The organism is Lacinutrix mariniflava, from assembly GCF_001418015.1.
Taxonomy (GTDB): domain Bacteria; phylum Bacteroidota; class Bacteroidia; order Flavobacteriales; family Flavobacteriaceae; genus Lacinutrix; species Lacinutrix mariniflava.
This window is the reverse complement of record NZ_LIQG01000029.1, coordinates 1-57,671: the sequence shown is the minus strand read 5'-3', so window position 1 is coordinate 57,671 and position 57,671 is coordinate 1. Positions and strand designations below refer to the sequence as shown.

The window sequence follows — 57,671 nt, the reverse complement described above, 5'->3', positions numbered from 1 at the left end:
TGTTGTGCAGTAAGTATATTGAAGCTTAGAAAAAAAACAAGGTAAAATGCGATTTGCATACTACTTTTTAAGTTTTTCATTTTTTATAGTTGGTTTATTTTTATAGTTGATTTATTTTTACTTCTGCTAATGGTCCTAACTCGTAAATTGCACCAAGAAGTTCTTCTTTTAGTGGTTGTAATTCTTTTGTTAATCCGTTTGCTTTATATATTTCGGCAACGTGATACAATGCTTCTGGTTCGTACGTTTTATTAATTATAAACTCATTAACAATCTCTAATGCTTTTTTTGATTCACCTTTATTGTATAAAGACCACGCTAACAGATCATAAGATTGTGGTGTTGCTCTATTTTCTATTTCTCGATTAGCAATTGTAATCGAAGAATCTACCATGCTTTCATCTTCTGCAAATAGTTTAGCATTATAAGCATTATACATCTCTCCATATTGAGGATTTTGTACTGCTTTTTTATAGCTTGCAATATATTTACTTTTTGAAGATTCATCTTTTAAAAATTCTGAAATTTCAGCTTTTAACAAAAAATAATCTGGAGCGCTGTAATCCTTAGTGACTGTATTTAAAATTCTAAGGGCTTCTTCTGGGTTACGCTCATGAGAGTAAACAATCCAAGCAATTCCTTTTTTTGCATAAGCATCGTTAGGGTTAAGTGCTAAAGCCTTTAAAAAATATTCGTAAGATTTATTTATTTGTCCATCGTGTCCATAAAAATCTGCGATGTTAGTATAAGACCATTGCTTTAAACCTGATAAATTTGAAGACTCTGCTTTTGCCATAGCCTTTTCCATATATTTAATTGCGGCATCTAAATTCCCTAAGTGGTCATTCCATTTTGCAGTTCTAATTAAGTAATCGAAACTGTTTAAATCTACTATTTTTTCAAGATAAGATTTAGCCATCTTATAATTACCAAGTTCCATATGCACATCGAATAACATTTTTTGTGTGCTTTCTAGATTTTCTGCAAGTACTTCGGCTTTCTCTAAAAGTACCAAAGATTCTTTAAAACGATGTTGAGAAATATAATTTCTAGCTAAAGCTCTTAAATAGCCAGATTTGTTTTGATTTGTTTTTTGATTGAGTTGCAGTAAATATGTTTCAGCATTTACTAAGTTTTCAATAGCTCCTGTTGCACCAAATAATTGAGACTCTGCGCCAGCTAATTTAGCTAAATATGGATATTGACTTGGTGTTTTTTCAAACTTGTTTGCCCAGAAAACCTGCTTTTCTTTGGCTTTACTTAAATTACCGTTTTCAGCCATTAAGAACGCTTCGTAATCTTTAGAATCTGTTACTTTACTATTTGATTCAGAATTACAACTTGATAGAAATAACGCTATTAAAAAGATATAAATTGTAGTTTTCATAATGTTGTTGTTTGTTGGTTATTGGGTAAAAAAAGAGCGCTAATTGTTAAATTAACGCTCTATATAATTTAATCTTCTAGTGAGCTGAAGCTAAATAAGGGAAAGATGTTAAAAACGCTTTATCGTTTGAAGAAACGTTATCATCTGATAATCCTGGATTTTCAGAAGTTGCAGTTCCTGAGACACCACCTAAAGCATCTTCTCCACCAAAAATTAATATTAACTCTACAGTAATTACATCATCTGTTAATGCACGACCTGTTAATAATTGAGTTCCATTGTAAAATGATGTTGGTTCATCAAGTGATACATTTAAAACGTCTGTTGCTAGTAAACCTGTAAAGGCTGCCGCATCTTGTCCTAAAGCATTTGCATCTCCTGCATTAGCGTAAGCTGGACTTAATCCTGTTAAATTAGTTTCAAACATGCTTTGAAATGCAGCATTTTGTCCTGTTGGAATTGTAGTGTTAAACTGGTTTTTAGAAGCAGCAGAAACGAATACTGTATTTACAGCTGGTCGCCCCATTTGGTCATCTTGAGAATAAGTTCCAGAGAAACTAATTGTTGTAGGTGTTGGTGTTGACGGTGCTGTTGCATCATCGTCGTTAGAACAGTTAAATGACACAGCCGAAACTAATATCGCTAACGTTAATACTTTTATATTTTTCATAATTATATATTTTTAAGATTTGTGTTGATTATTATTTAGACTTAGATTCAACCCAAGTATTTATTGTTCCAGAACCACCAATCATACTTTTTGGCACTTCCACTACAATAGACATTACATTAGATCCTGCAAATGTATCTGTCCCTGGATTGTTAAAAGAAGATGCTGTTCCACCTGTGATTTCTCCAAAACGAGCGAAATCCATAAAGAAAGGATCATCTCTTGGTCCTGCAAATGCAGTAACACCAGTTGACGAAGTTGCAGTAACTGCAGTTTCTCCATAAGCTGTAATATCTACAACTGTTCTACTAGCGGCATCATTAATTGTACTGTTTAAACCTGTAGTACTTGGTGCATAAGGTCCAAATACATACATTTTTCCATCTCTTGGAATAGCTTGAATTACTAGGTCTTCAATATTGTCACCATTTGTGTCAATGTTAAACTCTATTAACACATTTTCGTCGAAAGCTGCATCTTGAGTTTCTGCTCCTGCTCCTAAAAGACCTTGAACATTTGCTACAAAAGCAATATTGTCTGTGTCTTCACCTTGAAACGCATAGAAATCTGTAATGTCACTTGTTCCACCTGCAACCGCTGGCGCATCAATGTGATCGGCTGCTACCATAAAGAAACCTGCAACTGCTATAGCTGAAGCTCCTAATAAAATTTTGAATTTTTTCATAATAAATGAGATTTTTTGTTAATTAATTTTTTGGTTCTCAGTTCTACATACGCAGTAATTTGAAAGTCGGTTTTGTTAAAGTTATGTTAACACCAAAAACCACTCATAATGTAACCTGAAAAAACTAACTTTGTTGACCTAAAGAAATAACAAGTGAACCCATCTGCTTCAGGCTGGATTAATAAACTAATCTCAATTAACAATAGAGAATCCTCTAAAGAGTTCTCATCGCTTACTGTTTTATATAAGGAACTTATTCCTTGTGGTTATATTTATGGAAGTAATACGAATATTGTAAATAATATCATTGATAAAGACGATCTATCGTCGGAAGAGATATGTAAAGTCAATCACCTTATTGCGCTATACGTTACGCATAATAGTATTAAAGACGCAAATGACTTTATTACAAACACCATTCAGTTTTACAAAAAAATTAATGCACATAAAACAAATTTCTTTCTAGGTATTATTAGTAAGAGTGAAACTGCCGAAACACTTGAAAAAATTATTCATAAAAGAATTCAAATAGATAACAACCTTATAGACAAAAGCTTTAACTACTTTATAACTAACGCTCTACTTTTTATTGATGTTTTAGCTTACAAGCAATATTTACTTACTGGTACTATTACAGAAGCGTCTATTATTAAAGAGGAAAGTGCCATAGAAACTATAGTTTTAAAAACTTTAAATTCTAAGGTTGAAAAAACCAAGTACGATAATAGCCTTATTAAGTTGTTTGAACAATCCTTACGCTACCAACAAACCAATAAACTAGATTATAACGAAGCTATTGCTCTTTTAAAAACGCCTTTAGAAAAACAATACATATTAGACTTAGCATGCATGGCAACCTGGTCTGATAAAACAATAGACGATAACGAGCGCTACTTTCTGTATCAATTAGGAAAAGATTTGCAACTTGAATCTAAACAAGTAAAAAATGCAATGCTTTCTATTGCAGACTTCTACATTGAGCATAAAGAAGACATTGTGTTATTAGGATCTAAAAACATTGTAAAATCCTTTTACAATAATTCTAGCGCAATGGTAATGAAACTGATTTCTAGAAATAGTAAAAGGTTATATAAAGAATTATCTCAGAGCAAAGAGTTAATGCTATTACTATCGAAATCTACAGTTAAAGACCTTTCTAAAGAAGAACAAAAAAAAGTAAACGACCAATTATTAGATATTTTTAAAGCCATACCAAGTCTTGCTATTTTTCTATTACCTGGAGGCGCTTTACTCCTTCCATTAGTTATTAAATTTATCCCAAAACTATTACCATCTGCTTTCGATGATAATAGAATTGAAGACTAATAAACTTAACGTTTACGCGCTCTATTAGCAATATAATTATTTATGGCTTCTTTGGTTGTGTACCAGTTTCTACCTTCTTTATGCGCATCTATTTTACCTTGCCTAGCCAATAAACTAACGTATTCTTGACTATAAGCAACATCTGGCTCTTTAACAATATCACTTATTGCTTGATACTCTTTATCATGCTCTGGTAATGCTGTTAAATAAATATTTGTTGTGCGTTCTAAGGCTTGAGCCATGAGTAACATTAATTTACTGTAATTACCATTATTTGCCTGGTTTAAAGCTTCGTAATATTTCTTTCTATCGTTTTTTAAAATAATAGCAGGTGGGAAACCTTCACGCATTAATAGTAAATTCATGACTAGACGCACTGTGCGACCATTTCCATCGAAAAAAGGATGAATATGTACAAATCTATGATGAAATACTGTTGCCAACTCAATACTGTTTAAGTGAAAAGGATTCTCGTTTACAAAATCGACAAGTTCGTTAAGTAATTGATACACTTTACGCGCATTTGGTGGCACAAAATTAGCACCACTTATTCTAACACCTGCATTACGTAAACGACCTGCAGATTCATCTTCTATGGTTCTAAGCACCAATGCATGTAATGACATTATATCTTTACTACTTAAAACATAATCTGGTTTTACAAGTGTGTATAAATAATTAATAGCATGCTCGTGGTTTTTGGCTTCAAAATGTTCGCGAAGCGTTTTACCTTTTATAGTAACTCCTTCTTGTAAAACCATCTGGGTTTCACGAAGATTAAGCGTGTTACCTTCTATACTATTAGAATTATAAGTCCATTCTATTAATAAAGCTTCACGAATACCTAACAAAGCAGCATTAGGAAAAGGTCTAAGCTTTTTAAGATACTGCACCTTCTCCTCTAGACGTATAAACGTTTCCTTTAAATCTTCTCTGTATGTTGTATCCAATGTTTCCACAAAACAAAGATACAAATTAATATCGGATAACTTATTTTTAACCCTATCCGATATTAAAAATTATTTTACTCTAACCAGTTTTTAAAATCTTTAACACGTTCTCGTGCTACAATAACCTCTTGTTCATTATAGTTATTCAATTTTATTTGTAATCTTGAATTAGTATAACTAATCATGTCTTTTATAGCTTGAATGTTTACAAAGAATTTTCTGTTTATTCTAAAAAATTGTTCTGGAGCCAATTCTGTTTCCAAACTATCTAGAGTAGTATCTAGCAAGTAGTTTCTACCTTCTTTAGTATATAAATAAGTGCCTTTGTTCTCGCTATAAAAACATTCGATATCTTCTATGTTTATTAGTTTTAAATGCTGACCAACCTTTACCGAGAACCGTTTTTTATATTCCCGCTCAATAGGATTAATAAGTAGTTTTTTAATCTCGTTAAAATCTAAGGTTACACTTTGCTTTTTTGGTAGTCGTGTTTTAAACTTTGAAACTGCAGTTTCTAATTCTTCATCGTCTATTGGTTTTAATAGATAATCGATACTATTTAGTTTAAAAGCTTGAAGCGCATACTCATCGTAGGCGGTTGTAAATATTATAGCTGAAGTAATTTCGATAGCATCGAAAATCTCAAAAGACAGACCATCGCTTAATTGTATGTCTAAAAAAATAAGATCTGGATGTTCGTTATTTTGAAACCATGTAATAGACTCTTCTACCGAATGCAGCATAGTCTCTGCCTCAATATCTAGTTTTTTTAGCATACGTTGTAAACGTCTTGCCGATGGTTTTTCGTCCTCTATTATTATTACGTTCATATTTTTGGTGATTCGATGATTCTATTGGTTGGTTTATTGGATTAATCGATTTCTTAACCTTATGTAACTATACTTTATAAAGTTAGACTGTTGCTGCCTCGCGTTAAGGATTGAAAGGTTTGTTTGAGCTCTTTTTTGTTTTTCTCAAAAAAAGCGAGCCTTGAAAGCCTGACCTTTAGGTAACGCCCAAATTATTTCCAAATGTGTTCTTCTTTTTCCATAATTTCTTTTATTTTTCGTTCCTCCCAATTGCTTCCTAAAATAAAATTTGGCAAAAGAGTAGTGAGTGCATGTATAATAATTACAATCCCCCAAAGTGAAAATGTTATAAAATTGCGGGCTTGAAAATAGCTTTCGCCAGGTTCTAAGTTTTGTATATTTTGAAAAACTATTACTAAATTTATTACTATGTAAATAAGTAAATGTGTGTAAAATCCTTTAATTTTTTTTACGCGCTGTTTTGCACGTTCTAAGCGTTGTTGCTCTGTTTGTATTGTATTCATAATTATTCCCATCGTTTATTATCTTCTTCCATATATTTTTCAATTTTGCGTTGCTCCCAAGCTTTACCAAACATTAAGTTTGATCCAAAAACGCCTATAAAATGGAAAAATACACCTATTCCCCAATAAAATACTGTTGAAAACACATTAAAACTCCAAAATGGATCGCCATTAAGGTTTTGTGAATTTAGGTATAGAATAAAAATATTAATAACAACGTATGATGCTAAGTGCCAATAGAAACCTACTATTTTTTTTACTCTTTTTTCTGCTCTTAAATAGGCTTCTTCGCGTTCGTAATTTCGCTCTGGATTTGTATTGATATATGGTTTTGTATTATTTTCCATAGTGGTTTAATTATAACGGTTACTTTCTTCTTCTTTCATAAATTTCTCAATTTTACGTTGTTCCCAATTGCGTCCTAAAACACCATCGTTTACAAACACTTTATAAGCATGAATACTCAAGCCTAATCCCCAACCAAACATTGGAAAGAAAAACCATTTATAATCCCAAAAGGTTTGATAATTTATAAACATTAAAAACGGAATAACACAACAGTAAGATATTAAATTATAATAAAATTCTTTTTGTTCCTCGACACGTTTACGTGCTCTTACGTAGCGATCGTCGAACTGTTTTTCTGGTATTTGTCTCATAACTGTTATTTGTTTGCTAAGCATTGGAATAGCCACTTTAAATGTGGTTTTATCTTCCATAATACTTACTGTTTTATTAGATAATAGTTGGTAGCGTTGTTTAATATTATTTAAACCTACTCCACTACTCTTTTTCATTACTTGCTTGGTTTGTAAATTGTTTTCTACAATTAGGTTACCATTGCTTTCGTATATTTTAATATGTAAAGGCTTGCTAGTGGTTACTATATTATGTTTTACTGCGTTTTCTAAAAGGAGCTGTAGCGATAATGGCACCACTTTACTTTCTGGATTGGAGGCCTGTTCTGGAATATCGAAAATAATACTGTCTTCAAAGCGCATTTTAAGAAGCGACATATAGGTTTTTGCAAACTTAAGCTCCTCGTCTACAGTAATTAAATCTTTGTTTTTTTGCTCTAAAACATAACGATATACTTTAGACAAGCTTGTTGTGAATTTTTGGGCATTATCTGGATTCTCTTCTATTAAACTGGTTAAGACATTTAAACTATTGAATAAAAAATGAGGATCTAATTGGTTTTTTAAAGCATCGAACTTTGCACTTGCTGTTCCTGCAATTACCTTTTGCTCTTTTACTTTTCTATCTTGTTTACTTTTGTAGTAGTAAATAGCATAGAAAATAATGGTAATAAAGACAGAAATACTTAATGCAAATTGATAATTACTTAGTGTTTCGGTTTTAAAAAAGTCACTAAACGTGCTATTATAAATTATTACTCGAGTTACATAGCGAATGCAAAAAACGGATAGTACCGAAACTCCAATAGACATTAATATTGCAAAAAAAAGGTTTTTAATCTCAAAAAGCTTGTAACCCATTTTATTAGTCATATAGCTTAGAGTGTAAGCGTTTGCTAGATATAACACAACAGAGTATGCTTGGTTATATATAAAATATTCTAGTAGATATTTATCGAAATTAACGGTGTTTCCATTAATAAACCTGAAAATACAGATGATAATAAACACTATCACACCCAAAAAAAATGCTTTGGCAAACTGCTTTAAAAAATCATTCATATTTATTTTTTACAAGATTGTATCATCGCTTCTGCACGTTCTTTTCCCCAATTTGGATGAAACTCAGATTCTGGTTTAAAGTTAACAAAAAGTTCTAAGGCTTTATCAAATTCCTTACAAAATGGTTTCGTGTCTTGTCCAAAATATCTTGCGCTTCCCATATTCCATTCGGCTTTGTTTAAAACTACTCTTGGATTTGCAGGATCTAGTTTTTGCGCTTTCATATAAAACTGTTCTACTTTTGGAGCCATCGTCATGCCGTATTTTGCGCCATCACTAGCAACATAAACGGTATATAGAATGGCTTGCATCACTAGAATTTCGGGATTATTTTTAGAGTTTGTAGTTGCATCATTAATAAAATCTTGTGCTCTTAATAATTGCGCATTCAATTTTTTAGTGTCTTGCATAATAGTAAATCCGTCAAGAATTAAAACTTGGGCTGCGTAATAAGATGGCAACCAGTTATCTTGTTCTGCGCTTGCAATACGTTCGAAAAGATTTACAGCATCTTCGGTTTTATTCTCTTGCCATAAAGCCATTGCTTTTTGCATGCTTGTTTGGTATTTACTTTCGGTTGGTGTTTGCGCTTGAACTTGAGACGTTACAAGCATAATGATAATAAGTGCTAATCTGTACATAATGGTGTGGTTTTTAATGTTGAGACAAATATGCAACAGAAGGCTTGCTTTTTAAAAAGTGAATAACCCAACTGTTGTTTTTTAATGCTGAATTGTATTTTCTTTACAAAAAGATGCTAAACGTTGACGCTTAAACGAAACTTAGAATTGAACCTTACTGTTGTAACTAAAAATCACTTCGTCTTTTTCTTCAAACCACCCGAATTTCGTTTTACGAAATTCACCTTCCTTCAACTTAAGGAAGGCCCACTAAGCGAGAATATTCAGTTATAGACATTGAATTTATTTCAATTAAAACAAAATACGTAGTCTTACGTATTTTATTTATAGCAGATATTACCTAACTTTAGTTTTTAAATTAAATGTATGTCAGAAAATTTCTCACCAGAGGTTGTTTGGGTAATTGTACAAGTTTGTATTGGTATAATTGTACTCTTGAACCTCATACTAAATCTTAACAAATATAAAAACGATACTGTAAACAATAGATTGAGTATCTGGGCAACCGGAAAGTATTTTTTCATCACTTTTTTTTGGGGCGTTTTAGGAGGACATTTTTTTTTAGGAAGCGCCAAACCTCTATTCTGTTGTAATTGGTGGTTACCTGTTGCGCTTCTTGTAGTAATAGCCGGTATATTAATGTTACTTAGAAATAAAATAAAAGTAAAACCATACCACCAAGTTATATTGATTATTTGCGGACTGATTTACGGTCATTTTGTGTGGTCCCAACGTCATGAAGACACTATTTTCGAAAATGGTACTTGCCAAAATACCAATATATTTTGTAAAAATGATTGAGATAAAAAAATTAGCAAATAGCAAAGTCGTTATTAGAAGAATCGAGTTGTTTTTAATCGTACTTTTTGTGGTGCTAATCGCTTGGGATTTATACTTAGCCATTACAAAACCAGAGAATAACACAATAAGTAGAGTAATACAAGACAATGTAGATAGTGGTAAATACATCCTTACCTATTTTTGGGGAGCCACTTGTGCAAACATATTTTTTCCGTTGCATCGTGCACCAAAAATTAATCCAACAGTTGGTTCTATAATAATGTATGTAATAGCCTTACTAATATGGATTGCAGATCCAAAAGAAACTGTAGAGCAGTTTCTAGATGCCGATTTGTACCGTTACGGTTTAGGGATGGTATTCGGTTTTATTATTGGTTTTGTATTTTGGAGACAGCAAGTTGGTGAGACTTTAGAAGTAAAAAGGAAATAGTAAGATTTGTAAATATTACGCGATAATTAAACTGTAAAATCCACACCAAACTCCTTCCTTCTAGGTAAGAGATATAGTTTTAATAAAAAGATGAAGCACTTTTAAAATAAAATAAATGAAAACAATAAAATACAGATTAATAAAAAGCACATTTCTAGTTCTCTGTTTCCTGTTATTAGTTAACTGCAAAACCTACTTAGCGCCAAGCTACAGCCAAGAAATAATAACAAAATCTACACTAGCCGCAACAAGTACTTTTCAATACTTTGCTTCTATTTCTGGAGGTACACATCAAGAAAGCTTTAACTCTCGAGAAAACACATATAACACGTTAATTGGTCAATTTGAAACCCTAAAACTACTCACTAAAGCACGACCAATACCAACCAATAAAACAACCCAACGCATAAACAAACTTTTAGAAGAAAAAAATGCACCAACAAGTTCTAGCGATTATCCAAGCGCTTTTGCTTTTAATCGTATTGTAGAAAATTTGGTTAAAATGAAAGCAAAAGACAGAACTTCTGGTCTCAACCAAACAGTAATACAAGCCTTTAAAGGTGAAATAGAAATATTTTTAGACCAAGCTATAACCTACGAAAGCTTTTTAAAACGCTAATAATGAATACAAAAACATCTCACTTAATTACAGATATTAAAGACATTGCTTCAACAATTTTAGAAAAAGATATTGCATTAGTAAAAGGCTTTAGCGAACGTCAAATTGAAGCCATCTCTAAGCAAACCTTAATTATAAAAGCAGGTATTGTTACTGGAGAAATAGAAGATGATCTTATCGACTTCTTTCTCGACGGACTAAAACACATGGTTACCAATTTTATAAACACACTAAAAGGGATACTAAAAGTGGTTTTAGAAAAAGTATGGAATGGTATTATGACTGTGCTTTATCAAGCCATTGGTTTCACCTCCTAAATACCGAACGCTTTTATATATTTTTGCAAATACATCGTTATACGTGTTGTTTTCTTACATTTAATTTTTAGCTTGCAGTTGCTTAAAGCCATTGTATAATTAACAGAAATACAGTAGCTATACTTTATTCATCCTTTTTAAATTATGAGCATAATTGCAAAATTACATATAGACGATAAAACCTTTAATATCTTAAAGTTTAACGTCAATTTTAACCAAAAATCCAGTAACAATGGTTTGCCTTCTAGTAAACCTACAGGAGGACTTTTTAGTATTGTTTTCGAAACCACAAAAGAAACCTTGTTTTACGAATGGATGGTTGGTAACAATACCATGAAAAATCTTAAAATAGTATTATCTCCATCTACTTTAACTAGTAAAAGTAGAACTATTGAGCTTTTTGATGTTTACTGCCTAAAACATGAAGAAAATTTTGATGGCATAAACAACAAACCAATGATGACTTATATTCAAGTCTCTCCTGCAATAATGGTTCAAGATGGTGTTAAGATTTTTGAGTGGTATTGGAAGGTAACGGATTTGAATACTGATGTAGCTCCATTGATAAGAGAAGAAACGGAAGAAGAGGAAGAAGAAATAGATTTGAAATTTATTGCAAAACTAGAAATATTAGACAATTATAAAGGTGAGTTTGGTTTTGATTGGATGCGTGATGATTATAAAACTATTTGCGAAAATTATAACAAACTAAAAAAAGAATATACCCAACTGAAATCAATGATAAAGAGTACTTTGTACCTTGGTTAAGTATGTTTCCAAAACAAGAAAATGTAAAGCTAAAATTAACTATTACAGAAATTGAGGGTACACCAAAAGATATAGATATTATAAAACTACCAACAAAGAATGGAATAAAATTTGAGCCAAACGAATTAAAAGTATCCGAAGCTAACAATACAGAAATAACTGTAATATGTGAATCACCTTTAAATAATAATTTCGTTATATCATTACTTGATAAAGATGATGAGGAGGTAGGGAAGTTAAATATTTTTAAAAATGCAAACCATGAGCAATTGCATTTTAATATTATACCCGTACGAATTTTAAGAAGGTCTTCCATGCAAAGCGATAAAGATGCAATTGAGGGTATGATAGATCACTCTGGAGGTTTTGGTGATAAAACAAAAGATATAAATGGAGATTTACAAAACTTACAAGAATATTTAAATACACAATCTTTAAACCAAGCTTTGCTACAAGCTAATATCGGTGATGTTTATGATATTGTTATAGATGAAGAAAAATGGATTGAAAATGACTTAATTATAAATGAAGGTAAATTATTTAAAGCTACTGAAATATTAAAAATATTCGATAAAGAATTTAAAAAACAACATCCAGTGCAAGCTAAAAAAAGAGGATTAGTTTTGTTTTTATCTCCTTTAAGTCATGAAGGTGCTGGCGGAGAATCGGAGATAGATGAGATTGATGCTAAGCGATTAGTTGTTTATTTGTCTAACTTATGGGATAAAAAAAGTTTTGCGCATGAAATAGCTCATGTTTTAGGTCTTGTTCACTCTTTTCAAGAAAAAAGTTCAAATGACGATATCAACTACATGAACTCTTTTATTACTAAAATAGATGCTGAACTTAATTATATGATTGAAAACAATGATTCACAAGATAAAATAGCTGGAATATGGAGTCAGCGAAAAGATGAATATAGCGAATATAAACGATATTTAAATGTTCTCTATAGAAATCCATATATTTTTGAAGAATCGAAGACTGAAAACATAATGGACTACAATAACAATGGAATATCTTTTTGGAAACACCAATGGTTAGCAATGCAAGATGATATGATTAAATTTTATAATATTAAATAAGAATGAAAACACCAATTACTTTAATACTATTGATATTTAGTATTTTATCGTTTGCACAAAAATCTAAAGAAAAACCAGAAAGCCCATTTACACCCATTAGTTCATTACAATTAAAAACAGAAATTATAGAAGGAATAAAGCATTATGGTTTTATTGAAAAACACAAAAAACTATATAATATAGAATATTTAGTGATAGAAAAAATTGATAGTGAAGCTGCTAAATTTGATTCAAAAGATTATAGAAAAAAATTAGGTTTGTTTTTTGTAGGAGAATCAACAGGCATTACAACTCAAGGTTTTTTTTATTATGGTTATAAAAATGGCTTATGGAAAACAGCACTAAAAAAAAAGTTAGTGCAAACTATTAATTATAAAAATGGTTTAGTAATAGGTAGATACAGTGTGTATAATATAAATGGAGATTTAATTTATAAAACAACCTTTGGCAGTGCAGGTAACGGTAAATACAAAGATTTTTATTACAAAACTGGAATAATAAAAGAAGAAGGTAATTACCGAAACGGAAAAAAAGAAGGCGAATGGTGTAAATTCGATGAACAAGGAGATATAACTGAGACAACTTACTACACTAATGGTACACCAAAAGAATAAAAAATTATTACTTAATAAATATTGAGGTTGAAGATAATATTCAAGCAACTATAAAAAAGGGAGATAAGCTTAACCCTAAAGATTTGTACAATAAACTGTATCCTCCTCGTGAAAAAGAAGAAGCTATTGAAATAGAAACTAAAAACATAGATTTAAATAAACTCTAAAATGAAATATTTTTTAACTTTCTTAGTCATACTTATGTACACTATAAACACATACAGCCAAAGAATATGCAATTATGGAGAGTATGATTTTGTTTTAAATACAATTAATGGAGTAGATAAAACAGATTTTTTATTAGTTAAATTTATGAATGATGATCAAAAAAAGCCTCTACATATATATAAATACGACTCCTTATGTCGTTTAATAGAAGTTAATTTTACAGGTAGAGGTGAAATATTTGCAGATGCTAGAAGTTCATGTAATAATGCTAATAATTCTCATTATAAATATTCAAGTAAATTAAAACCTAAAAAATTAGAAATTACTGATGAAGATGGAACGCTAAACGCAATATTGAATTATGATATTAATGGAAATTTAAAACAGATTAAATATGATGCTATTTTAACTGTAGATTATGAGTACAATATTAATAACCAAATAAAAAGTATAACTAAAGACAATAAGTTTTATATTTACTTTTGGAATAAGAACAATAAAATTAAAAGAATTGAAATTGATTTCTTAGATGATAAAACACATCAAGAAATTAAGTTTTTATATAAAGAAAATAAACTAAAAGAAGTTTCTCATACTAAAGTACGACTTGGTTTTCAACTGATTAATAGATTATACACCTATAAATATGAAAAAGAACGTGTTTGTGAAGTTAAAGTTAAAGGCGAACAGTTAAGTGATGTCTTTTATTTTAATTATAATTACGATAATAGAGATAAATTAATAATAGCTAGAAAAAACTCAGGTAAAAAGTATCTTAACCATTATGAATGTTATTATTAGATAAATGAAACCACTTTTAACGCTCTTAATACTCATATTTACTATAAACAGCTTTAGCCAAAGAATATGCGATTATGGAGAGTATGATTTTGTTTTAAATACAATTAATGGAGTAGATAAAACAGAATTTTCTGTAGTAAAAGTCTTAGACAAAAACAAACTGACTAACATATATAAATATGATTCTTTAGCACGATTAATAGAAGCTAAATTTTATGAAGAAAGAATAGAAACGTCATGCGACGGTATAAATAATTCTTATTATGTTTATCCTGATATCAGGAAGCCTAATAAAATTAAGATTACAGATGATAATGGAACTCATGATGCTATATTAACTTATTATGCTAATGGAAACTTAAAACAAATTAAGTATAATGATTTTTTAATTGTTGATTATGAGTACAACCTCAAAAACCAGATAAAATGTGTAACGAAAGACCATAAATTATATAGTTATTTTTGGAATGAAGACAATAAGATTGAAAGAATCGAAATTGCTTTTTTAAACAATGATAGAAAGCAAGAGATTAAGTTTTTATATAAAAATAAAAAGCTAGAAGAAGTTTCGCATACTCAATTGAGAAGAGGATCTCTTCAAATTAATAGGCTGTATAAATATAAATATGAAAATAATCGTATTTGCGAAGTTAAATATGAAAATAAGCGCTCAAATGATGTCTTTTATTCTGACTATAATTATAATGACAATGACAATGACAAATTAATTATTACAATAAAGGATTCAAATAAAGAATATAAGTATCATTATGAATGTTATTATTAACAAAGAAAATTATAGTTAATTGAATTTACTTCAAAATGAAACCACTTTTAACCTTTTTAATACTCACATTTACCATAAGTAGCAGCTATCGCCAAAGAATATGCGACTATGGAGAGTATGATAAAATGAATTGTTTTTTCAAATAGCAATGGGATATTATCCAAAAAGACAGAAGTTTAATTTTAAATTTTTGATTATCAAATATTTAGCAATTTGTTTAATTTTATTTTCATGCAACATGGGACATGATAAAAAAGAAATTTCATCGAATAATACAGTTCTACGCCATGAAATATATAGTATTACATGCTCATTAATATCACTTGATGGAAAAAAAAGCATTTATACCATAAAGAATAATACTATAGAGTCTTTTGGTAAGACAACATCATTATCTTTATCAGATATTAATATAATTAATAACTTTCCTCAAGAAATTTCCTCAAAAGATAACAAGTATGGTTGTGGAGTTTGTGTTGATGCTGTGGACTTAGAGTTTTTATTTAAATTTAAAGAGCATCAAACCAAATATGAAATAGAACCAGGCTCAGATATTCCTGAAATAGTTCGAGAATTCATGGAATTTTTGACTAAGAAATATAAAGACATTGTTAATCAATAATAATTATATTCCTTATAAACATTGCTATCTATCGTCAAATTGAACTTCCAAATGAGATTTAACCTTATTTCCAATTGTATTTCAACATCAAGCAAGAACTATACAAAACAGAATAGTTAATTATAATTTTTAAAAACCAATGAAATCATTCTTTTGTATCATTTTATTTTACTCATCTTCTTTTGTAGTAGCACAACAATCTATAGACACTAATTTTTTTAAAAATCAAGAATTTGAAAAGGTTGTTTTATCTAAATACACAATAAAGAGTAAAACGCTTAGTATTCCTCCAATAAACCAAGAAAAATCAATAGAAGAAAAGGATGAAAAAATAAAAACATATGAAAGAACTTTAACAAAAAGGGAGATTTGTAAAATATTTAAACGTATTAGGAAAGCAGAAAAAACGCATGCTAGTGATGTAAATTATGATATAAAAATTTCTTTTTTTAATAAAAACAACGCCATTTCACAAGAAATAGAGATTAGTTCATTTACACAAAACATAATTCTTAAAACAGAAAATTGCAAAAAAACAAATAATATAAATCCGTGTTTGTATCTTGGTAGTATAAACAAGAAATTCAATCGTTATATTCAAAAAATGCTCTCTAAATGAAAAAAACAATACTATTTAACATCATTGTAATTTTCTGTTTAACTTATAGTTGTGCGCAAAACAAAAACGCAGTACCAGAAATAATAGAAACTCTAAACGCTCCAATAATAAATGACAGTTTAACAGTTAGCTTATCTAACTGCAAGTATTTTGATGAAGACATTTATATTGTAAATTCAAACAATGTAATCTATCAAAACTGTAACGAGAGAAAATACCTATCCGTAAATATTTCAAGTTTCACATTCCCAAAATATAACGAAAGAGGCTTTTTTGCATTAGATAAAAATGGTATTTATTATAGAGGTCACTTTATTAAAACAGACACTACAGGTTTTAAAATAGTCGGCAGAAACAATAATTACAATAATCCTGAAGTATTATGGAAAACTAAAAATGATGTTTACAAAAATGCTAATCCTATTCAGGTTTCAGATGTTGCAAGTTTTGAATCTATAAAGTGTTTTAATAGCTATTATTATAAAGACAAAAACTACATCTATTATTTCGATAAAAAAATAGAAGGTTCAGATGGTTCTAGTGTTATAAAATCTTGTGCCAATTACTGTTTCGATAAAAATCATTTTTATTTAAACGGAGACATTGTAACATTCGATAATGAAAACGTAAAACCTATTAATTCTATTATTTTTAAAACATCAAAACACGTGCTTACAAAGGAATTTGTAAAACTGGATATGGATGCGCAAACCATTAAAAAACTGTCTAGAGCATACGCAATAGACAAAAATTACGTCTATTATAAAACCGACAAACTACCTATTAAACCAGAAAATTTTAAAAATGTAAAAGTATGGGATCAAATAAATAGAGCTTATGTTACAGATGGCATTAACGTTTATGCTGGCTACAATACTTTAGAAACAGATTTTGATGCTAAAACATTTGGCATGTTACCACATTCCGATTTTTGTTATGATAAAAACGGCGTTTACGACAGAAAATATATTGCTAGAAAAAACAAAGTAGTCAATAAAAAATTTCCTTTTAAATACGACGGCTTCGTTACTCCTGAAAATACATTTATAACAGAAGATTCAAGATATATTATATATAAAAATCAAGCCTACGATCCATGGACCAAAAGACTATATAAAGACTTAACCAAAACGCAAATTACTCAAGCAAAAGAAAACAAACTATCTATTAGTATAACAGGTAATCAAGTAGTGCCTATCGAAAAAAAATTCGAATATTTACTCACTCAAAAAGACAACAAAATTTTCTGGAACACTATAGAAACAATAGCAGATGCTGCAACTTTTAAACGCATTGGTTATTATTACAAAGATAAAGATAGAGTCTACTGGTATAATAGAGAAAAAGGTCTAATCACCATTAAAGGTATCGATGCAAAAACAGCAAAGACACTTAATACTTTTTTAGTGGATAAAGAGTCTATTTTCCATTCTAAAACACGACTTATAAAAAGTAAAGATGTTCAATTATTAGGTGTTTTTACGGGTTATAGGTTAGGTTGTGGCATGGACGAAACACCAAGCTCCAACTACTATTTATTTAAAAATATAGACGGTTATTGGCTAGTGCAAATTTCAGGAGAAGTATCGATTCGTAATTTAGGCAAGACTTTAGGTAACAATTGGAATCCACATATTAAAAACTTTGAATTAAAATAAATGCTTTTACGGCTTAGCTTAATTTCTTTTTAACGTCCTCATGTTTTAAATTTTACACCCTAATAAAATAATGAGCATTTAAACGTCTTAGGTCATTATTTTACTAAATAGATAACTACGCCATACTTAAAAGAAAGATAGTTTTCATGAAAAAATAAGAATTGCTTCTGCAAAAAAACCGAATGCTTTTACATCTCTAAACTAAATTATTGTTTTAAGTCTTAAATTACTGTATTTTAGTTCTTCTAGTTTTCTAAAATAAATAAAATTTAAAAATAGCAACACAATACAGTAAACCCTTTTTATAATTATGAGCATAGTTGCAAAATTATATATAGACGATAAAACCTTTAATATCTTAAAGTTTAACGTCAATTTTAATCAAAAATCCAGTAACAATGGTTTGCCTTCTAGCAAACCCACAGGAGGACTTTTTAGTATTGTTTTCGAAACCACAAAAGAAACCTTGTTTTACGAATGGATGGTTGGTAACAATACCATGAAAAATCTTAAAATAGTATTATCTCCATCTACTTTAACTAGTAAAAGTAGAACTATTGAGCTTTTTGATGCTTACTGCCTAAAACATGAAGAAAATTTCGATGGCATAAACAATAAACCCATGATGACTTACATTCAAGTCTCTCCTGCAATAATGGTTCAAGATGGTGTTAAATTATTTGAGTGGTATTGGAAGGTAACGGATTTGAGTGCTAATGCAGAGCAAACGGTTTTAGATAACCAACAACCAATACCAAGCATTACAAACATAAACTGGATACATCCAGAAACTAAAGAAATACTTCAAGAAATAACATATAAAGAAAGTATAGCATTAACAGCACTAATAGAAAACCAAGAAAGCGATGCTGTAACCATAACTATTACTAAAGAAGATGGAACAGAGTTTGAAAATGGTGAAACAGAACTCATCTTTGAGGAAAGCATAAATGAAGATGGTGAAATAGAATTAACAACTCTAGAAATAAAAGAACAATGGGAAGAGTTTAAAACAGCGGACATAGATAAATTGATTGCTAAAGTAGACCATAATGGCTACCAGAAAAAGAGTAGTGCTTTACAGGTTGTACCATCACCAAAAGTTTTAGTTAATTTTAGAACAGGAAATGGATATAAAGGAGAATATGGTTTCGATTGGTTACGCATGGGAGACACAGGAAAAAAAGGAGATGTATTTTATAAAGATATAATTGGTAGTTATGCAACTGGTAGCTTTGTACAAAGCGATGCAGAGTATGTAAAACTAGGCAAGCTTTTTGAAATGCCACAACACCCAATAAAAGCTAATGATAAATATGTAGTACCAGTTTTAACTTTATTGCCTACTAAAAAAGCTACACTAACACTAAAAGTAGAAGTCGAAGGTTCTGATGCCAAAAAAATTGAATATAAATTCGATAAGAACTTTTTTAAACTCGATAAAACAGAAGTATCACATAAAACCGTAGGAAAAAAAGAATTAGCAAATGATTTAACAATAGAATGTATAAAAGAGTTTGGAACAGACCAATTTATAGAAGTTGAATCCGATGGTAAATTTGCAGGTAAATTTAAAGTAAAAGCCAACAACAAAGCACACCGTTATAAAGCTGATATTGTTTTTGTACAGGTAGAAACTGCATTGTTAGGTATTGGAAGTAATAAAACAGGTACTCCATCAGGAAGGGAAGCGGAATTTACAAAATATTTTAATCAAGCATTGTCTAATGCTAAATATGAAACAGTAAGCCTAGATTTATCGTCAGATACAGTATTCAATACAAACTACTCAGCTGGAGGCAATATTCTAAATGGAACTTCAGATGCAATACAAAACCATTTAAATACAGCGCTTTACGATGAATTTGATTCTAAAGGCAAAGATTATCGTAAACACTATAAAATTTATTTTATTAACGAAAAATTTGGAGGTATTTATGGACGAGCTTATGGAATTCCATCTGCAAATAGATCTGTTGTAATTTATGCTTTAGGTTTTGCAGATAGTACTGTTGCACACGAAACTTTTCATGCAATGGGCTTATATCACCCTTTTAATGGAACTCCAAAATTCTTTTTCGACAGGTCTAAAACAGATAACATTATGGATTACTCAGATGTTGAAAATTCTCCACCAATACCTGTAATAAGTAGTTGGCAATGGCAATGGGATATTTTATGGAACAATTTAGATAAAGAATAAAATTATGAAAAGATTATATCTAGTATTAATTATAGCAACTTTAAATAGTTGTATCGGACAAAATAAAGAAATAACAAATACAAACAATACTGTTAAACAATATACTATTATGAAAACTTTTGATATTGAAACGTTTTACAAGAATAAAAATAATCTTAAAGAATATAATTTCATTAAAAATGATACTATTAATGTTAAACAAAGAGAAAACAAACAATATTATATAGAAATAATTAAAACAGAAAATAATCCCTTTGAGGAATTTTACGCTTTTTATAAAACTGGAAAATTAAAATTAAGTGTAGAAAGACTTCCTAACAGTTTTCAAAAAGGTATAATAAAAGAATATAATGAAGATGGAGAACTAATAAAAGAAGAAGATTTAGATAAGCCTTATACATATTCATGGAAAAATATAAAACAATATTTAGCAAAACACAACGTAGAAAATTTAAACAAGCAAGTAATAAGTATTCGTAGATTTAATGAACCAGAAGCAACAGAAAATACTAGAAAAGGTCCATATTGGGAATTAGATTTTAAAGGAGAATATAATAACATAGTAGGTCAGTTTTTCATAGAATTAGATGGCATAACAGGAGAAGAGTTATTAGTCAAAAAATTTAAAGGCAAAGGAGCTTTAGGAGAAGATGCTACAATTGCAGTATACGATACTCTTTATGTTAAAAAAGAAAAAAATTAAAGTTTAAAAATAATCATTTCTTTAAGTATGGATTTATTTATTCTCCTCCTGATGAATTAAATGGGAAGAAAGTGCTAAATATGAAACAGACAAAGTAGTTGAAACAGAAATCGACAATAAAAAAATATCCACTCAATTACCTAAAAATGAAGATGATTATTTAAAAATATACAGGAAACGACAATTATTCTTATTATACTTTGTTACAAAAAATGATCATGGAGACGAAATGTTTGCTGAAGCTGCCCAAACGAGACTTCAGAATATAAAAAACACTAATGGGTATAATAAATTATATCATAAAGTTCATTGTATCGCAATACAAGACATTTCTGAAATTATAACAATTACAGAAACTTACATCACTAAATATGGAGGTGAATTAATGGCATATTGTAAGGAAGTAGGAATATGGTCTCATTCTGGGTATTCGGATGGACCAATAGGTACATCTGAAACAACGATTGATTCTATTGTTCCTAAAGAATTTAATCAAATGGTAATATCTGGTTGGTCAAAGATTAAATTCAATTCGTTTAATAAAGATTCAATATTTGTAATGTATGGTTGCAATTCAGGTAGAGATGACACTCTTTTCGCCCAAAGACTATCAATATTGTCAAACTTTCAAGATATCGAAGTTTGGGGACAGTCTGATTCTTCTTTTCCTTCAAAGTTTCCTGACTATCGTAGAACAAGTTTAGCACGAACAATTGATAAAAATATTCCAATGGGTGGTTTTGAGGTAGGATATACTTATATGCTAGCAGGTAATGATGGTGAAGGTAAAAATTCCCAAACATTAAATTTATTAGAAGATTATCCTAAAGCAAATCCAATGAATTGCTATAAAAATGGATTAAAAATAAGAAGTACTCATCAAGGTTACTTTAATGACCATAGAAAAACAAAACAATTAAAGTTAAAATAATTATGCATTCAAATATTACTCTTAAATTAATGCTGCTATTATTAATTACAAGCTGTAATTTTAATACTCAAAAAGAAACAACAAACTCTTTAACAGTTTCGGGAAATAAAGAAATATTAAAAAATTTAAAAATTGAACTAATATCTGTCACTCAAAATAAAAATAACATTAATAATGATACATTATTAGTTTTTAAAGAAAGTATAAAATCAAACTCAATAAATACAAAAGCGTTAAGATATACTTATTTAATAAATTATAAAGATTCTTAATTCACTTCTCGTTCTTTTGATAATCCTATTAAAGCTATAGGCAGAGAAAAAGCCAAGCACCATTGGCGTTTTCTATTAAAAAACAATGAGTTATATGCAAACTTTAGTAATCATTTAATAGATACAATTAACAATTCTTCTATAAAGCTTTTAAGAAAAAAAAAAAAGTTATTCTTATCTTTATTATAAGTGCATTAATAAGTTGTAAATCTAAAACAAACGACTACAGGAATAAGTTTATAATAAATGGTGATAGTTCCTTGATAAGTAATATAAAATTAATGCAGATTTATTATTTAGTAATAAAAACGAAAAAAAATGTTCTCTTATATGAAAACAATAAAGTTTTCGAAGTTCAAAAAAATGTATTGAGGTTTGAATTTCAAATTAGTTACAAAGACTCGATTTATGCTCATTATGGTAGTGATAACAAAATAAAGGCTAATCATGAATTTGGAAAATATTATTTTTATTTCTTTAAAAAGAATGACAATGTTTACGTTAATATAAATTTAAGCGCGGAAAACATTGAACTGAGTAATAACTCTATTATTAAAAAAAATACTGAAGAGTGATCTTTATAGAAAACAGAAAGGCATTTGGAGATAGAAAAATCTGAGAACTAGCAGAAGTCTTAAATTAAACTTGAAGAAGATACTTACTCTATTATTTTTTATTCTATTAATACTAGCATGAAATAATAAAACGCACTGCTATATATAAAAGTGCTTCGCCTTTTCTTTAATCCTTCCGCTTTTCGTTAAAACGAAAATCACCTTCCTTTAACTAAAGAAAGGAAGACAAAGTAAGAGTGTTTAATTATTAAATTTAAAACTGATAGCTATTATTTTAATGCTGAAATGCAACTCATTAAAACAAAAAGCTGAAGCTAAAAAGAAACTCCATATTGAACGCAAAATTGAAATCGAACGTAAAACAAAACATAACAAGCATTAGCACCATCCTTTAGTTATAACAAGATGCTTTCTCTTCGGAAAAATGGATGGTTTGATGCTAACTCGAAGTGCTTTTAAAAGTCTCTAAAAATAGACCATTATTACCGCTGTACACTACTCTATCATTAACAATGCATCTTAAGACCGAAGCATAACTCTATTTAAAAACTAAAATGCCATTTTAAAGTTGTTATAAGAACTTAAAAATGGCATTTATTACTAAGCTTCAAGAAGCTATTTGTTGTCTGTTTTAAAAACTTATTTTATAAATTTTCTAGAGACTGTTTCACCTTCGTTATTTTGAATAAGTGCAATATAAACACCATTACTTAGTGCATTAACATTGGCTTTATTTCCAGATGTTTCACTAATTAATTTACCAGTAATATCATAAATACTAATATTTTTTATAGCATTATTATTGTTTGTAACATTTAAAAATCCAGCATTTACAAATACGCTAACAGTTGTATTATTTATAAAAAAATCTGTTACAGATAATTGAGCAACAGAAACAGCTTCAATATCATCAAAATCAAGACTTTCTGTACCATCACCATTATTATCTACTCTAGTAATAGAAACTCCAAAAACATCAATAAGCAAATTGCTAAGCGTCTTTGGTCCATTAACAGTTAATGCAGAAGGTATAACAGGAATAGTATAAGTTTCAAAACCTGTTGCAGTTGCAGGTATTGTAATAGTTGTAGATTCGGCAGTTGTAATATTTGCACCTGCTTGGTCATCAAATAAAAGTACTGCAAGATCCATAGCGACACCAGATAAGTTTCTAGCCTTAAATCTAATACCTCCAACACCAACGCTTGTATAATCTCCTCCCCAATTTGTAATGTTATCAATAATTAATCTATTAGGTGGTATTGTTCCTGGAAGTATAGATGGAGAACCATCTGCAGTTAAAAAACCACCAGCTGCTGCAACAGGAGTAAATGTTGAATTTAAATTGTTCCAACCCTCAAAATTACCGTCACCAGTAAAAGTACTTATTTGTCCAATGCTAATTTGAGCAAAAGACACTTGAGCTAAAAGAATAAATAAAATGTAAAGTTTTTTCATGATTTTTTTTTAAAATTTTAAGCTAAACTAGTATTTATTTATAGAAAAAATATAATTATAAATGCTAAAACTTTAAATTTAATAGACACTATTAAAAACGTTACTTCCAATATTTTAGAATAGCATTTTCGCTGTACGCTACCAAACCATTAGCATTACCATTTAAAAACCGAATGGTTTACAACTTTTTATAAATACGTAGTTCTACGTATTGTTTTTCTTACCTATTAATTTTAGCTTGCCGCTGATAAAAAATAGCCCAATTGAGGATATCCGTAATGTTTAAATAATATTAATGGTTTTCTTTACAAACAAACTAAAATACAAATTCCCCAAAAAAACATGTTAAAAAAATTACTTTTTACCTTTCTATTAATCTCTACACAGCACTCATTCTCTACTGAAAAACCCATTTTAGTAACAGAATCTACAATCTCTTTAAACCTTGACGAAACTGAAGAATTATTTTTCAGTTTTGCAGAAGGTGATATTATTGAATTCGATTTTGAAATGGTAAAAGGAAAACATTTAAAAGAAATTGAAGTTTTCGAGTTACCTAATAATAAAATATTCTCTGATTTTAAAGTGCAGAAAATTTCTAAAAAACAAATACACATAAAAAACAAAGGGATTTATAAATTTAGATTTTATAGTTCTTCATTAACAAGAAGAGTTGGTAGAGTCAAAATTTATAGAATTCCAGCAGATGAATCTGTCAAAGATTTTAATACTAATTGGAAATGGAAAACCGTAAGAGATACTATTTACACACCATATACTGCTGATAGTATTACAGGTTATAAAACAATTAAATACAAAGAGAAAATTAGAGAATTAGTAAAGACAGAAAATATAGAAGATCTTTTATTTAACAAAAACCAACGTGTACATTCTTATTACAACGAGAATAAAAGTAGTACTTATTTAAGAGTAGATTTACCAAACCCGATTAAAAATGAATTAAAAGAAGAAAAAGTTATTGCTTGGGCTTACTGGATAGGTGTTGGTGAAGAAGCTCAAAAAGCATACAAACAAAACGCAGAATCGGTTGGAAGTTTAGCAAAAGGAATTGCCTCAATTTATGGAACTCCTTTAGCAGGTCTAGCTCTTGGAACAATTACAGATTTAATAATACCGAAGACTGGTGAAGATGTACTTTATACATTTATTACAGATCATGAAAATGCATTAAAGTTCATAAATAATCAAACTTACATGCAATTCGACACTGGAAAAGGAATAGCTGCATATGGAAAAAACTCAAACTTAACACAAGGAACATTTTATATTGGGTTAAGTAATGACAACCAACTACAAGGTATTGATGTTGATGTAAAAATTGTTGCTATTAAAGAAGTAAAAACCTTTGGAATAGTAGAATACGATAGAGAAAAAGAAGAACCTATTTTAGTTACTCTAAACAAAACAAGAATGGATGTTAACGAAACTAAGATTAGAATTCCAGTTGAATAACATTTTGATAATACAAAGCTCCAAAACCAATGTTTATTATAAAAAACACGTAGTTTTAAGTATTATTGTCATAAACAAATTAATTTTAGCTTGCTACTTTAAATAATTAGCACAATTGAGGACAATAACATTTAAATAATACTAATGGCTTTCTTTACTTAAAATAATAAGTCTAGATTTACATATAGCTAGTTGCAATAATTAGAATCAAGCACAGAAATAAAAAAAACAAATGACAGACATTAAAGAATTTTCAAAATTTTCAGAATCTTTAAAACTAAATCAAAAAGCTGAATTATTAAACGATGATGGAGAAAATTTAATAAATGATTTTTATACTGACTTATTTCCTAATAGTGCTGTAAAAGATAAAGTGAATTTAAGTAATACTACAATATTAATAGGTAGGAAAGGCACAGGGAAATCAACAATTTTTCAAAAATCAATGATTGAACAAATAAATCAATCAACTGTCTTACCACTGTATTTAGATGTAAAAACAATTTATGACAGAGCAACTCCAATTCTAAAGTACGAAAACGAAACCTACATCTCTAAAGATGAACTAACTAAGTATTTATTATATAAAAACTTTATCAAAGAGATCATTTTAGAAATAAAAAAAAGAATTGAAAAACATTTGAAATTTAATCTAATTGAAAAAGCATTTGGTTTAGACTATGATAAAATACAATCAATTCAAATTGAGCTAAATAATATAGAAAGTGAATTAGATAACGTTTTTAGAAAAATCGATATTGGTCTTTTTACAAACATTGGTGAAGAATTAGAATTCACTAATACAAATGAAAAAAACTTAAACATAGAAATTAGTAAAACTCCAAAACTAAATGGAGGCGTTAAAACTGGAAAAGAGCAAAAAGTAAGGAATGAATTTAATTCAATTTTTCTTAATTTTCTTGACATTAAAAGCTTATTAATAGATAATTTTTTAAAAATAAAAGAAATAATTGGTTTACGACATCTCTACCTATATCTAGATGATTTTTCTGAGATTGACTTAGAAGCCCAAAAGATATTCGTTGATTGGTTTATTGCTCCTTTAAATAATTTATCTGAGAATTTCATAAAATTTAAAATAGCTTCATATAGAGGTCGATTATATTTAGGTAAAATAGATATTTCTAAAATTGATTTTATTCACTTAGATTTCTTTGAAGCATATAATATCTATAAATCCATTTCTAAAATGGAAGAATTGGCATTAGATTATAATCAACGTCTTATAGAAAATAGGTCGAAATTATTTTTTATAAAGTCAAAATTTTATGAATATTTCGATATTAAAAAGACTGATTTACACGAAATACTCTTTGATGTATCAATGAATATTCCTAGAAAATTAGGATACATACTTTCATATTGCTATGAATCTCATCTAATACACGATACTAAAATAACAAAAGCTGCAATTGGAAATGCTGCACAAAGATATTATGAAGAAATAACAGAAAGTTATTTTGAATCAAACCCATATATAACTCGACCATTTGAAGATAAAATTAATATTGCAAATCAAACAAATTTACTTGAAAAAATAGTCAACAAACAAAAATTCAACAAGCTTAATATCGCAAAATCTAGAGCTAAAATTTTTAATGTTCCAGACCAACCAACAAGCCATTTCGTTGTAAATGACGAATTCTCAAACTTGTTAAATAACTTAGAGTTAAACGGTTACTTAAGCACATACAATAAAATCAAAGATAAAAGCAATATTTCTTCTACATTATTCGCCTTAGATTATGGTTTGTGCAGAAAAAATAATTTAAGCTATGGTAGACCAAAAGATTCTGATCATAGAAAATATTACAGTGATTCTAGATTTAGTTTAAATCATTTAATTAGAGAACACTTTAATTCAACTCAGGTATTAAAATGTTCGTTGGGACACGAGTTTGATTTTGAATTGAAAAAACAATTTGAATTCTATGATATGAACTGTCCTACTTGCATGAAAGATGGTTCTCTAAATAAATGTGAAACAACAGTATCGAATAAAGAACTTATTGAAAAAATAAAAAACATTGAAAGGACTTCTTTGTTTCAAGTCGATTTTGACGAATTAAGAATTCTATTAGCGTTAAAACAATTTTCACCTGTATCGTTACCAACAAAAAAATTAGGAGAGCTAACTGATTTTTCTTATCAGTTTATTGCTAAAAGAATCCCTAAATTAATGGAATTAGGCTTTATTGAAATGGATCAAGAAAAATCTTTAGTAGTAAAAAAAGAACATTACCTTATTACTGCTAAAGCTAAAGAGAAAGTTATTGATGTCATAATAAAACATATTGAAAAAAAAAATAAGGACAAATAACTATTCCAAACATAATTCGTATTCCATTTCATGAGGTTCCTGCCTTCGCAAGAATTTACAAATTATCCAACTGATTATCAGTCCCATTCTCACTAATAGTCCAAAAGAAACCAACAAAAAAGAATTGGTCTGCAGCAGGTCTTAGCGCTTGTCTAGAAAAATTATTATTTACATCTGGAGTATTTGCATATTGGTAACCATTTACGTTTTTAAAACCTAGCACATTATTTACAGAGAAATAAAGAATTTTCTGTGGGCTTAATAAATAAGCCCAATTAAGGCTTAAACTATTATAGCTTTTGGTTTTAGCGTTTAAAAAACCAGCTTGGTTTGGGTTGGTATATGTTCTACCAGAAGCAAAAGCATAGCTTAAACCTACTTGGCTTTTCCAGTCTTCAATCCAATATTTACCAACTACAGAAAGATTGTGTTTGTTTGCAAAATTTGGCTGTGCGGCAACTGTGTAGTTTTTATACTCACGTTCTGTATCTAAATAAGAGTAGCTTACCCAATAATCTATATTCTTTAAGCTTTTATTATCGCGATAAAAGAGATCTAAACCTTTAGCAAATCCGTTTCCAGAGCTGTTATAATTAGTATCGAAACTTGCAAAATCGCTATCGTATTTTACTAAGTTATTATAATTTTTAAAGTAGGTTTCTGCTCTAAAAATTCTACCATCGTTATTGTATTGGTAGTTTAAAATATAATGCTGTGTTTGCTGTGCTTTTAAGTTTTGTTCGAACTTTAAAATACTAGAATTGGGGTTTTGGTAAAAATCGCCATAAGCCAAAGACACTTGGCTCTTTGCTCCTGTTTTATAAGCTAAAGAGAGTCTTGGAGACACAGTAGCCTCTTTAAAAAGTTCGCTATATTCGGCACGTAATCCTGCTTTTAAGGCTAGTTTTCTAGAGAAAATAATATCGGCTTCGGTAAATGCAGCAGAAATGTTATTTTTATAACCATAATCTACTGGTTGTATACTATTGCTTTTAAAAGCTTCATTAAAATTGGTTGTAAAATATTCTGCTCCAAAGTTTAATTTAAAACGGTTGCTAAAGCTTTTACGTAATTTCAGTTTTGTATGGATAGAATTTTCGGTATCATCGATATTATTATCATCAATTGCCATTTTGTTTTTAGCGTGTGTGTAACTAAAACCTGTATTTAGTTTCCATCTATTTTCTAGTTTTGCAGCGTAAGAACCGTTAAGATACAAGTTAGAATTATCGAGTTTAAAACGTAAACCTTCAGGAGAATTTATATCTTCTTGAATCAATTCAAAATTACTTTTATCGAAAGCAGAATAAAGTTTTAGCATACCATTATTGGTTTTATATCTGTAAACAGCTTCACCAGAAACACTTTCAGGAGATTTTAACCATTGGTTTCTATCTTTAAAAACAGCTTGATAAGGTGCTAAATTAATGTAAGACGCATTTACACTAAGCGAGCTTCGCTCCCACTTTTGGGTGTTACCAAGTGTTGCACCAAGTGTCATAATTCCAATATCAGTTTTTTCTTGAGCTGGCTCGTCTATAGTGTTTAAAAGTAATACGCTTGATAATGCTTGACCATATTCTGCACTATAACCACCTGTAGAAAAGGTAATCCCATCGAACAAAAATGGCGAATAACGTCCGCGAGTTGGTGTATTATTTGCAGATGGTGAATATGGCGTAAACACACGAATACCATCTATAAATATTTGCGTTTCCTCTGCTTCTCCACCACGAACAAACAGTCTACCATCTTCGGCAACCGTTGTTGTGCCAGGTAAAGTTTGCAAAGCACCAACAAAATCGCCAAGCGCACTTGCTGTAGTTACCACATCCATAGACGTTAAAGCAGAGATTTTACTATTATCGCCTGCCGAAAAAGTTCCTGCAGACAACACAACGGTATCGAGTGCGTTTACATCTTCTCTTAAAGTGATTTTTAAGCCGTTTAAAGCAGAAACGTTGCTAGACATTACATAAGTCTCGAAAGAGATATAAGAAACGGTTAGCGTTTGTGTACCAACTTCTGTGGTTTTAAAACTGAAAATACCTGCTGCGTTTGTAGTTGCGCCATCGTAAGTACCATCGAGATATACGTTTGCACCATCTATGGGATTGTTTTTAGCGTCTTTAATTGTTCCGTTAATTTGCGATTGTGCGGAAGTTAGTTGTAAGCTTATTAATGTGATTAGAATTGTAATTAAAAACTTCATATCGGTTCGTTGGCTTTAATTGATGATACAAATGTGCGTTTGTAGTATCGTTTTTAAAACTTATAGTTACCGAACTGTATTTTTTTAAGGTTGAAATGTACTCGTCATTGCGAGAAGAGCCAAAGGAACGACTTAGCAATCTCGTTATTATCGTCATTGCGAGGACGCAGGACGAAGCAATCTCTTGATGCGTTGAATGGTTTGATTGTAAGTATTATTACAGAACGATGAAGTAATCTTTTGATACTTTGCTAATGACTTCCTGACTTAGCAAGAAAAACAGTCATGTAAAAATGAGAAAAACACAAAGACCTACTCCATATAGTATTAGAGGTAAATTGAAGAGATTGCCGCGCTTTTTTTCTATTGAAAAAGCTCGCAATGACACTACTTTTTCACTTCTCACTTCTCACTTCTCACTTCTCACTTCTTAACATAAGGTCTAATAATAAGCCTAGCTGCTTTATCGAAATTAATATAATTGTAAGTCCAATTAAAAAACACAATTACTCTGTTTCTAAAACCTACCAAAGACATTAAGTGTACAAACATCCAAACAAACCAAGCAAAAAAGCCTGCGAATTTATAATGTTTTAAATCTACAACTGCTTTATTTCTACCAACTGTAGCCATAGAACCTTTATCGTGATAAGTAAATTCTTTTAAAGGCTTTTTATCAATAAGTCTTAGTATATTTTTGCCTAATAATTTGCCTTGTTGTATTGCTGGTTGTGCGACTTGCGGATGTCCTTTTGGGAATGCTTCGGTTTCCATTAACGCAATATCTCCAAGTGCAAAAATAGAATCGTAACCTTCTACTTGATTGTATCTATTTACTTTATAACGGTTAGAATGTTCCATTATAACTTTTGCATCCAGACCTTTTACTGGACGACCTGTAACTCCTGCTGCCCAAATTAAGGTGTCGGACTCTAATGTTAAATCTGTATTTGTGGTTACTGTTTTACCATCGTAATCTTTTACAAAGGTGTTACAATGTATTAATACGCCTAATTCTTTTAAAAACTGTTCCGCTTTTTTTGAGGCATGCTCGCTCATTGGTGGTAATACTCTTGCGTTACCTTCTAGCAAGTGTATTTGCATTCTATTAGCGTCAATATCTTTATAATCTCTTGGGAGAATGTGGTTTTTAAGTTCGGCAATAGCTCCTGCAAGCTCTACTCCTGTTGGTCCACCTCCAACTATTACAAAGTTTAGTAATGCTTCGCGTTCGCTTTTATTATTACTAACTGCTGCACTTTCAAAATTTTGAAGTATTAAACTACGAATATTAAGTGCTTGTGGCACTTTTTTCATTGGCATACTATTATCCTGGATAGTTTTATTACCAAAGTAATTTGTTTTCGTTCCTGTGGCAAGAATTAGATAATCGAAAGAAAGTACACCAATATCGGCATGAATTTCTTTTTTATCGGCATCTATACGTTCTACTTCCGTTAAACGGAAATAAGTGTGTTTGTGATTTTTTATTATTTTTCTAAGAGGATAAGCAATAGAATCTGGTTCTAATCCTGCTGAAGACACTTGATATAGTAAGGGCTGAAACGTATGGTAATTCCGTTTGTCTATTAATACCACTTGAACATTTTTATTGGCCAAAGCTTTAGCCATACTTACACCTGCAAAACCGCCACCTACAATGACAACTCTTGGTAATTTAGATTCTGGAATATTCATAGAAATAGATAATAAAAATAGTGTAATCAAAGATACGATTTACTGTTTATAAAGGCTATTATTTAAAGGTTAAACAATTGTATTTATTGAATTGTTAGATTACTCTATTTTCCACTCCTAACTTTTGACTGTGTTTAATATAAACGTTGGTAAGAAACTACTTTGTTTCTTGCGGACTCTTATATACGTGGTAATGCTAAAACGCTTTTAATTACATACTTTTACATTACCAACAAATTGCTAATGCAACCAACCAAATCTTATACTTTCTATATTATATTTACAATTATTCTTTGTTTTGAAACACTAATTGCAGATTGGCTAGATTTAAACTGGATACATTATATATCTAAACCTCTTGTTGTTATAAGTTTGATTGTTTTCTTTTTAATAAATAGTAAACACCTAAGAAATAACGTTAGAATGCTAACGGTTCTGGCATTGGGATTTTCGGTATTAGGTGATGTGCTTTTACTTTTTGTAAGTGTCTCTGAATATTTTTTTATCTCTGGTCTTATTGCTTTTTTAATAGCGCATATTTTCTATTGTTTGGTGTTTTTAAAACATAGAGATAAAAATAAAAAGCCTTATGGTTTTATTGCTTTACTTTTAGTTTATGCTTTTGGACTGTTTTGGTTTTTAAAGTCTGGCTTGAATGCTTTATTAATTCCTGTAATTTTATACATGCTTATTATTTTAGCAATGGCAACTTCTGCATTTTTAAGAGATAAAAAAGTTGGTGCTAATAGTTATAATTTGGTATTTCTTGGAGCGTTGATTTTTATGGTTTCGGATAGTCTTTTAGCTTTTAATAAGTTTTATTTACCATTTTATTTAGCCGATTTTAGTATTATGTTTACTTATGCTTTAGCACAATTACTTATAGTTAAAGGATTAATAACACAAAGCAATAAAGGCTCACTATAGAGATTACCTATAGCAAACATTAAAAACAACCAAATGAGTGCTTTAACGTTTTTACATAAAGTATTAATTTAAGAATAAACATTAAATTTAGACGGCTTCGCGTTAGGGATTGAAGCGGCATCCTTTTGTTTTTTTTAACAAAAGATATAGCGGAAAGCCCGACCTTTAGGTAACGCCAAAAAAAATAATTTTGCAATTACTGTAACATATCTTAAGTTTATACTACTTATAGAGTAACCTAACCAACCACATTGAATAAAGAACTCGAACATAGTTTTATAGAATTGCTGGAAAAACACCAGAACATCGTGCATAAAGTCTGTAGATTATATACCAATAACTACGATGCGCATAACGATTTGTTTCAGGAAATAACCATACAGTTATGGAAGGCCTATCCTAAATTTCGTGGTGATGCGAAATTTAGCACGTGGATGTACAGAGTTGGCTTAAACACTGCTATTACATTATATAGAAAGTCTAAGCGAACGATTAATACAACACAGTTTGATACTGTTCAGTTTAAAATTAAGGCCGAGGATTACGACGATACTGAGGAGCAACAATTAAAATTGCTTTACAGTGCTGTACACCAATTAAATGATATTGAAAAAGCACTTGTTTTCTTATACTTAGAGGACAAAAATTATAAAGAAATTAGTGAAACAATGGGTATTACTGAAGTTAATGCTAGAGTGAAGATGAATAGAGTGAAAAACAAGTTAAGAACCATACTAAATCCGTAAAAAGATGGATGAATTAGAATTATTAAAAAAACACTGGCAAAGTGATGCAGTTGAAGAAAAGCAACTGAGCTCTAAAGAGTTATATCCTATGCTATGGAAAAAATCGTCTTCGATTGTTAAGACGTTATTTTATATTAGTATTGCAGAATTAATTTTTTGGGTAGCTATTACTTTTCTACCAAAATTATCGGCTTCTTACAGAGCACAAGTGGAGTCTACACACATGAACGAAACACTTTTAACAAGTTTAACTATTTTTAGTTTTACTGTTATTTTAGTGTTTATATATTTACTTTTTAAGGCTTATAAAAGTATTTCTGTTACTGATAATGCTAAGAAGCTTATGGAAAGTATTCTTAGCACTAGAAAAGTAATTAAATATTATGTTGGTTACAACCTAATTATGGCAGTTGTAGCTATGATTTTAGGCTCTTACTATGCAACGCAAACAGACCCTAAAGTAGTAGAGTTAATGGCAAAGGCCGACACTAATGGAAAACTTATTATGGCAGCTATTATAATAGTTATGACTGTTGTTTTTGTTGGCTTAATTTGGCTGTTTTACAAATTAATTTATGGTATTTTAATGAAGCGTTTAAACCGTAATTATAAAGAATTAAAGAAACTAGAAGTTTAAAATTTACATTATGAATACTCAAGAAAATTCCTTTTTTATTGATAAAATTATAGATAAATACCAAGCACTATCCAACAAAGAGAAATCTAGCATTAACTTATGTGTTGCTTTAGTTTCGGTTGTTTTTATTATTGGACAAGTGTATAAAGGCGGAGAGGTATTTGGTGAGTTTCTATATAATATTAGTCATTAAAACACTTTTAATATTTGTATAATAGTTACTCTATAAAACTATAACAGACTTACTAGTTTTTAATTAAGAACCTGATAATCTCTGCTCTAAATACGATCATTAATAATTTTATTAAGCTTCTCTATTCTTAATGGCTTATTAACAAGTCTTTTTATATCTACATTACTGTTAGCTCTTGTAGAATCGTCTTCGTTTAAGCTTGTAGTTAACATCACTATTTCTATATTTTCTTTTTGTGTACTATTGAGTTTACGGTATTCTTCTAGAAACTCCCAACCATTCATTACAGGCATATTAATATCTAAAAAAATAATTCCCGATTTTGGTAAAGTCTTTTGAGATGCAAATTTACCAGTAGATGTCAAGAACTCTAAGGCTTCTATACCATCGAAAGCAACATGAACCGGCGCATCTATTTCTGCTTTTTTTATAATTATGTTATTTACGAAATTAGTAGACTCGTCGTCGTCTACCAACAGGATAAAATCTAATCCATCAAATTTTCTCATAATGCTTTAAATTTTTATTTATTGTAAATTGAAATGAACTACCATGGTTTAATTTAGAATCTACCCATATACCTCCCTTATGCAACTCTGCAATTTTATTGCAATGAGACAAACCTATTCCAATTCCAGAATACGTTACTCTTTGATGTAACCGTTGGAAAATTAAAAATATTTTCTCTTTATATTTCTCGTCAATACCTATTCCATTATCTTCTACACTAAATCTCCAATTTAAGTTTTCTGCTATAAAAGAGATTTTAATCACTGGCGTGACATTGGGTTTCGAGAACTTAATTGCGTTAATTATTAAGTATTTAAATAAGAACATTAATTCTACCTCAAACGCATACAGCGTTGGTAATTTATTAATAGTAATTTGAGCTTTAGACTCTTTTATTAACGCATCTAAATCTTTGATTACGTTTTTTACAATAGTATTACAATCTACTTGTTTTACTTGAGCTCTTTCTCCTAGTTTTCCATAATCAAGCAGTGCTTTTACAAGCGCTTTCATTCTATGGGCTGCACTATAAATATACTCAAAGCTTTTTTTCTCAATCGCGTTTAAGTTATTATTAGGTTCTTCTTCTAAAATATCGATTAGACTAATTACTGTATTAATAGGTTCTTGCAAATCGTGAGATGCTATGAATGTAAATTGTTCTAATTCCTTATTTTTAGCTTTGAGTGTTTTTAATGATTGCTCTAGTAACTTTTCGTTTTTTCTAAGCTTTAGTAAATTCATTACCTGCTTAGAAAGCGCATTCAAGGAGTGAATTTGATCTTGACTTAATGTTTTTGGTTTATTATCTATTACACATAGAGTACCAAGAGGCAAGCCGCTTTCGCTAATTAATGGAACTCCTGCATAAAATATAACATGAGGATCTCCAGTTACCAATGGATTATCATGAAAACGTATGTCTTTTCGCGCATCTTCGATAATAAAAACTTGTTCTTGATCGTTTATAGCATGTGCGCAAAAGGCTTGTTCTTTAGGTGTTTCAGATGCTTCTAAACCGTGATGAGATTTAAACCATTGGCGTTTATCATCAATTAAACTAATTAAAGAAATAGGTGTATTGCATATTTGAGAAGCTAGGCGTGTTAGGTTATCGTAATCACTTTCTGGTAAAGTATCAAGAATAGAAAACGATTCTAAATCATTAAGCCTTTCACTTTCTTTAATGTGCTCATCTGGTCCAATCATAAAGTATTATTGTTATTAATACGAATTAGTTATACCTATGCTACTCTCGAAAAATACATCATTATTTTAATAACTAATCGAGTATGACAACTAATATAAGACGTTTTTTTTAATATAAAAACTTATAATAATTGCCTTTGTATTAAGAAAATGAATTCAACTAAATAACTTTATTAAAAAAAAATAATAAAGTATTAATTGTTTTCTCTTTTCTTTTATTACAACGATAATGAAATACTAAAATAAAGTCTGGCTAGCTTAAACTGTTCTATAAACAGAATACTACCCAAGCCACTCACGTTGTTTATTTAACTCTTCTTGAGCTAACAACTCTTCCTGAGGGATCACTTTTAAAAATGAAGGATGTTGTTCGATAGCATATTCTATTTTCTCTACAATACTTGCTATCGATTCGTTTTCGTAATCAATTTCCAAAGGTTTTTTAATTTCGAAAGATTGATACACGTTTTTCTTTTTGATATATAGACCTTTTTTATCGAAAGAGCGTCTAAACCCATCTATTACAATAGGTACTACAATTGGCTTGTAGCGTTTAATAATATGCGCTGTTCCCTTACGAATGGGCTTAAATGGTGTTGTTGTACCTTGAGGGAATGTAATTACCCAACCATCGTCTAAAGCTTTAGAAATGGCAGAAATGTCACTCATTTTCACTTGCCTGTTTATATTCTCTCCCTTACTTCTCCAGGTACGCTCAATACTTATTGATCCTGTATAAGCAAATATTTTAGGTAACAAACCAGATTTCATGGTTTCTTTAGCTGCAACGTAATACATGTTTAATTTCGGGTTCCATAAATATCCAACATTTTTAATAGAGTCTTCTCTATTACTTAAACTCGCGTTAAACACGTGGAACATTGAGAATACATCTGCAAAGTACGTTTGGTGGTTAGAGATAAAAAGCACGTTAGTATCTGGTAAGTTTTTAATAATCTCTGAACCTTCAATCTGTAAATTGTTAAAGCCACGAAAGCGCCTATGAGATAGTACTCCAAGGAGTCTAATAAGCCACTTTTTTAGAAATAGTATATGTCCGAAAGGATTTCGTTTAAATAAACCCATAGTTGTTTTTAGTTCTTAGTATTAACAAATGTAGCAAAATGGAACTATTTAAAGGTAGCCTTTAACAAGTCTTTCACTTCACTAAGCATCATAGCTGTTGCTCCCCAAACCAAATGACTATTTAAATTATAAGCTGGAACACTCGCTTTTAGACCATTAGCTAGTGAAACCGTTTTTTTTGTTACTCTTTTATCGTTTAAAAAATCGGTTAGTTTAACCTCTAAAATATCCTCTACTTCTGTCTCCTGTTTTGTGAATTTAGGTGTTTTTTCTACAATTCCAATAAATGGCTTCACATAGAAATTGCTTGGCGGAATGTACATTTGGGTTAATTCTTTTAGAACAATAATGGTATCCTGCTTTACTCCTATCTCTTCTTCGGTTTCACGCAAAGCGGCTTGCAGGTTGGTTTCGTTTGCTTCTAGTTTCCCACCAGGAAACCCTACCTGTGCAGAATGGACTCCTTTATATGTTTTTCTAAGAATTAAAACAATATAGGTTTCACCTTCTGCATTTGGGTAAAACAGTGCCATAACAGCACTTTTTCTTGCACTCTTTATCTTTTCAGTTTGCAAATTTATTAAGTCCTCTCTAAACGGAGGAGACATTTTAAACTGTGAAGTTTCGGCTGGCAGTGGTAAATTTTCTATTTTTACAATAGATTTTAAAAACGATTCAAATTTCATTTATGAGACTACTTCTAATTTTCTGTATGTTGTTAATATTTAATTGTGAAGATAAACAAACTAAACCTAAACCTGTAGAGAAAAAAGTCATAACAACCGATACCATTACACCAAAGGCTGAAGAAAAGATAGTGAAAATCGATAGTTCTAAACTTACACTAGAAGAACGCTACCTTCCTTTAAACGATGATAACGCGATGGATTTCTTCGCTGAATATGGTAAAATTAATAAAGAGAATAAAGTACGTATTTATACTAGATACGGAAATATAGAATTAGAACTATTTAATAATGTGCAATACCATAGAGCAAACTTTATTTTTCTAACAAAAAACAAGGCTTTCGATGGTACACAGTTTCATCGTGTGGTAAAAAACTTTGTTATTCAAGGTGGAAGTAGTGATGAGCCAGAGGTTTTACAAAAACGTAAAAAAATGGGTCGCTATTTATTACCTCCAGATGTAAGACATGGCTACAAACACAAGCGTGGAGTAATATCCATACCTAGTGGCGAAATTAAAAACGCTTATAAATTAGCCTCGCCTTTCGAGTTTTTTATCACTCAAAGCAATCAGTTTCATTTAGATGGAGAATATACCGCTTTTGGTCGTGTTATTAAAGGAATGGACGTTGTCGATAAAATTGCAGAGCAAGAAGTCGATGGAGGCCATTGGCCACGACATAATATTTATATTGATAAGGTGATAGTTTTGAAATAGTATTGAGCAAATGTTGTTTAATGACCGTTTTCACGGTTTAAATTTAGGATTTAGAATCCATTAAAAAAACAATTTCACGCTTTACGGATTATATAATTGTAGCTATTACTCTATTTTTCTTCTAGAATTGTGAAATAATTAAATATTTTAATTACCAAACTACCTATATAAATTAGGCAACCTCAACTTAAACTTCACTGCTAAAAGACGAGTAATAATAACAACCAATCCTGCAATTATAAATACAAGATTCCCTTCTATTGGCAGACGTTTGATAATAAAATAAACAATACCTCCAAGGATACAAGCTGTTGCATATACTTCTTTTCTAAAAATTACTGGAATCTCATTACATAAAATATCACGAATAACACCTCCAAAACATGCAGACATTGTTCCTAATGCTATACAAATTATAGGATGTAATCCTGCGCTAATACCTTTCTCTATTCCAACTACTGTATACAAACCTATTCCAATAGTATCGAATAAAAATAGCGATTTACGTAGATAATCGATTTTCGATTTAAAAATTACTGCTAAAATTGTCGATATTAAAACTACGTAAACAAAAGTCATATCCTTCATCCAGCTTACTGGAGTTTCACCAATAAGAACATCTCTCAATGTCCCTCCTCCTACTGCTGTTACAAAAGCAATAATAAGAACACCAAATGCATCCATTCTTTTATTAAGCGCAACAAGTACACCCGAAATGGAGAATGCTAACGTTCCTAAAATGTCTATTATATAAAACATTGATTATTCTATTATTGTATTTTTACTTGATTTATTTATAAACAGTTCTACACTCCAAACTGTCTTAAATGATGATCTAAATGTTTGTAAAAAGAGTTAGTCCATTCTATTACAGAAAGCTTACCAAAGGAATGAGATTCTTTTCCATCAAAATAATCTTCTCCTAATTCTTGTGTTTTTAATAAGAAATCGGTTAAACGTTTTTTCTCTGTTTCAAACTCTCTTGCATCAGCTATTATAAATTGTGGAGCTGTTCTTCCATTTTTTGGATAAGCTTTTTCACTTACTACAGCTTTTTTTACAAACAATTTCAACATCATTTTAACAAATGCATTAGGTTTAGGATGCTTATCCGTATATACCATTTCGTAAGTAATACAACAATGTGCTAACATTTGTGAAACAGACATTTTTCCCCAATTGGGTTGGGTAGTCTTTGATAGGTTATTAACTCTATTAATAACCTCATTTGCAGTTTCTTTGCTAAAAATATTTTTCATTTTATAATATTTAAAAATGTTAAATCATACATTTAAAAAAAACGATTTATACAAGGCTTACATAAGGCAATATATGGCTTCTTACATATTCTGTGTATAATAATTGTAATCCTTTAAAATGGTTTCAACAAAATCTTTATCGTACATTTTACTTTCGATATTTAAAATTTCACAAATTTTATTTCTTAAAAGAATAAATGTTTTATAGTCGTTCGCTTTTTTAGCGATATTAAAAGTTTCTTTAATTATACGAACATCTTTATCCTTTAACTGTGTAACATTTGTGAATACAGGCTGATAGTCTTCTACTAAATCTTCTAATATTGTACTCGAAATTTTATCTTTATTCTTTGTAGAAATAACCACTGTTCCGGCAGCTGAATCTCCAACACGTTGTTTTTTTTCTGAAAACAAAATACTTAAAACACCTATTGAAGCAAAAAACATCCAGATATCTATTAAACGTAACATCCAACGCACAAATAAATTATACCATTGTGTTGGTGAGCCATCAAGACGTACGACCTTAATTTTCATTATCATTTTACCTATCGTTTTACCATCAAATAGAATATGGCACAAAACAGAATAAAATAACGCTGGCAGCGTAATTAAGCCTAACAAACCTCGTTTTCCCCAATCATCAATTTCAAAAATATCTGAAAGAGACACCAGATTTTCCATTATAGACATATAAGTAAACAAAATAATCCCATCTATTAAAAAAGCAAGTAACCGCTCTCCTAACCCAATAAGTTTGTAATCTAAGTTTACATTTTGCGCAGTGTTAATTGCTAAATTGCTCATGGAAATGTATATTCGTTAAAATTATTATTTTATATATGCGCGAGGCATCTTTTGTGAAGCAAAATAAGGAAAAATGGATTGCATTTGAAACATCATTGCAAAATAATATTAAAATAAATCCAGACACCTTAGCTTCTTACTATATTCAACTTACTAACGATTTGTCTTATGCACAAACGTATTATCCTGAGAGTAAAACTTTGGCTTACTTAAATTCGCTAGCTTCACAAGCCCATCAAAAAATTTATATCACAAAAAAAGAAACGAGTAATAAAATTGTTTCCTTTTGGAAATATGAATTCCCTCTATTCTTTAAACAATACCATAAAACCTTATTATATACCTTTTTATTTTTTATGGCAGCTGTGGTTATTGGAGCTGTTTCAACCCTAAACGATGATAGTTTTGTTCGCCTTATTTTAGGTGATGCCTACGTTAATATGACTATTGAAAACATAGAAAAAGGAGAACCAATGGCTGTGTATAAAAGCAGTGGAGAAATAGGCATGTTCTTAGGGATTACAATTAATAATATACGTGTAGGAATTTTTGCTTTTGCAATGGGTATTTTATTTAGCGTTGGCACTATTTACGTACTATTTAGTAATGGTATTATGCTTGGTGCTTTTATTACTTTTTTCTATAACCATGGTGTTTTAGAGAAAACCTCGACTGTTTGGCTCCATGGCACTATTGAAATTTCTGTAATCGTTATTGCAGGATGCGCCGGATTAGTAATGGGAAACAGCTTTCTATTCCCTAAAACATATTCCAGACGCGTCTCCTTTATGAAAGGTGCTAAAGATGGTTTAAAAATAATTGTGAGTACTTTTCCCTTTTTTATAATTGCGGGCTTTATTGAAGGCTTTATTACAAGATATGGAGATAATATGCATTGGGTAATTTCTTATAGTATTATCTTAGCTTCTGTTGCATTGATTAGCTATTATTATATTTTTTACCCTATTTTACTTAACCGAAAATTAAAACTTAATTGAAAACAAAATATATAGAATTACGTACCAGAAGTTCTTTTGGCTCCATTATCGACAGCTATTTTTCTTTCTTAAAACAAAATTTTAAAGATTACATAAATCTGTATTTAAGGTATAACGCCTTAAGTATCATTTTTGTATTATTATCTAGCTACCTTTTAGTTACTGGTTTTATGGGCTTAGCTAGTAGAGACTTTAGATTTGGAATGGGAAGCTCCCAAACCGAAACTCAATTATATTTAGGAATTGGAGGTATATTACTCGCCTTAATTTACTTTACCACTTCCTTAATTAACTATAGTTTTTCTAGCGCTTACATTACACAATATGTAAAGACTGGAGGAAACCAAACCTCCAAAGGTATTTGGGATAGTATAAAACTTAACATTGGAAACATCTTTCTATTTATACTCTTAGGTATATTAATTTATCTCGGGTATTTTATTATCTCCATAGTACTTGCTTTTATTCCTGTTGTAGGCACATTGGTACAATATGCTATTAGTTTTATTCTTTCTGCTATGTTTGGAATAGCATTTATGGCCATTTTTTCTAATAATTTATCTACAGTCGAAGCTTTAAAAGAAGGCTGGGAATTCTCAATTAATAACTTCTTAAAAGTAATAGGTTATAGCTTTGTAATAGGTGTTTTAAATTTAATGATTACTGCTTTAATTATAGCTATTCCAGGATTTATACTCTCTATATATGTCTATTTTTCTGCTGAAAGTAATATCGACATCCTTACAAGTAATTTTTCTAGTATCTTGTTTACCATTTCTTTCGCCATTTTTCTTTTATCATTTATTTTCTCGCAAGCCTTATCACAATTGGCTTATGGAGTGCTATTCTACAATTTGCATGAAGAAAAATACAATACTTTCTTACAAAGCAAAATCGATTTGATTGGTAATGATGAATAAAGCGCTAAAAATCACATATCTGTTATGCTTAACTCTTTTTAGTTTCACTTCTGTAAGCGCACAGGAACTTGAAATAAAAAAAGATTCTTCATCTATTGAAGTCACTTATTTTAAAGAAAACATAAATGATCGCTATAACGGAAGCGACTTTAACTACTCAATAAATGATACTGGTGGCGTTAATTTAATACAATCCGTTTTTAAAAAATTCTTTGGCTGGCTTCAAGATATCTTTGGTATCGATATAGACGTAAATTATAAAGTTTTAGAATATATAGTGTATGCTCTTTTAGGCATTGGAACCTTATTTTTACTTATTCGTTTTTTAATGCAAACACCAATAAGTAGTGTCTTTAAAAGTGAATCTAGAACAATAGATTCTATTCATTTTACAGAAGAAGCCCTAACGGAAACCAATTTTGATAAGCTCACAAAAAAGGCCATTAAAAAAGAGAATTACAGACTTGCTACGCGTTATCTTTATTTAAAATCACTACAACAACTCTCTAAAAAAGAAATTATAAAATGGAATTTCGATAAAACCAATAGCGAGTATATTAACGAAATTAAAAACACAAACACTAAAGACTTGTTTAAAAGAGCCTCTTACATTTACGACTATGTTTGGTATGGAGAGTTTACTATAGATAAAGACAGTTTTAACCAAAATCAAGAGCTTTTTAATCAATTAAATGAGGTAACTAATGGATAAGCAATCTAAAATAGCATTGTATAGCATTGGCGCAATTATCTTATTTATGATTATTGCAGAAATTGTAAAACCTAAAGCTATAAGCTGGAGGGATTCTTATAACTCTCAAGACAAAATACCATTAGGTTGTTACGTGCTATTTAATGAACTAGAAACATTTACCGATAACGATATTATTACCAATACAAAAGATTTCTATTCAAGTTCTAAAGACTTAGATTCTACAAAAAAATCAACAACTGTTTTTATAAATAAAAACATCTCTTTTTATGGAGAAGAAGCAGATGCTATATTAAATTATGTGAACCATGGAAACACGGTATTTATATCCACTTCCAGCTTCTACGGTAAAATTGCTGATACATTAAATATTGAAACACAAAAGGTCCATGGTAATATTATAAAAAAGGAGACAGAGCAAGAGTTTACTAATCCTAGTCTAAAAGAGAACAAAACCGTTTTTAAAGATGTCATCGAAAATAGCTACTTTACATCTGTAGATACTTTAAATACTACCGTTTTAGGTACGGTTTACAATGAAGATTTCGATACTAAAGAAATAAACTTTATTAAAGTAGGATTTGGAGAGCACGATGGTGCTTTTCTAATACACACTAATCCTTTTGCCTTCACGAATTACCATTTATTAAATACTAATGAAAACTATGCTGCAACCGTTCTCTCTTACTTACCAAAACAACAGGTAATTTGGGACGATTATTACAAATCTGGTCGTAGAGTTATAGAAAGTCCGTTACGATACATTTTATCTCAACCTGCCTTAAAATGGTCTTTCTACCTAGCACTTACAACTTTATTTATTTTTGTACTATTTAAAAGCAAACGCACACAGCGCATTGTACCTGTTATAGAACCATTGAAGAATACAACCGTAGAATTCACAAAAACTATTGGAGGTTTATATTTTCAGAACAATGAATACACTAACATTATAGACAAGAAAATCACCTTTTTCTTAGAAAACATTAGAACACAATACTATTTAAACACTACAAATTTAAATAGTGATTTTATCGAAAAACTCGCGCTTAAATCGGCTAAATCACTAGCAGATGTAAAAGCATTAATAGATTTAATAAAGTATTGCAAACAAAAGACAGATCATACAGAAAATGATTTAATTGTTTTAAATACCAAATTTGAAGAATTTTTAAATAACGAAGACTAAATGGAAGATCAAAACAACCTCGAGAACCAAAATCTAGATGCTACAAATAACACGAATAATGATGCTGAAGCTAACAACATCCCAGAAGCAAACACTAGCGAACAATTTAGTAGCCGCATAGATTTAGAACCATTACAAAAAGCAGTAGAAAGTGTAAAGAATGAAATTTCTAAAGTTATTGTTGGGCAAAGTAATATGGTAGAATTGCTTATTATTTCTATTCTAGCCAATGGACACTCTCTTATAGAAGGTGTTCCTGGTGTTGCAAAAACAGTAACAGCAAAACTTTTAGCAAAGACTCTAGATGTTGATTTTAGTCGTATTCAGTTTACACCAGATTTAATGCCAAGTGATATTCTTGGAACTTCAATTTTTAATGTAAAATCTCAAGAATTCGAATATAAAAAAGGCCCAATATTTTCTAATATTATTTTAATAGATGAAATAAATCGTGCTCCTGCAAAAACACAAGCGGCACTATTTGAAGTGATGGCAGAACGCCAAGTAACCATCGATGGTAATCGTTATATAATGGAAAAACCATTTCTAGTTTTCGCTACCCAAAACCCAATTGAGCAAGAAGGAACATATAGACTTCCTGAAGCACAATTAGACCGTTTCTTATTTAAAATTGAAGTAGATTATCCGTCTTTAGAAGAAGAAATAGAAATCCTTATTGGTAATCATAAAAGTAAAGATACTATTGATTTTGATAATGTAACTAAGGTTTTAAACGCTAAAGAGATTGCAAAATATCAAGACATTGTTAAATCCATTCTTATTGAAGATAACTTAATAAAATACATTGCCTCTATTGTTAATAACACAAGAACCAATGCTAACCTTTATTTAGGAGCTTCACCAAGAGCTTCAATATCTATTATGAATGCTGCCAAAGCAAACGCAGCCATTAATGGACGTGATTTTGTAACACCTGATGATATTAAACGTTGTACAAAAGCAGTCCTAAAACATCGCTTAGTACTAACTCCTGAACGCGAAATGGAAGGCTTTACTAATGACAAGGTAATAGACCAGATTTTAGAAACTATAGAAATCCCGAGATAGTGAAATCATTTCTTAAAAATAGTTATTTAACCTCTCGATTTTTTTTAATCGTAGGAATTATTATTGCCTTATTTATAATGGCATATATTTTTCCTGGGTTATTGAATATTATAAAAATGCTGTTTTTTATTTTCTGTGGATTAGTAATAGTAGATTTTATTATTCTTTTTAAACAAAAAGGAATTAATGCTACACGTCTATTACCGAATAAACTAAGTAATGGTGATGATAATGAGATTGCAATTACCATCGAAAATAACTATAATTTTAAATCTCATATCCAATTAATCGATGAGCTTCCGTTTCAATATCAAAAACGAGATTTTAATATCGACACCGTTGTAGAAAAAGGTAACTCTAAAAAAATAAAATACACACTACGTCCGTTAGAACGTGGCGAATATCATTTTGGAAATCTTAACCTTTACACCAATTCTCCTATTGGCTTAGTCTCTAGACGCTTTAAATTTGGTAAAGATGAAATGGTGCCTAACTATCCTTCTTTTCTACAATTAAGAAAGTATATGCTCATGGCATTTACTAATAAGCTTTCGGAATACGGTCTTAAAAAAATAAGACGGATTGGCCATACCATGGAATTTGAGCAAATTAAGGATTATGTTCCTGGCGATGACATTAGAAACATTAATTGGAAAGCAACTGCAAAACGTAACCAGTTAATGGTTAATCAGTTTCAAGACGAAAAATCCCAACCCGTCTATTCTGTTATCGACAAAGGACGCGTTATGCGCATGCCTTTTGAAGGTTTAAGTCTTTTAGATTATGCTATAAATGCAACTTTAGTAATTAGTAACATTGCTTTAATGAAGCAAGATAAGGCTGGTATGTTTTCATTTTCAAGAAATGTAAGCAATAGAGTTGTTGCACAACGTAGACCTTCTCAAATGAATACAATTCTAGAAACGCTCTATAATTTAGATACAGATTACGCAGAGTCAGATTTCTCTAGACTTTATATAGATATTAAACGCACTATTAACCAGAGAAGTTTACTATTACTATACACCAATTTTGAAACTCTCGACGCACTTCATAGACAATTAGGCTATTTACAAGCTTTGGCTAAAAGTCACTTATTAGTAGTCATTTTCTTTAAAAACACAGAACTAGATAAAGTTACGACTAAAAAGGCAGATAATACTTTCGAAATTTTCGAAAAAACAATTGCAGAAAAATTTATCTACGAAAAAAAACTTATTGTAAACGAGCTTCAAAAACACGGTATTTATTCTATTTTAACAACACCTCAAAACTTAACAGTAGACACCATTAACAAATACTTAGAAATTAAAGCCAGAGGACTACTTTAAGCCACTGCCTTATTGCACTTTATCTAAGGTTTATGCACTTTTACCGCTAAAGTTTCATTTATTTTTTATTTTCTAATTTTTAGTATATCTTGCTATAGCTATTAATTAATTCAAATAAAAACCAATGAAACCATTTGGCTATTTTCTTATTGCTATTGTTTCAGCTTTAAGCTTTCAATCTTTACATTCTCAGACTATAAATAGTCCATGGACTACAAGCTTTGGCCCAAACGCTATAAATAACCCTTTACGAGATCAAGAAGCTGGCTTAGGTCGTTTTAAAACATGGAACCAAAATTCTGCAGGTTTTAGATTATCTGCCGGGCGATTAATAAAAAATCGAATTTCTTTTGAAGCTGTAGCATCGCTTAACAGTTTAGAAGAAAACTACCCAACCGAAGCAACTCAAAATACTGAATACCCATACATTTCTTTAGACGGTATGTTTAAATATCAATTTACAAACGGACTTAATGTTTTAGATCCTTATGTAACTATTGGTTCTGGTTACACTTGGCTAGACACTATTGGAGCAGGAACGGTTAATGGAGGTATTGGTACAAATATTTGGATAGGCACTTCTTTTGGATTTAATATCCAGACTACATACAAGCACGCTTTCGAAGAATATGGGTTAAAACACTGGCAACATTCTGCTGGAATAGTATTTAGATTTGGTGGAAAAGATACAGATAACGATGGAATAAACGACGATAAAGACGCCTGTCCTGAATTATTTGGAACCTTCGAAACTAATGGTTGCCCAGATACAGATAAGGATGGTGTAATAGACTCTGAAGATCTTTGTCCTAATAATTTTGGTCCTGCAAATATGCGAGGATGTCCTGATAACGATGGTGATGGAACTCCTGATAAATATGACAAATGTCCAAAAGCTCAAGGTAAAATTGAAGACGATGGTTGCCCTGTTTTTGATACAGATAAAGATGGTGTTATAGATAGTAAAGACAAATGTCCTCAAGAACCTGGTCCTGCTCAAAATGCCGGCTGCCCAACACAAGAACAAGTACAGCAGAAAAACATTACACAACGCCAAAAGCAAATAGATATTAATAATTCTATTAAAGAAAAAATAACTTATGAATTACAAACTTTTGCGCGAGTTATTGCCTTTAATAATGGTAAAGCATCTTTAACAAATAACGACATGGTTGCATTGGATAATATTACAAAAATAATGCTATCTCAACCAAACATGAAATTTCATATTGCAGGACATACCGATAATATTGGTAGCAACGAAACAAATATGCTACTGTCCGAAAAAAGAGCTAGTGAAGCTAAAACCTATTTAATTTCTAAAGGCGTAAAAACTACAAGTATAACTTCTCAAGGTTATGGTGAGGAGAAACCTATTGCAGATAATAAAACAGCAGATGGCAGAATACAAAACAGACGTATAGAAATTTACATTGTTAATTAACTATTAATCTTATTAGAAAGCCTAGTTTAACCACACAATAATTGATGGACTTCTAATTAATTTTTAACCAACCGTAGTTAATAAAAAAAGGCGACCCAATGGTCGCCTTTTTTCTTTTTATATAAATCTTATTTAGATACTCTCACCTAACCAAGCATTCATCATCCAAATTGTTTTTTCTTGTTCTGTAATAAAATCACTCATCATAGAGTTTGTTCCTTCATCACTAGCATCTCCTGCTTTGTCAAGTATTTGTCTTTCTAAAGTCAATAATTCGGCCAAAGAACTAACAATTAAATGCACTGCATCACTATCTTTAGATACATTTTTTCCAACAGGTACTTTTGCTTTTCGAATGTAATCCTCGAAAGTATGTAAAGGTGTCTCTCCTAGAGTAAGAATACGCTCTGCTAATAAATCGACTTTCATGTTAGCATCTGTATATAATTCTTCAAACTTTACATGTAAGTCGAAAAAATTCTTTCCTTTTATATTCCAGTGTATACCTCTTAAATTCTGGTAATATGTTTGAAAATTAGCTAACAAATTATTTAAATCTCCAGCGATTTCTTTAGTCTTACTTGTGTCTAATCCTAAACTATTTAATGCCATAATTTTATATTTTTTTACTTGTTATTTAATACCACTAATTTACTTCAAAAATAAACGTTAATAAGCATAAGTTTTATTGATAGATTTTATATTTTTATAGTTGAAAACTATATAAGATGACAATTACCCAACTAACATACGTTCTTGCGGTTGCAGAACAACAAAATTTTACAAAAGCGGCAGAAAAGTGCTTCGTTACACAACCTACTCTAAGTATGCAAATACAAAAATTAGAAGATCAATTAGATATTTTAATTTTCGATAGAAGCAAGAAACCAATAGAATTAACAGAAGTTGGTAGAAAAATAGTAAACCAGGCCAAAAACATTGTAAACGAATCGCACAGAATACAAGATATTGTCGATCAACAAAAAGGTTTTATAGGTGGCGAGTTTAAATTAGGAATCATACCTACGGTAATGCCAACATTATTACCAATGTTCTTAAAAACATTTATAAAAAGATACCCTAAAGTAAAACTTAAAATTGAAGAGCTCACTACCGAAGAAATAATAGCTAGAATTAATGACGGGCATTTGGATGCTGCGATAGCTGCTACACCTCTAGAAAATGACTCTATAAAAGAACGTGTACTGTATTTCGAGCCTTTTATGGCTTATATACCTGAAAGTCATCGCTTAAGTAGTAAAAAAACCATAGACACTGAAGATTTAGATATAGAAGACATGCTATTGCTAGAAGATGGTCATTGTTTTAGAGATGGTGTCATTAATTTATGTCGTGTATTTAAAGACCAAAATGATGAAAGTTTCCAATTAGAGAGTGGTAGTATAGAAACATTAATAAAATTATCTAACGAAGGTCTAGGTATGACTTTACTACCCTATTTACATACTTTAGATATTAATGAAAAAACCAGAAATAATTTAAAAGAATTTAATGCACCTTCTCCAGCTCGAGAAGTAAGCATTATCTACCACAAAAGTGAATTAAAAATGCAGATTATTGAAGCATTACAAGATGTTATTTCTGGTGTTGTTAGAGGTGCTATTGCGTTTCAAAACGTTCAAATTATAAGTCCGTTATCAAAATAGGAATCCTAAATATTAATCAAAAAAAAAGCGACTCTAGAGTCACTTTTTTTTTGATTAAAGTAATAACGTTTACAAAGCATATTGCAAACCAAAAGTTATAGTCTCTTTTGTTTTTAACTGCGTTCCATTTACGTTTTGCAATAATGGCGTTGCATATTCAAAACCAAATCTTAAATTTTTAAATGCTCCGTTAGGTACATATAAATTAAAACCTAATCCCGAATTAATATAACTTCCTCCAGAGTTATTAGTATCTGCTGTAATAATCATATTAGGATTTAAATTAGGGTTTGTTCCATTAATTTCATCTACAACTACACCTTCCACTCTTCCTGAAAAGCTTAGCCAATTATTTGCTTTAACTGCCAACCAGTTATTTAAATTGTAACGGTTTCCTAATCTGTAACCATTACTACTTTCTCCTATTCTAAACACGCCTTTAATCTGTGATCCATAAGAAAAAGCATTACGCTGCCCTAGATATGTTAAACCCAATGAAGTATCGAAAGTACCACTCCCTACTTGCATAGGGTAAGGTAAAATAACTTCGTTTCCACTTGAAGCTGGAGTGACATCTTTATTGTCAATAGTTCCAGTTGGCAAAGAGATTGAAAAATTACCATGGACTTGATTTTTATTCCTATTAAAAAACTTGTAAAGCATTCCTAATTTTAAATCTCCAAAGCCAGACGACTCTGTAGAGAACTCTCCACCAGCAGCAGTAATATGATCCATTTCTATACTTGTATAGTTAGCCATAGCAGAAAGTGTAATGCGATTACTAGGAGCGTACATTAAACCTAACATATGCATATCCATAGGCATACTTGTTGGTGTAACCATATACTGTCCGTCATTAGGAATTAAAATACTTTCTGGAGGCACATTATTGCTTCCCGTTTTTAAGTCCTCCATATTCATTGTCATAAAACGATAAGAGAACATAAACTCACCTTTTCCATGAGTATGATCACCCATTACAGAAATTGGTGCATGACCATCTGGCCTACTTCCATTCCATTTATCTGTATTCGTTTCTTTTTCGTTAGATTGTGCGCATAGCACCGTTGCTGCCATTAAAAATAAGGCATTGATATAGTGTTTCATTTTTAAATGAATTTGTTTTAAATTAAAATTTGATGTATTATTCTTAAAATGAATAGTTTAACCTTAAAATTAAACTAATAAATCTGGAGGATGAAAACACTCTGAAACATAGAAATTAATATCATTTAAATAATAATTCCAATGTTTTTTTAAATTGAAAAATAAAAATACTTCTGAAGTTCTATAATCTAAATTATGGAAGTATAAAGGATAAAAAGCATCAGCCAATAAAGAGAAGTCGGGAGCCTCGTTATCTAAACCATAAGAAGCCGAAGATAATTGCTTTGTTAAGTGGCAATTACCATTACACTTTAATTCTGGCTTTTCTTTATTAACGCAATAAGTGTTTATAATATAATCAATATTTAATTGAAAATAAGCAACATAACCCACACAAAACAATGGTCTTATCGCAAAGGAAACAAATAGTAATATGGCGAAAAAAATTTTCAGTTTAAATTATTTTTTTTGCAAAGATAGAACTGAAAACTAAGTTTAGCTAATTGTAAAACGTTAAAAAGCGACTCGAGAGTCGCTTTTTATTATGCTTTTAAATAAATGAGACATTCGTTTAAATCTGGATTTTCGTTTATTAAAGATTCTATAAATATCTTTAGCTCTTCAATTTCATAAGGTAATAACCTTTGAAGTGCTTTTTGAACCTCCTTACAAAACAAGTTAGCATCAAAACTAACTTTATTAAGTATTGTTTTGGTGTACTCGAACATAGCTCTTGCCATAATAAATGTGTTTAATTAAGTGAAAAAGTAGATTTCAAGAATAGGCAAATGGTTTATAAATTCGATTAAATGTAGTGAAAATTTCAATTGAAAAAGAAGATACTTCTCATTTTTCGTGTTAATTTATTCACAATTAACCATTCTAGAATTTATTATCACCATCTAATAAATTACCTAATCCTCCTAGAATACTGCCTTCTCCTTTACTATTTCCTCCTTTTGGTAAGCTAGCTAAAACACGACCAGCCAATCTACTAAATGGTAATGATTGAATATAAACAGTCCCTGGACCTTGCAGTTTCGCAAAAAATAATCCTTCGCCTCCAAACACCGTATTTTTTATTCCTCCAACAAATTCTATATCGTAATTTATACCTTGAGTAAAACCAATAATACAGCCTGTATCTACACGTAATGTTTCTCCAGATTTAAGTTCCTTTTTTGCTGTGGTTCCTCCTGCATGAACAAAAGCCATTCCGTCTCCTTCCAGTTTTTGCATTATAAAACCTTCGCCTCCAAATAGTCCTCTACCTAGTTTTTTACTAAACTCGACTCCTATACTCACACCTTTTGCTGCACACAAAAAAGCATCTTTCTGGCAAATAAACTTACCATTAAACTCTGTTAAATCTATTGGTATAATCTTTCCTGGATATGGTGAAGCAAAAGAAACGTTTCGTTTTCCATTTAAATCGTTATAAAAAGCAGTCATAAATAAACTTTCTCCTGTAAGGATTCTTTTTCCTGCTCCTAGAATTTTACCTAAAAAACCTTCATCCTTTTTAGATCCATCTCCAAATATGGTTTCCATTTTAATGCCATCATCCATCATCATAAAACTACCAGATTCTGCTACTACGCCTTCTTGAGGATCGAGTTCTATCTCTACATATTGCATTTCTTCTCCGTAAATTCTGTAATCTATTTCGTGTGATGTCATAATGTTGTTGTTTAAGTTATACCTTAATATGTTGATTTTATTTCCGTTTCGTTACAAGTTTTTTTTGAATTATACTTAATCGCTAATAACTTGTTACTCGATAATTCCTATCCCAATGGAGTTTTTTATTAAAAATTAAGTTTTGCGAATTTTTCACTTCAAGATTATCAACTGCAAGTTCTTCAACGTAAATAGTCATTTTTTTCAGCATAGCATCTGTTAAATGTTCATTCCAAATTAGTTCAGTTCCATGTTTATTAATTCCATTAAGATCTTTACGCGCTATCGCTTTTTCAAATTTATTCCAATCTAGATTTAAACTTACTAAATGTCTTTTTTTTCTGTTTTTAATTAAAACATAAAAGAGTAATAGTATTATTACCGGAATAATAAAAGCCATTATAAGCATTAGTCCATTGCTCATACTAAAATATTGATTTGTTACCTAAAATGTTATAATTATCTTAACGCTTCACTCTTACAGACCATTCAAAATTAAAAGTCGATACTACTACTCCATCTTGGTTTGTTCCTATCGCTTGCATCCAAAAAGTTTCGCCTTCACCTGTTTCAATAGACTTTTTTAGTGCTTCGTCTATTAAGTGTCCGTCTTTACAAGTAAAAATTATTCTTCCGGTCGCTTTTTTTGTAAAAGAGGCGTTATTATTAGTTACCAACATCGATACTTTTTTACCTGAATCTCTAATTTTACCAAGTACTAAAGCTCCTGTAGATAACTCTGCAGCCATACCTTGAACTGCCCAAAACATAGATTTAAATGGATTTTGGTTAATCCAGCGGTGTTTTACTTTAACGGTGCAAGAATTATCATCTATCGTTTTTACACGCACACCTGTTAGGAATACAGATGGCAATTTAAAAAGATTGAAAGTGTTTATTTTACTAGGTGTAAGCTTCATGTTAGTTTAAGGTTTTTTCAAAATTATTGAAAATATTCGACATTCCAATATGTTAAAATTATGTTAATTCTTAGTACTATGCGTTACATAATACCTTTTAAAAGACATATATTTGTATAAGCAACTATTATATACTTTTAAAATGCACGAAAAAAACCATACCAATATAGCCACTTTTATACACCTTTCTACCTTTTCAAGGTTTCTAATTCCTTTTGGAAATTTTTTAGGACCATTGGTATTATGGATTATAAATAAGGAAAAATCTGAATTTATAGATGAGAATGGTAAGCAAGCCCTAAATTTTCAAATAAGCATATTAATCTATTCTTTAATTATTGGCTTAATAACGATACCTTTTTTTGCTTTTAGTATTTTTAATGGATTCGATTTTATGGATTTTAATCTTTTCGATGGTATTCATTTTAATATAAGTAAACCTTCTCCTCTATTTTATATTGGTGGCTCCTTAGGCTTTTTAGCAGTAATTGGCTTTATACTAGAAATCGTTTTTATTGTAAAAGCAAGCTTAAGAGCTAGAGATGGACAAATTTTCGAATACCCATTTAGCATAAAATTTTTAAAATAATTTGTATTAAGTTTTTCAATACATAATTAAGAGTAATCATCAATAATCAATCAAAAAATGAACAGTTTAACAACATTAAATCGCATGACAATATGACCCGAGCACTAGTAAAAAAAATCAATCGAACTAGAACTTTCATGTGCGAACTGCATTTGACCTCTATTAATATAAAAGCGAACAAATGAAGATAGAAAACACAAAAGCACAAATGCGAAAAGGTGTTTTAGAGTATTGCATATTATCTGTCTTAAAAGACAAAGATGCTTATGTCGCCGAAATTTTAGGCACACTAAAAGATGCTAAGTTACTAGTAGTAGAAGGTACAATCTATCCTTTACTTACACGACTTAAAAACGCAGGACTTCTTAATTACCGTTGGGAAGAAAGTACGTCTGGACCGCCAAGGAAATATTACGGATTAACAGAAACAGGACAACTGTTTTTAAAAGAACTAACCACTACTTGGGACGAATTACAAGCCGCAGTTAACATTGTAACACCATCAAAAAACAACACTAATGAATAAAACAGTCAACATAAATTTAGCAGGTATATTTTTTCACATAGATGAAGATGCGTACTTAAAACTACAGCGCTATCTTGAGGCTATAAAACGTTCATTTACCGACTCTCAAGGACGATCGGAGATCATTGCAGATATAGAATCTCGTATTGCAGAGTTATTCTCGGAACGCATGATCAACGACAAACAAGTTATTGGGAATAAGCAAGTTGAAGAAGTGATAGTCATTATGGGACAACCTGAAGATTATCTTGTAGATGATGAGATATTTGAAGACGAACCTCAACAAAAAACATACTCAAAAGGTCCATCTAAAAAATTATTTAGAGATACGCAATCCTCGTACGTTGGTGGTGTTTCTTCCGGATTAGCGCATTACTTTGGAATGGATGCGATATGGATTAGAATTATCTGGCTTGTATTGGTTATTGGTGGTTTTGGTACTGGAATACTAATATATATTCTTCTTTGGATATTAGTTCCAGAAGCTAAAACAACTTCCGAAAAAATATTAATGACTGGAGAAAATGTAACCATCTCTAATATCGAAAAAAAAATTCGTGACGGGTTTGATAGTGTATCAGAAACGTTAGGTCCAAATTTTCAAAAAGCAGGTGATAAACTTAAAGAAGGTTTTGAAACTGCAAGCGATAATTTTTCTAACTCTGTAAAGAATATAGATGTTAATAAATCTACTAGTAGAATAAAATCAAGCTCACAAACCTTTTTCGATACTATAGCTAATATTTTTACTTTCATTTTAAAAATGTTTGCCAAGTTTATTGGAGTACTGTTAATGATTACTGGAGCCGCTGGCTTTATTGCAACTACAGTTGCCTTTATCGCTTTTAGCTTTATGGATAGAGTACATCTTGGAAACACCGATTTTCTAGACATGGCCGATGCTGCAAATACACCATTATGGTTAGTAAGCTTATTGTTTTATTTTTTAATTGGCATTCCACTTTTATTATTATTTTATTTGGGTCTTAAAATTCTAATAAATAACCTAAAATCAATTGGAAACGTCGCTAAGTTTACAATATTAGGAGTTTGGTTATTAGCTATAATTGGAATTAGTATAGTTGGGGCAAGACAAGGCTTATCTTACAGTGAAAAAGCGCCATCTATTACTAACGAACGCTTAGTAAGTATTACAAAGAAAGATACGCTTTACTTATCTATGAGAACTAACGATACTTACGATAGGGATTACCATGATTTTAAAACAACTTTTAACGATGATGGAGACAAAATTACTTTTGGCAAAAATGTTAAGTTCAAAATACGTTCTACTAGAGATAGTGTTGCTAGAATTAAAGTTGTAAAAATGGCTAAGAACTCGTCTTTTGAATCTGCTAAACAACTCGCAGATAATATAAGTTATGCGTATGAACTAAATGGTAACGAACTTCTTTTAGATAATCATATCCTAATTCCTAATGACGACATTAGAAGAGATCAAGAAGTAGAAATAACTATTTATTTACCTATTGGTACCACTCTTTTTGCAGATAAAGATACACACAGGTTTCATACACGTGATTGTTTACTATCTAAAACCAAAGAAGATCATTTTCTAGAAGTTTTAAATGGTAAATTAAAATGTATCGATTGTGACGATAATAGTTACAATGATGATGATTTCGAAATAGATGTAAACATTAACAACGATGGTGCAAAACTTAAAATCAACTCTGAAGGTCTTAAAGTCTCAACCAATACTAATTCTTTAGAAATTAACGAAGATGGTGTAAAAAGCCAAACCGATAATGTAGAAGTGAATATAGACGAAGATGGTATTAAAATAACTTCAGATAAAAATAAAGAACAATAATGATCAATCAATAAAAAACAGGAATTATGATAAACATAGCAGAGTTTTTAATTGCATTAATACTAAATATATTACTGTAAAAAATAATCAAAACCCAACCAACCACAAACCATCCCATTCTTTTTTAAAAGTTTGGGATGGTTTTTGTTATATATTTGCTAAACAATTAATTTATCTAATGAAAATAAAAATACAACTCCTTATTATTACCTGTTTAATTACTTTTTCTGGATTCTCTCAAAGCACAGAAAAGATAAAAGGCAGCAGAAATGTTACTACTCAAACTACAGAAATTGACCAATTTAACCGTTTAGTAATTAGTGATGATTTTAAAATTAACATAAAACAAGGTGAATTGCCATCTGTACAAATAAATACAGACGACAATTTACACGAAGTAATAGAATTTAATGTTCTTGAAGGCAGCTTAAATTTTAAAACCAATAAGAGAATTACTTCCAGTAAAAAAATGGAAATTACTGTTATATATAAAGACTCTTTAAATATAATAGAATTAAAAGAAGATGCTGAATTAACAGGAACAAGTACACTTAAAGTAACAGATTTAATAGTAAGAGCAAAAGAATCTTCTGAAGTTTACTTAACTATAGAAGCTGAAACTTTTAAGTACATTGCTGCAGGAAAAACAAAAGCAGAATTAAATGTGACTTCAAAATCTACAACTTTAGATTTAAGTGATAATACCTCTATTGAAGCTTTAATTAACTCTGACACTATTGTAATAGACATGCTACAACGTGCAAGTGCTAAACTTGAAGGAGATGCAAACGAATTAACAGTAAACACTGATAATTCTTCTGTTTTAAAAGCAGAAAAGCTAACCGCAAATACTTGTAATTTAATTACTGAAGGACGAGCAGATGTTCATATAGAAGCCTCTAAAGATTTTATAATAGAAGCCTCTGGAACTACAGAAACTTATATTTATGGTAGCCCAAAAATAGAATTGAAAACATTTGAAGATGACGCTATTTTGAGAAAAAAATAAGACTGAATTTGAAACTGAAGTTGAAGTTGAAGTTGAAAATAAAAAAAAATA

63 protein-coding genes (1 of these 63 running past the window's edge) are annotated in these 57,671 nt (G+C 30.1%); 36 read left to right on the top strand and 27 right to left on the bottom strand.

What is annotated here, in order from left to right:
* The 4 genes from ASC44_RS14805 to ASC44_RS14790 all read right to left on the bottom strand — a co-directional run.
* Positions 1-80: the 5' end (the start) of a TonB-dependent receptor gene (locus ASC44_RS14805; protein ID WP_055448404.1), read on the bottom strand. Its footprint begins 2,170 nt before the window's first position; only the first 80 of its 2,250 coding nucleotides appear in the window; its start codon is at positions 78-80; its stop codon lies beyond the left edge, outside the window.
* A gap of 20 nt (positions 81-100) precedes the next feature.
* Entirely contained in the window at positions 101-1,387 is a 1,287-nt protein-coding gene (locus ASC44_RS14800; protein ID WP_055448403.1) for a tetratricopeptide repeat protein, read from the bottom strand.
* A gap of 76 nt (positions 1,388-1,463) precedes the next feature.
* A complete protein-coding gene (locus ASC44_RS14795; protein WP_055448402.1) occupies positions 1,464-2,057 on the bottom strand; it encodes a DUF4331 family protein in 594 nt (197 codons plus the stop codon).
* Positions 2,058-2,088: 31 nt separating this feature from the next.
* Positions 2,089-2,742 carry a DUF4331 family protein gene (locus tag ASC44_RS14790; protein WP_055448401.1) on the bottom strand — a complete coding sequence of 218 codons (654 nt, stop codon included), beginning with the start codon at positions 2,740-2,742 and terminating at the stop codon, positions 2,089-2,091.
* 153 nt (positions 2,743-2,895) lie between these two features.
* Between ASC44_RS14790 and ASC44_RS14785 the strand changes: the two genes are divergently transcribed.
* Positions 2,896-4,068, top strand: coding sequence for an LETM1-related biofilm-associated protein (locus ASC44_RS14785; RefSeq protein ID WP_055448400.1), 1,173 nt, complete (start codon positions 2,896-2,898; stop codon positions 4,066-4,068).
* A 5-nt stretch (positions 4,069-4,073) separates the two neighbouring features.
* Here ASC44_RS14785 and ASC44_RS14780 read toward each other — a convergent pair whose 3' ends face one another.
* The 6 genes from ASC44_RS14780 to ASC44_RS14755 form a co-directional block, all read right to left on the bottom strand.
* Positions 4,074-5,027, bottom strand: a complete 954-nt coding sequence (locus ASC44_RS14780) for a Fic family protein (protein WP_055448399.1) — start codon at positions 5,025-5,027, stop codon at positions 4,074-4,076.
* Positions 5,028-5,092: 65 nt separating this feature from the next.
* Positions 5,093-5,848: a LytR/AlgR family response regulator transcription factor gene (locus tag ASC44_RS14775; protein WP_055448398.1), complete on the bottom strand. Its 756-nt coding sequence runs from the start codon at positions 5,846-5,848 to the stop codon at positions 5,093-5,095.
* Between the two features lie 191 nt (positions 5,849-6,039).
* The gene (locus ASC44_RS14770) at positions 6,040-6,351 is read right to left on the bottom strand and encodes a 2TM domain-containing protein (RefSeq protein ID WP_055448478.1); all 312 of its coding nucleotides are present in this window, start codon (positions 6,349-6,351) and stop codon (positions 6,040-6,042) included.
* Between the two features lie 2 nt (positions 6,352-6,353).
* Positions 6,354-6,698, bottom strand: a complete 345-nt coding sequence (locus ASC44_RS14765; RefSeq protein ID WP_055448397.1) for a 2TM domain-containing protein — start codon at positions 6,696-6,698, stop codon at positions 6,354-6,356.
* 6 nt (positions 6,699-6,704) lie between these two features.
* Entirely contained in the window at positions 6,705-8,051 is a 1,347-nt protein-coding gene (locus ASC44_RS14760) for a 2TM domain-containing protein (protein ID WP_055448396.1), read from the bottom strand.
* 2 nt (positions 8,052-8,053) lie between these two features.
* Positions 8,054-8,692, bottom strand: coding sequence for a hypothetical protein (locus ASC44_RS14755; RefSeq protein WP_055448395.1), 639 nt, complete (start codon positions 8,690-8,692; stop codon positions 8,054-8,056).
* A gap of 366 nt (positions 8,693-9,058) precedes the next feature.
* Here ASC44_RS14755 and ASC44_RS14750 point away from each other — a divergent pair, with 366 nt between their 5' ends.
* From ASC44_RS14750 to ASC44_RS14675, 16 genes are all read left to right on the top strand, one after another.
* On the top strand, positions 9,059-9,493 hold the full coding sequence (locus tag ASC44_RS14750; protein ID WP_055448394.1) for a hypothetical protein: 435 nt from the start codon (positions 9,059-9,061) through the stop codon (positions 9,491-9,493).
* Positions 9,486-9,923, top strand: coding sequence for a hypothetical protein (locus tag ASC44_RS14745; RefSeq protein ID WP_055448393.1), 438 nt, complete (start codon positions 9,486-9,488; stop codon positions 9,921-9,923). Before ASC44_RS14750 ends, ASC44_RS14745 begins: the two co-directional genes overlap by 8 nt.
* A gap of 115 nt (positions 9,924-10,038) precedes the next feature.
* Complete coding sequence (locus tag ASC44_RS14740) at positions 10,039-10,542, top strand: hypothetical protein (RefSeq protein WP_055448392.1); 504 nt, start codon at positions 10,039-10,041, stop codon at positions 10,540-10,542.
* 2 nt (positions 10,543-10,544) lie between these two features.
* Positions 10,545-10,859 carry a hypothetical protein gene (locus tag ASC44_RS14735; RefSeq protein WP_055448391.1) on the top strand — a complete coding sequence of 105 codons (315 nt, stop codon included), beginning with the start codon at positions 10,545-10,547 and terminating at the stop codon, positions 10,857-10,859.
* A gap of 144 nt (positions 10,860-11,003) precedes the next feature.
* Positions 11,004-11,627, top strand: coding sequence for a type VI secretion system tube protein TssD (gene tssD, locus ASC44_RS14730; protein ID WP_055448390.1), 624 nt, complete (start codon positions 11,004-11,006; stop codon positions 11,625-11,627).
* Between the two features lie 2 nt (positions 11,628-11,629).
* On the top strand, positions 11,630-12,712 hold the full coding sequence (locus ASC44_RS14725; protein WP_055448389.1) for a M10 family metallopeptidase domain-containing protein: 1,083 nt from the start codon (positions 11,630-11,632) through the stop codon (positions 12,710-12,712).
* 2 nt (positions 12,713-12,714) lie between these two features.
* Positions 12,715-13,326 (top strand): toxin-antitoxin system YwqK family antitoxin, encoded by a 612-nt coding sequence (locus tag ASC44_RS14720; RefSeq protein ID WP_055448388.1) that lies wholly within the window; start codon positions 12,715-12,717, stop codon positions 13,324-13,326.
* Between the two features lie 168 nt (positions 13,327-13,494).
* A complete protein-coding gene (locus tag ASC44_RS14715; RefSeq protein WP_152973345.1) occupies positions 13,495-14,295 on the top strand; it encodes a hypothetical protein in 801 nt (266 codons plus the stop codon).
* Between the two features lie 4 nt (positions 14,296-14,299).
* Positions 14,300-15,082 (top strand): hypothetical protein, encoded by a 783-nt coding sequence (locus ASC44_RS14710; RefSeq protein WP_055448386.1) that lies wholly within the window; start codon positions 14,300-14,302, stop codon positions 15,080-15,082.
* 238 nt (positions 15,083-15,320) lie between these two features.
* Complete coding sequence (locus ASC44_RS14705; protein WP_055448385.1) at positions 15,321-15,704, top strand: hypothetical protein; 384 nt, start codon at positions 15,321-15,323, stop codon at positions 15,702-15,704.
* Positions 15,705-15,843: 139 nt separating this feature from the next.
* Positions 15,844-16,323: a hypothetical protein gene (locus ASC44_RS14700; protein WP_055448384.1), complete on the top strand. Its 480-nt coding sequence runs from the start codon at positions 15,844-15,846 to the stop codon at positions 16,321-16,323.
* Entirely contained in the window at positions 16,320-17,981 is a 1,662-nt protein-coding gene (locus ASC44_RS14695; protein WP_055448383.1) for a DKNYY domain-containing protein, read from the top strand. The genes ASC44_RS14700 and ASC44_RS14695 overlap by 4 nt, the downstream gene beginning before the upstream one ends.
* A 310-nt stretch (positions 17,982-18,291) precedes the next feature.
* Entirely contained in the window at positions 18,292-20,184 is a 1,893-nt protein-coding gene (tssD, locus tag ASC44_RS14690; RefSeq protein ID WP_055448382.1) for a type VI secretion system tube protein TssD, read from the top strand.
* Between the two features lie 4 nt (positions 20,185-20,188).
* Positions 20,189-20,887, top strand: a complete 699-nt coding sequence (locus ASC44_RS14685) for a hypothetical protein (protein ID WP_055448381.1) — start codon at positions 20,189-20,191, stop codon at positions 20,885-20,887.
* Positions 20,888-21,116: 229 nt separating this feature from the next.
* Positions 21,117-21,818 (top strand): hypothetical protein, encoded by a 702-nt coding sequence (locus tag ASC44_RS14680; RefSeq protein WP_055448380.1) that lies wholly within the window; start codon positions 21,117-21,119, stop codon positions 21,816-21,818.
* 2 nt (positions 21,819-21,820) lie between these two features.
* Complete coding sequence (locus ASC44_RS14675; protein ID WP_055448379.1) at positions 21,821-22,090, top strand: hypothetical protein; 270 nt, start codon at positions 21,821-21,823, stop codon at positions 22,088-22,090.
* 1,214 nt (positions 22,091-23,304) lie between these two features.
* Here ASC44_RS14675 and ASC44_RS14665 read toward each other — a convergent pair.
* Positions 23,305-24,123, bottom strand: a complete 819-nt coding sequence (locus ASC44_RS14665) for a T9SS type A sorting domain-containing protein (RefSeq protein ID WP_055448377.1) — start codon at positions 24,121-24,123, stop codon at positions 23,305-23,307.
* A gap of 342 nt (positions 24,124-24,465) precedes the next feature.
* On the opposite strand from ASC44_RS14665, the gene ASC44_RS14660 reads away from it, so the two are divergent.
* Both ASC44_RS14660 and ASC44_RS14655 read left to right on the top strand, forming a co-directional pair.
* Entirely contained in the window at positions 24,466-25,596 is a 1,131-nt protein-coding gene (locus tag ASC44_RS14660; protein ID WP_055448376.1) for a hypothetical protein, read from the top strand.
* A gap of 232 nt (positions 25,597-25,828) precedes the next feature.
* The gene (locus ASC44_RS14655; RefSeq protein ID WP_055448375.1) at positions 25,829-27,937 is read left to right on the top strand and encodes a hypothetical protein; all 2,109 of its coding nucleotides are present in this window, start codon (positions 25,829-25,831) and stop codon (positions 27,935-27,937) included.
* Between the two features lie 55 nt (positions 27,938-27,992).
* Here the strand turns inward: ASC44_RS14655 and ASC44_RS14650 are convergent, their stop codons facing one another.
* Entirely contained in the window at positions 27,993-30,149 is a 2,157-nt protein-coding gene (locus ASC44_RS14650) for a TonB-dependent receptor (protein ID WP_055448374.1), read from the bottom strand.
* A 423-nt stretch (positions 30,150-30,572) separates the two neighbouring features.
* The gene (locus ASC44_RS14645) at positions 30,573-31,847 is read right to left on the bottom strand and encodes an NAD(P)/FAD-dependent oxidoreductase (protein WP_055448373.1); all 1,275 of its coding nucleotides are present in this window, start codon (positions 31,845-31,847) and stop codon (positions 30,573-30,575) included.
* A gap of 243 nt (positions 31,848-32,090) precedes the next feature.
* On the opposite strand from ASC44_RS14645, the gene ASC44_RS14640 reads away from it, so the two are divergent.
* From ASC44_RS14640 to ASC44_RS14625, 4 genes are all read left to right on the top strand, one after another.
* Positions 32,091-32,774, top strand: a complete 684-nt coding sequence (locus ASC44_RS14640; protein WP_055448477.1) for a lysoplasmalogenase — start codon at positions 32,091-32,093, stop codon at positions 32,772-32,774.
* Between the two features lie 251 nt (positions 32,775-33,025).
* Entirely contained in the window at positions 33,026-33,520 is a 495-nt protein-coding gene (locus ASC44_RS14635; RefSeq protein ID WP_055448372.1) for an RNA polymerase sigma factor, read from the top strand.
* Positions 33,521-33,524: 4 nt separating this feature from the next.
* The gene (locus tag ASC44_RS14630; protein WP_055448371.1) at positions 33,525-34,157 is read left to right on the top strand and encodes a hypothetical protein; all 633 of its coding nucleotides are present in this window, start codon (positions 33,525-33,527) and stop codon (positions 34,155-34,157) included.
* A 10-nt stretch (positions 34,158-34,167) separates the two neighbouring features.
* Complete coding sequence (locus ASC44_RS14625; RefSeq protein ID WP_055448370.1) at positions 34,168-34,350, top strand: hypothetical protein; 183 nt, start codon at positions 34,168-34,170, stop codon at positions 34,348-34,350.
* Positions 34,351-34,436: 86 nt separating this feature from the next.
* Here the strand turns inward: ASC44_RS14625 and ASC44_RS14620 are convergent, their stop codons facing one another.
* The 4 genes from ASC44_RS14620 to ASC44_RS14605 all read right to left on the bottom strand — a co-directional run bounded on the left by ASC44_RS14620 (position 34,437) and on the right by ASC44_RS14605 (position 37,841).
* Complete coding sequence (locus ASC44_RS14620) at positions 34,437-34,859, bottom strand: response regulator (RefSeq protein WP_055448369.1); 423 nt, start codon at positions 34,857-34,859, stop codon at positions 34,437-34,439.
* A complete protein-coding gene (locus ASC44_RS14615) occupies positions 34,846-36,069 on the bottom strand; it encodes a sensor histidine kinase (protein ID WP_055448368.1) in 1,224 nt (407 codons plus the stop codon). Before ASC44_RS14615 ends, ASC44_RS14620 begins: the two co-directional genes overlap by 14 nt.
* A gap of 282 nt (positions 36,070-36,351) precedes the next feature.
* A complete protein-coding gene (locus tag ASC44_RS14610) occupies positions 36,352-37,155 on the bottom strand; it encodes a lysophospholipid acyltransferase family protein (protein ID WP_055448367.1) in 804 nt (267 codons plus the stop codon).
* A 44-nt stretch (positions 37,156-37,199) separates the two neighbouring features.
* Positions 37,200-37,841 (bottom strand): NUDIX hydrolase, encoded by a 642-nt coding sequence (locus tag ASC44_RS14605; RefSeq protein WP_055448366.1) that lies wholly within the window; start codon positions 37,839-37,841, stop codon positions 37,200-37,202.
* Positions 37,842-37,843: 2 nt separating this feature from the next.
* On the opposite strand from ASC44_RS14605, the gene ASC44_RS14600 reads away from it, so the two are divergent.
* Positions 37,844-38,560 (top strand): peptidylprolyl isomerase, encoded by a 717-nt coding sequence (locus tag ASC44_RS14600; RefSeq protein ID WP_055448365.1) that lies wholly within the window; start codon positions 37,844-37,846, stop codon positions 38,558-38,560.
* Between the two features lie 159 nt (positions 38,561-38,719).
* Here ASC44_RS14600 and ASC44_RS14595 read toward each other — a convergent pair whose 3' ends face one another.
* The 3 genes from ASC44_RS14595 to ASC44_RS14585 all read right to left on the bottom strand — a co-directional run bounded on the left by ASC44_RS14595 (position 38,720) and on the right by ASC44_RS14585 (position 40,626).
* Positions 38,720-39,319 (bottom strand): trimeric intracellular cation channel family protein, encoded by a 600-nt coding sequence (locus tag ASC44_RS14595; protein ID WP_055448364.1) that lies wholly within the window; start codon positions 39,317-39,319, stop codon positions 38,720-38,722.
* Positions 39,320-39,366: 47 nt separating this feature from the next.
* Positions 39,367-39,819, bottom strand: a complete 453-nt coding sequence (locus tag ASC44_RS14590; protein ID WP_055448363.1) for a DUF1569 domain-containing protein — start codon at positions 39,817-39,819, stop codon at positions 39,367-39,369.
* An 81-nt stretch (positions 39,820-39,900) separates the two neighbouring features.
* A complete protein-coding gene (locus ASC44_RS14585) occupies positions 39,901-40,626 on the bottom strand; it encodes an RDD family protein (RefSeq protein ID WP_055448362.1) in 726 nt (241 codons plus the stop codon).
* A gap of 35 nt (positions 40,627-40,661) precedes the next feature.
* Here ASC44_RS14585 and ASC44_RS14580 point away from each other — a divergent pair, with 35 nt between their 5' ends.
* The 7 genes from ASC44_RS14580 to ASC44_RS14550 all read left to right on the top strand — a co-directional run bounded on the left by ASC44_RS14580 (position 40,662) and on the right by ASC44_RS14550 (position 48,288).
* The gene (locus tag ASC44_RS14580; RefSeq protein WP_055448361.1) at positions 40,662-41,624 is read left to right on the top strand and encodes a stage II sporulation protein M; all 963 of its coding nucleotides are present in this window, start codon (positions 40,662-40,664) and stop codon (positions 41,622-41,624) included.
* Positions 41,621-42,544, top strand: a complete 924-nt coding sequence (locus ASC44_RS14575) for a hypothetical protein (RefSeq protein WP_055448360.1) — start codon at positions 41,621-41,623, stop codon at positions 42,542-42,544. The genes ASC44_RS14580 and ASC44_RS14575 overlap by 4 nt, the downstream gene beginning before the upstream one ends.
* Positions 42,534-43,256, top strand: coding sequence for a hypothetical protein (locus ASC44_RS14570; RefSeq protein WP_152973343.1), 723 nt, complete (start codon positions 42,534-42,536; stop codon positions 43,254-43,256). Before ASC44_RS14575 ends, ASC44_RS14570 begins: the two co-directional genes overlap by 11 nt.
* Positions 43,249-44,445, top strand: a complete 1,197-nt coding sequence (locus ASC44_RS14565) for a DUF4350 domain-containing protein (RefSeq protein WP_055448358.1) — start codon at positions 43,249-43,251, stop codon at positions 44,443-44,445. The genes ASC44_RS14570 and ASC44_RS14565 overlap by 8 nt, the downstream gene beginning before the upstream one ends.
* On the top strand, positions 44,446-45,513 hold the full coding sequence (locus ASC44_RS14560; RefSeq protein ID WP_055448357.1) for an AAA family ATPase: 1,068 nt from the start codon (positions 44,446-44,448) through the stop codon (positions 45,511-45,513).
* The gene (locus ASC44_RS14555) at positions 45,513-46,844 is read left to right on the top strand and encodes a DUF58 domain-containing protein (protein ID WP_055448356.1); all 1,332 of its coding nucleotides are present in this window, start codon (positions 45,513-45,515) and stop codon (positions 46,842-46,844) included. The genes ASC44_RS14560 and ASC44_RS14555 overlap by 1 nt, the downstream gene beginning before the upstream one ends.
* Positions 46,845-46,968: 124 nt before the next feature.
* Entirely contained in the window at positions 46,969-48,288 is a 1,320-nt protein-coding gene (locus ASC44_RS14550; RefSeq protein ID WP_055448355.1) for an OmpA family protein, read from the top strand.
* A 132-nt stretch (positions 48,289-48,420) separates the two neighbouring features.
* Here ASC44_RS14550 and ASC44_RS14545 read toward each other — a convergent pair whose 3' ends face one another.
* Positions 48,421-48,900, bottom strand: a complete 480-nt coding sequence (locus tag ASC44_RS14545) for a Dps family protein (protein ID WP_055448354.1) — start codon at positions 48,898-48,900, stop codon at positions 48,421-48,423.
* A gap of 116 nt (positions 48,901-49,016) precedes the next feature.
* Between ASC44_RS14545 and ASC44_RS14540 the strand changes: the two genes are divergently transcribed.
* On the top strand, positions 49,017-49,955 hold the full coding sequence (locus ASC44_RS14540) for a hydrogen peroxide-inducible genes activator (protein ID WP_055448353.1): 939 nt from the start codon (positions 49,017-49,019) through the stop codon (positions 49,953-49,955).
* Positions 49,956-50,024: 69 nt separating this feature from the next.
* Here the strand turns inward: ASC44_RS14540 and ASC44_RS14535 are convergent, their stop codons facing one another.
* The 6 genes from ASC44_RS14535 to ASC44_RS14510 form a co-directional block, all read right to left on the bottom strand.
* Positions 50,025-51,062 (bottom strand): transporter family protein, encoded by a 1,038-nt coding sequence (locus ASC44_RS14535; RefSeq protein ID WP_055448352.1) that lies wholly within the window; start codon positions 51,060-51,062, stop codon positions 50,025-50,027.
* Between the two features lie 69 nt (positions 51,063-51,131).
* A complete protein-coding gene (locus tag ASC44_RS14530) occupies positions 51,132-51,455 on the bottom strand; it encodes a hypothetical protein (protein WP_055448351.1) in 324 nt (107 codons plus the stop codon).
* A 149-nt stretch (positions 51,456-51,604) separates the two neighbouring features.
* Complete coding sequence (locus ASC44_RS14525; protein ID WP_055448350.1) at positions 51,605-51,802, bottom strand: hypothetical protein; 198 nt, start codon at positions 51,800-51,802, stop codon at positions 51,605-51,607.
* Positions 51,803-51,944: 142 nt separating this feature from the next.
* Positions 51,945-52,742 (bottom strand): TIGR00266 family protein, encoded by a 798-nt coding sequence (locus ASC44_RS14520; protein ID WP_055448349.1) that lies wholly within the window; start codon positions 52,740-52,742, stop codon positions 51,945-51,947.
* A gap of 82 nt (positions 52,743-52,824) precedes the next feature.
* Complete coding sequence (locus ASC44_RS14515; protein WP_055448348.1) at positions 52,825-53,166, bottom strand: hypothetical protein; 342 nt, start codon at positions 53,164-53,166, stop codon at positions 52,825-52,827.
* A 40-nt stretch (positions 53,167-53,206) separates the two neighbouring features.
* The gene (locus tag ASC44_RS14510) at positions 53,207-53,662 is read right to left on the bottom strand and encodes a DUF4442 domain-containing protein (protein ID WP_055448347.1); all 456 of its coding nucleotides are present in this window, start codon (positions 53,660-53,662) and stop codon (positions 53,207-53,209) included.
* Positions 53,663-53,804: 142 nt separating this feature from the next.
* Here ASC44_RS14510 and ASC44_RS14505 point away from each other — a divergent pair, with 142 nt between their 5' ends.
* The 4 genes from ASC44_RS14505 to ASC44_RS14490 all read left to right on the top strand — a co-directional run bounded on the left by ASC44_RS14505 (position 53,805) and on the right by ASC44_RS14490 (position 57,620).
* Positions 53,805-54,251, top strand: coding sequence for a DUF4870 domain-containing protein (locus tag ASC44_RS14505; protein ID WP_055448346.1), 447 nt, complete (start codon positions 53,805-53,807; stop codon positions 54,249-54,251).
* A gap of 181 nt (positions 54,252-54,432) precedes the next feature.
* Positions 54,433-54,777: a PadR family transcriptional regulator gene (locus ASC44_RS14500; protein ID WP_055448345.1), complete on the top strand. Its 345-nt coding sequence runs from the start codon at positions 54,433-54,435 to the stop codon at positions 54,775-54,777.
* Positions 54,770-56,611, top strand: coding sequence for a PspC domain-containing protein (locus ASC44_RS14495; protein WP_055448344.1), 1,842 nt, complete (start codon positions 54,770-54,772; stop codon positions 56,609-56,611). The genes ASC44_RS14500 and ASC44_RS14495 overlap by 8 nt, the downstream gene beginning before the upstream one ends.
* Before the next feature lie 178 nt (positions 56,612-56,789).
* The gene (locus tag ASC44_RS14490; RefSeq protein ID WP_055448343.1) at positions 56,790-57,620 is read left to right on the top strand and encodes a GIN domain-containing protein; all 831 of its coding nucleotides are present in this window, start codon (positions 56,790-56,792) and stop codon (positions 57,618-57,620) included.
* The last annotated feature ends 51 nt before the right edge of the window (positions 57,621-57,671 follow it).

Coding starts and splice junctions, on each gene's coding strand:
- ASC44_RS14800 (WP_055448403.1), bottom strand. CDS start 1,387: ATGAAAACTACAATTTATATCTTTTTAATAGCGTTATTTCTATCAAGT.
- ASC44_RS14795 (WP_055448402.1), bottom strand. CDS start 2,057: ATGAAAAATATAAAAGTATTAACGTTAGCGATATTAGTTTCGGCTGTG.
- ASC44_RS14790 (WP_055448401.1), bottom strand. CDS start 2,742: ATGAAAAAATTCAAAATTTTATTAGGAGCTTCAGCTATAGCAGTTGCA.
- ASC44_RS14775 (WP_055448398.1), bottom strand. CDS start 5,848: ATGAACGTAATAATAATAGAGGACGAAAAACCATCGGCAAGACGTTTA.
- ASC44_RS14770 (WP_055448478.1), bottom strand. CDS start 6,351: ATGAATACAATACAAACAGAGCAACAACGCTTAGAACGTGCAAAACAG.
- ASC44_RS14765 (WP_055448397.1), bottom strand. CDS start 6,698: ATGGAAAATAATACAAAACCATATATCAATACAAATCCAGAGCGAAAT.
- ASC44_RS14760 (WP_055448396.1), bottom strand. CDS start 8,051: ATGAATGATTTTTTAAAGCAGTTTGCCAAAGCATTTTTTTTGGGTGTG.
- ASC44_RS14755 (WP_055448395.1), bottom strand. CDS start 8,692: ATGTACAGATTAGCACTTATTATCATTATGCTTGTAACGTCTCAAGTT.
- ASC44_RS14750 (WP_055448394.1), top strand. CDS start 9,059: ATGTCAGAAAATTTCTCACCAGAGGTTGTTTGGGTAATTGTACAAGTT.
- ASC44_RS14745 (WP_055448393.1), top strand. CDS start 9,486: ATGATTGAGATAAAAAAATTAGCAAATAGCAAAGTCGTTATTAGAAGA.
- ASC44_RS14740 (WP_055448392.1), top strand. CDS start 10,039: ATGAAAACAATAAAATACAGATTAATAAAAAGCACATTTCTAGTTCTC.
- ASC44_RS14735 (WP_055448391.1), top strand. CDS start 10,545: ATGAATACAAAAACATCTCACTTAATTACAGATATTAAAGACATTGCT.
- tssD (WP_055448390.1), top strand. CDS start 11,004: ATGAGCATAATTGCAAAATTACATATAGACGATAAAACCTTTAATATC.
- ASC44_RS14725 (WP_055448389.1), top strand. CDS start 11,630: ATGTTTCCAAAACAAGAAAATGTAAAGCTAAAATTAACTATTACAGAA.
- ASC44_RS14720 (WP_055448388.1), top strand. CDS start 12,715: ATGAAAACACCAATTACTTTAATACTATTGATATTTAGTATTTTATCG.
- ASC44_RS14715 (WP_152973345.1), top strand. CDS start 13,495: ATGAAATATTTTTTAACTTTCTTAGTCATACTTATGTACACTATAAAC.
- ASC44_RS14710 (WP_055448386.1), top strand. CDS start 14,300: ATGAAACCACTTTTAACGCTCTTAATACTCATATTTACTATAAACAGC.
- ASC44_RS14705 (WP_055448385.1), top strand. CDS start 15,321: ATGGGACATGATAAAAAAGAAATTTCATCGAATAATACAGTTCTACGC.
- ASC44_RS14700 (WP_055448384.1), top strand. CDS start 15,844: ATGAAATCATTCTTTTGTATCATTTTATTTTACTCATCTTCTTTTGTA.
- ASC44_RS14695 (WP_055448383.1), top strand. CDS start 16,320: ATGAAAAAAACAATACTATTTAACATCATTGTAATTTTCTGTTTAACT.
- tssD (WP_055448382.1), top strand. CDS start 18,292: ATGAGCATAGTTGCAAAATTATATATAGACGATAAAACCTTTAATATC.
- ASC44_RS14685 (WP_055448381.1), top strand. CDS start 20,189: ATGAAAAGATTATATCTAGTATTAATTATAGCAACTTTAAATAGTTGT.
- ASC44_RS14680 (WP_055448380.1), top strand. CDS start 21,117: ATGTTTGCTGAAGCTGCCCAAACGAGACTTCAGAATATAAAAAACACT.
- ASC44_RS14675 (WP_055448379.1), top strand. CDS start 21,821: ATGCATTCAAATATTACTCTTAAATTAATGCTGCTATTATTAATTACA.
- ASC44_RS14665 (WP_055448377.1), bottom strand. CDS start 24,123: ATGAAAAAACTTTACATTTTATTTATTCTTTTAGCTCAAGTGTCTTTT.
- ASC44_RS14660 (WP_055448376.1), top strand. CDS start 24,466: ATGTTAAAAAAATTACTTTTTACCTTTCTATTAATCTCTACACAGCAC.
- ASC44_RS14655 (WP_055448375.1), top strand. CDS start 25,829: ATGACAGACATTAAAGAATTTTCAAAATTTTCAGAATCTTTAAAACTA.
- ASC44_RS14650 (WP_055448374.1), bottom strand. CDS start 30,149: ATGAAGTTTTTAATTACAATTCTAATCACATTAATAAGCTTACAACTA.
- ASC44_RS14645 (WP_055448373.1), bottom strand. CDS start 31,847: ATGAATATTCCAGAATCTAAATTACCAAGAGTTGTCATTGTAGGTGGC.
- ASC44_RS14640 (WP_055448477.1), top strand. CDS start 32,091: ATGCAACCAACCAAATCTTATACTTTCTATATTATATTTACAATTATT.
- ASC44_RS14630 (WP_055448371.1), top strand. CDS start 33,525: ATGGATGAATTAGAATTATTAAAAAAACACTGGCAAAGTGATGCAGTT.
- ASC44_RS14625 (WP_055448370.1), top strand. CDS start 34,168: ATGAATACTCAAGAAAATTCCTTTTTTATTGATAAAATTATAGATAAA.
- ASC44_RS14620 (WP_055448369.1), bottom strand. CDS start 34,859: ATGAGAAAATTTGATGGATTAGATTTTATCCTGTTGGTAGACGACGAC.
- ASC44_RS14615 (WP_055448368.1), bottom strand. CDS start 36,069: ATGATTGGACCAGATGAGCACATTAAAGAAAGTGAAAGGCTTAATGAT.
- ASC44_RS14610 (WP_055448367.1), bottom strand. CDS start 37,155: ATGGGTTTATTTAAACGAAATCCTTTCGGACATATACTATTTCTAAAA.
- ASC44_RS14605 (WP_055448366.1), bottom strand. CDS start 37,841: ATGAAATTTGAATCGTTTTTAAAATCTATTGTAAAAATAGAAAATTTA.
- ASC44_RS14600 (WP_055448365.1), top strand. CDS start 37,844: ATGAGACTACTTCTAATTTTCTGTATGTTGTTAATATTTAATTGTGAA.
- ASC44_RS14595 (WP_055448364.1), bottom strand. CDS start 39,319: ATGTTTTATATAATAGACATTTTAGGAACGTTAGCATTCTCCATTTCG.
- ASC44_RS14590 (WP_055448363.1), bottom strand. CDS start 39,819: ATGAAAAATATTTTTAGCAAAGAAACTGCAAATGAGGTTATTAATAGA.
- ASC44_RS14585 (WP_055448362.1), bottom strand. CDS start 40,626: ATGAGCAATTTAGCAATTAACACTGCGCAAAATGTAAACTTAGATTAC.
- ASC44_RS14580 (WP_055448361.1), top strand. CDS start 40,662: ATGCGCGAGGCATCTTTTGTGAAGCAAAATAAGGAAAAATGGATTGCA.
- ASC44_RS14570 (WP_152973343.1), top strand. CDS start 42,534: ATGATGAATAAAGCGCTAAAAATCACATATCTGTTATGCTTAACTCTT.
- ASC44_RS14565 (WP_055448358.1), top strand. CDS start 43,249: ATGGATAAGCAATCTAAAATAGCATTGTATAGCATTGGCGCAATTATC.
- ASC44_RS14560 (WP_055448357.1), top strand. CDS start 44,446: ATGGAAGATCAAAACAACCTCGAGAACCAAAATCTAGATGCTACAAAT.
- ASC44_RS14550 (WP_055448355.1), top strand. CDS start 46,969: ATGAAACCATTTGGCTATTTTCTTATTGCTATTGTTTCAGCTTTAAGC.
- ASC44_RS14545 (WP_055448354.1), bottom strand. CDS start 48,900: ATGGCATTAAATAGTTTAGGATTAGACACAAGTAAGACTAAAGAAATC.
- ASC44_RS14540 (WP_055448353.1), top strand. CDS start 49,017: ATGACAATTACCCAACTAACATACGTTCTTGCGGTTGCAGAACAACAA.
- ASC44_RS14535 (WP_055448352.1), bottom strand. CDS start 51,062: ATGAAACACTATATCAATGCCTTATTTTTAATGGCAGCAACGGTGCTA.
- ASC44_RS14525 (WP_055448350.1), bottom strand. CDS start 51,802: ATGGCAAGAGCTATGTTCGAGTACACCAAAACAATACTTAATAAAGTT.
- ASC44_RS14520 (WP_055448349.1), bottom strand. CDS start 52,742: ATGACATCACACGAAATAGATTACAGAATTTACGGAGAAGAAATGCAA.
- ASC44_RS14515 (WP_055448348.1), bottom strand. CDS start 53,166: ATGAGCAATGGACTAATGCTTATAATGGCTTTTATTATTCCGGTAATA.
- ASC44_RS14510 (WP_055448347.1), bottom strand. CDS start 53,662: ATGAAGCTTACACCTAGTAAAATAAACACTTTCAATCTTTTTAAATTG.
- ASC44_RS14505 (WP_055448346.1), top strand. CDS start 53,805: ATGCACGAAAAAAACCATACCAATATAGCCACTTTTATACACCTTTCT.
- ASC44_RS14500 (WP_055448345.1), top strand. CDS start 54,433: ATGAAGATAGAAAACACAAAAGCACAAATGCGAAAAGGTGTTTTAGAG.
- ASC44_RS14495 (WP_055448344.1), top strand. CDS start 54,770: ATGAATAAAACAGTCAACATAAATTTAGCAGGTATATTTTTTCACATA.
- ASC44_RS14490 (WP_055448343.1), top strand. CDS start 56,790: ATGAAAATAAAAATACAACTCCTTATTATTACCTGTTTAATTACTTTT.